General features: G+C 72.2%; 53 protein-coding genes and 1 tRNA gene (2 of these 54 running past the window's edge). 23 read left to right on the top strand and 31 right to left on the bottom strand.

The window, feature by feature from the left end; all coding sequences use genetic code 11:
• The 7 genes in view from IPJ95_02250 to IPJ95_02220 are tightly spaced (at most 38 nt apart) and all read left to right on the top strand, a layout consistent with a single transcriptional unit that may run on beyond the window.
• Positions 1-1,662, top strand: partial view of a type II/IV secretion system protein gene (locus IPJ95_02250; protein MBK7922435.1) — the 3' portion only. The gene continues 660 nt to the left of window position 1, outside the view; the window shows 1,662 of its 2,322 coding nt (coding positions 661-2,322); its start codon lies beyond the left edge, outside the window; the stop codon is at positions 1,660-1,662.
• Positions 1,663-1,670: 8 nt separating this feature from the next.
• Entirely contained in the window at positions 1,671-2,762 is a 1,092-nt protein-coding gene (hisC, locus tag IPJ95_02245; protein MBK7922434.1) for a histidinol-phosphate transaminase, read from the top strand.
• Positions 2,763-2,800: 38 nt separating this feature from the next.
• Positions 2,801-3,391, top strand: a complete 591-nt coding sequence (hisB, locus tag IPJ95_02240; GenBank protein MBK7922433.1) for an imidazoleglycerol-phosphate dehydratase HisB — start codon at positions 2,801-2,803, stop codon at positions 3,389-3,391.
• Entirely contained in the window at positions 3,388-4,008 is a 621-nt protein-coding gene (hisH, locus tag IPJ95_02235) for an imidazole glycerol phosphate synthase subunit HisH (protein MBK7922432.1), read from the top strand. Before hisB ends, hisH begins: the two co-directional genes overlap by 4 nt.
• Positions 4,005-4,493, top strand: a complete 489-nt coding sequence (locus IPJ95_02230; protein ID MBK7922431.1) for an NUDIX domain-containing protein — start codon at positions 4,005-4,007, stop codon at positions 4,491-4,493. The genes hisH and IPJ95_02230 overlap by 4 nt, the downstream gene beginning before the upstream one ends.
• Positions 4,494-4,497: 4 nt before the next feature.
• Positions 4,498-5,253: an imidazole glycerol phosphate synthase subunit HisF gene (gene hisF / locus IPJ95_02225; protein MBK7922430.1), complete on the top strand. Its 756-nt coding sequence runs from the start codon at positions 4,498-4,500 to the stop codon at positions 5,251-5,253.
• Positions 5,250-6,716 carry a right-handed parallel beta-helix repeat-containing protein gene (locus IPJ95_02220; protein MBK7922429.1) on the top strand — a complete coding sequence of 489 codons (1,467 nt, stop codon included), beginning with the start codon at positions 5,250-5,252 and terminating at the stop codon, positions 6,714-6,716. The genes hisF and IPJ95_02220 overlap by 4 nt, the downstream gene beginning before the upstream one ends.
• Positions 6,717-6,719: 3 nt before the next feature.
• Here IPJ95_02220 and IPJ95_02215 read toward each other — a convergent pair whose 3' ends face one another.
• From IPJ95_02215 to IPJ95_02205, 3 genes are all read right to left on the bottom strand, one after another.
• Complete coding sequence (locus IPJ95_02215; protein ID MBK7922428.1) at positions 6,720-7,331, bottom strand: hypothetical protein; 612 nt, start codon at positions 7,329-7,331, stop codon at positions 6,720-6,722.
• Between the two features lie 83 nt (positions 7,332-7,414).
• On the bottom strand, positions 7,415-8,851 hold the full coding sequence (locus IPJ95_02210) for a hypothetical protein (protein MBK7922427.1): 1,437 nt from the start codon (positions 8,849-8,851) through the stop codon (positions 7,415-7,417).
• Positions 8,852-8,975: 124 nt separating this feature from the next.
• Positions 8,976-11,741, bottom strand: coding sequence for a TonB-dependent receptor (locus IPJ95_02205; GenBank protein MBK7922426.1), 2,766 nt, complete (start codon positions 11,739-11,741; stop codon positions 8,976-8,978).
• Positions 11,742-11,981: 240 nt separating this feature from the next.
• On the opposite strand from IPJ95_02205, the gene IPJ95_02200 reads away from it, so the two are divergent.
• Positions 11,982-13,664: a beta-lactamase family protein gene (locus IPJ95_02200; GenBank protein ID MBK7922425.1), complete on the top strand. Its 1,683-nt coding sequence runs from the start codon at positions 11,982-11,984 to the stop codon at positions 13,662-13,664.
• Here IPJ95_02200 and IPJ95_02195 read toward each other — a convergent pair.
• From IPJ95_02195 to tig, 6 genes are all read right to left on the bottom strand, one after another.
• A complete protein-coding gene (locus tag IPJ95_02195) occupies positions 13,643-15,955 on the bottom strand; it encodes a PAS domain-containing protein (protein ID MBK7922424.1) in 2,313 nt (770 codons plus the stop codon). The two genes, IPJ95_02200 and IPJ95_02195, sit on opposite strands and share 22 nt — an antisense overlap.
• A 94-nt stretch (positions 15,956-16,049) precedes the next feature.
• A complete protein-coding gene (locus IPJ95_02190; GenBank protein ID MBK7922423.1) occupies positions 16,050-16,682 on the bottom strand; it encodes a hypothetical protein in 633 nt (210 codons plus the stop codon).
• Positions 16,682-17,320, bottom strand: a complete 639-nt coding sequence (gene ysxC, locus IPJ95_02185; GenBank protein ID MBK7922422.1) for a ribosome biogenesis GTP-binding protein YsxC — start codon at positions 17,318-17,320, stop codon at positions 16,682-16,684. Before ysxC ends, IPJ95_02190 begins: the two co-directional genes overlap by 1 nt.
• 71 nt (positions 17,321-17,391) lie before the next feature.
• Positions 17,392-18,636 (bottom strand): ATP-dependent Clp protease ATP-binding subunit ClpX, encoded by a 1,245-nt coding sequence (clpX, locus tag IPJ95_02180; GenBank protein MBK7922421.1) that lies wholly within the window; start codon positions 18,634-18,636, stop codon positions 17,392-17,394.
• 80 nt (positions 18,637-18,716) lie between these two features.
• On the bottom strand, positions 18,717-19,325 hold the full coding sequence (gene clpP, locus IPJ95_02175) for an ATP-dependent Clp endopeptidase proteolytic subunit ClpP (protein ID MBK7922420.1): 609 nt from the start codon (positions 19,323-19,325) through the stop codon (positions 18,717-18,719).
• Between the two features lie 8 nt (positions 19,326-19,333).
• Entirely contained in the window at positions 19,334-20,563 is a 1,230-nt protein-coding gene (tig, locus tag IPJ95_02170; GenBank protein ID MBK7922419.1) for a trigger factor, read from the bottom strand.
• A 223-nt stretch (positions 20,564-20,786) separates the two neighbouring features.
• Between tig and IPJ95_02165 the strand changes: the two genes are divergently transcribed.
• Positions 20,787-21,176, top strand: coding sequence for a response regulator (locus IPJ95_02165; GenBank protein MBK7922418.1), 390 nt, complete (start codon positions 20,787-20,789; stop codon positions 21,174-21,176).
• Here the strand turns inward: IPJ95_02165 and IPJ95_02160 are convergent.
• From IPJ95_02160 to IPJ95_02145, 4 genes are all read right to left on the bottom strand, one after another.
• The gene (locus tag IPJ95_02160) at positions 21,173-22,384 is read right to left on the bottom strand and encodes a glycogen-binding domain-containing protein (protein ID MBK7922417.1); all 1,212 of its coding nucleotides are present in this window, start codon (positions 22,382-22,384) and stop codon (positions 21,173-21,175) included. The two genes, IPJ95_02165 and IPJ95_02160, sit on opposite strands and share 4 nt — an antisense overlap.
• A complete protein-coding gene (locus IPJ95_02155) occupies positions 22,381-22,998 on the bottom strand; it encodes a hypothetical protein (protein MBK7922416.1) in 618 nt (205 codons plus the stop codon). The genes IPJ95_02160 and IPJ95_02155 overlap by 4 nt, the downstream gene beginning before the upstream one ends.
• Positions 22,999-23,004: 6 nt before the next feature.
• Positions 23,005-23,241: an isoamylase early set domain-containing protein gene (locus IPJ95_02150; protein ID MBK7922415.1), complete on the bottom strand. Its 237-nt coding sequence runs from the start codon at positions 23,239-23,241 to the stop codon at positions 23,005-23,007.
• A gap of 211 nt (positions 23,242-23,452) precedes the next feature.
• Positions 23,453-23,986: an RNA polymerase sigma factor gene (locus tag IPJ95_02145; protein MBK7922414.1), complete on the bottom strand. Its 534-nt coding sequence runs from the start codon at positions 23,984-23,986 to the stop codon at positions 23,453-23,455.
• A gap of 145 nt (positions 23,987-24,131) precedes the next feature.
• Between IPJ95_02145 and IPJ95_02140 the strand changes: the two genes are divergently transcribed.
• On the top strand, positions 24,132-24,767 hold the full coding sequence (locus IPJ95_02140) for a hypothetical protein (GenBank protein MBK7922413.1): 636 nt from the start codon (positions 24,132-24,134) through the stop codon (positions 24,765-24,767).
• Positions 24,768-24,841: 74 nt separating this feature from the next.
• Here IPJ95_02140 and IPJ95_02135 read toward each other — a convergent pair.
• Positions 24,842-24,923: transfer RNA gene (locus tag IPJ95_02135), tRNA-Leu, on the bottom strand.
• A 301-nt stretch (positions 24,924-25,224) separates the two neighbouring features.
• Between IPJ95_02135 and IPJ95_02130 the strand changes: the two genes are divergently transcribed.
• On the top strand, positions 25,225-25,539 hold the full coding sequence (locus IPJ95_02130; GenBank protein MBK7922412.1) for a hypothetical protein: 315 nt from the start codon (positions 25,225-25,227) through the stop codon (positions 25,537-25,539).
• Between the two features lie 35 nt (positions 25,540-25,574).
• Entirely contained in the window at positions 25,575-25,817 is a 243-nt protein-coding gene (locus tag IPJ95_02125) for a hypothetical protein (GenBank protein MBK7922411.1), read from the top strand.
• Positions 25,818-25,906: 89 nt separating this feature from the next.
• Here IPJ95_02125 and IPJ95_02120 read toward each other — a convergent pair whose 3' ends face one another.
• The 3 genes from IPJ95_02120 to IPJ95_02110 all read right to left on the bottom strand — a co-directional run bounded on the left by IPJ95_02120 (position 25,907) and on the right by IPJ95_02110 (position 30,600).
• On the bottom strand, positions 25,907-27,454 hold the full coding sequence (locus IPJ95_02120) for a trypsin-like peptidase domain-containing protein (protein MBK7922410.1): 1,548 nt from the start codon (positions 27,452-27,454) through the stop codon (positions 25,907-25,909).
• Between the two features lie 188 nt (positions 27,455-27,642).
• Entirely contained in the window at positions 27,643-29,565 is a 1,923-nt protein-coding gene (dnaK, locus tag IPJ95_02115) for a molecular chaperone DnaK (GenBank protein MBK7922409.1), read from the bottom strand.
• Between the two features lie 204 nt (positions 29,566-29,769).
• Complete coding sequence (locus IPJ95_02110; GenBank protein ID MBK7922408.1) at positions 29,770-30,600, bottom strand: tetratricopeptide repeat protein; 831 nt, start codon at positions 30,598-30,600, stop codon at positions 29,770-29,772.
• A gap of 111 nt (positions 30,601-30,711) precedes the next feature.
• On the opposite strand from IPJ95_02110, the gene IPJ95_02105 reads away from it, so the two are divergent.
• Both IPJ95_02105 and deoC read left to right on the top strand, forming a co-directional pair.
• A complete protein-coding gene (locus IPJ95_02105; GenBank protein MBK7922407.1) occupies positions 30,712-31,440 on the top strand; it encodes a rhomboid family intramembrane serine protease in 729 nt (242 codons plus the stop codon).
• A complete protein-coding gene (gene deoC, locus IPJ95_02100; protein MBK7922406.1) occupies positions 31,440-32,189 on the top strand; it encodes a deoxyribose-phosphate aldolase in 750 nt (249 codons plus the stop codon). The genes IPJ95_02105 and deoC overlap by 1 nt, the downstream gene beginning before the upstream one ends.
• Here the strand turns inward: deoC and IPJ95_02095 are convergent.
• From IPJ95_02095 to IPJ95_02055, 9 genes are all read right to left on the bottom strand, one after another.
• Complete coding sequence (locus IPJ95_02095) at positions 32,186-33,739, bottom strand: Ppx/GppA family phosphatase (protein ID MBK7922405.1); 1,554 nt, start codon at positions 33,737-33,739, stop codon at positions 32,186-32,188. The two genes, deoC and IPJ95_02095, sit on opposite strands and share 4 nt — an antisense overlap.
• The gene (phoU, locus tag IPJ95_02090; protein MBK7922404.1) at positions 33,736-34,455 is read right to left on the bottom strand and encodes a phosphate signaling complex protein PhoU; all 720 of its coding nucleotides are present in this window, start codon (positions 34,453-34,455) and stop codon (positions 33,736-33,738) included. The genes IPJ95_02095 and phoU overlap by 4 nt, the downstream gene beginning before the upstream one ends.
• On the bottom strand, positions 34,452-35,333 hold the full coding sequence (gene pstB / locus IPJ95_02085) for a phosphate ABC transporter ATP-binding protein (GenBank protein MBK7922403.1): 882 nt from the start codon (positions 35,331-35,333) through the stop codon (positions 34,452-34,454). The genes phoU and pstB (IPJ95_02085) overlap by 4 nt, the downstream gene beginning before the upstream one ends.
• A gap of 5 nt (positions 35,334-35,338) precedes the next feature.
• A complete protein-coding gene (pstB, locus tag IPJ95_02080) occupies positions 35,339-36,106 on the bottom strand; it encodes a phosphate ABC transporter ATP-binding protein (protein MBK7922402.1) in 768 nt (255 codons plus the stop codon).
• Positions 36,099-36,944, bottom strand: a complete 846-nt coding sequence (gene pstA / locus IPJ95_02075; GenBank protein MBK7922401.1) for a phosphate ABC transporter permease PstA — start codon at positions 36,942-36,944, stop codon at positions 36,099-36,101. The genes pstB (IPJ95_02080) and pstA overlap by 8 nt, the downstream gene beginning before the upstream one ends.
• A 2-nt stretch (positions 36,945-36,946) precedes the next feature.
• Complete coding sequence (gene pstC / locus IPJ95_02070; protein ID MBK7922400.1) at positions 36,947-37,933, bottom strand: phosphate ABC transporter permease subunit PstC; 987 nt, start codon at positions 37,931-37,933, stop codon at positions 36,947-36,949.
• Between the two features lie 134 nt (positions 37,934-38,067).
• On the bottom strand, positions 38,068-39,123 hold the full coding sequence (gene pstS / locus IPJ95_02065; GenBank protein ID MBK7922399.1) for a phosphate ABC transporter substrate-binding protein PstS: 1,056 nt from the start codon (positions 39,121-39,123) through the stop codon (positions 38,068-38,070).
• Between the two features lie 115 nt (positions 39,124-39,238).
• Complete coding sequence (locus tag IPJ95_02060) at positions 39,239-40,393, bottom strand: hypothetical protein (GenBank protein ID MBK7922398.1); 1,155 nt, start codon at positions 40,391-40,393, stop codon at positions 39,239-39,241.
• Between the two features lie 307 nt (positions 40,394-40,700).
• Entirely contained in the window at positions 40,701-41,537 is an 837-nt protein-coding gene (locus tag IPJ95_02055) for an alkaline phosphatase family protein (GenBank protein ID MBK7922397.1), read from the bottom strand.
• A gap of 155 nt (positions 41,538-41,692) precedes the next feature.
• Between IPJ95_02055 and IPJ95_02050 the strand changes: the two genes are divergently transcribed.
• Positions 41,693-42,847 (top strand): glycosyltransferase family 1 protein, encoded by a 1,155-nt coding sequence (locus tag IPJ95_02050; GenBank protein ID MBK7922396.1) that lies wholly within the window; start codon positions 41,693-41,695, stop codon positions 42,845-42,847.
• Here IPJ95_02050 and IPJ95_02045 read toward each other — a convergent pair.
• The 4 genes from IPJ95_02045 to IPJ95_02030 form a co-directional block, all read right to left on the bottom strand.
• Positions 42,772-43,284, bottom strand: a complete 513-nt coding sequence (locus IPJ95_02045) for a phosphatase PAP2 family protein (GenBank protein ID MBK7922395.1) — start codon at positions 43,282-43,284, stop codon at positions 42,772-42,774. The genes IPJ95_02050 and IPJ95_02045 overlap by 76 nt on opposite strands.
• Positions 43,285-43,358: 74 nt before the next feature.
• On the bottom strand, positions 43,359-45,080 hold the full coding sequence (locus IPJ95_02040; GenBank protein MBK7922394.1) for a PAS domain-containing protein: 1,722 nt from the start codon (positions 45,078-45,080) through the stop codon (positions 43,359-43,361).
• Positions 45,077-45,784: a response regulator gene (locus tag IPJ95_02035; GenBank protein ID MBK7922393.1), complete on the bottom strand. Its 708-nt coding sequence runs from the start codon at positions 45,782-45,784 to the stop codon at positions 45,077-45,079. The genes IPJ95_02040 and IPJ95_02035 overlap by 4 nt, the downstream gene beginning before the upstream one ends.
• Positions 45,781-46,158 carry a transcriptional regulator gene (locus tag IPJ95_02030; protein ID MBK7922392.1) on the bottom strand — a complete coding sequence of 126 codons (378 nt, stop codon included), beginning with the start codon at positions 46,156-46,158 and terminating at the stop codon, positions 45,781-45,783. The genes IPJ95_02035 and IPJ95_02030 overlap by 4 nt, the downstream gene beginning before the upstream one ends.
• A gap of 94 nt (positions 46,159-46,252) precedes the next feature.
• On the opposite strand from IPJ95_02030, the gene IPJ95_02025 reads away from it, so the two are divergent.
• The 5 genes from IPJ95_02025 to IPJ95_02005 are packed head-to-tail and all read left to right on the top strand — an operon-like array spanning position 46,253 to position 51,996.
• Complete coding sequence (locus IPJ95_02025; protein ID MBK7922391.1) at positions 46,253-48,622, top strand: 5'-nucleotidase C-terminal domain-containing protein; 2,370 nt, start codon at positions 46,253-46,255, stop codon at positions 48,620-48,622.
• Positions 48,622-48,843, top strand: coding sequence for a hypothetical protein (locus IPJ95_02020; protein ID MBK7922390.1), 222 nt, complete (start codon positions 48,622-48,624; stop codon positions 48,841-48,843). Before IPJ95_02025 ends, IPJ95_02020 begins: the two co-directional genes overlap by 1 nt.
• 8 nt (positions 48,844-48,851) lie before the next feature.
• A complete protein-coding gene (gene add / locus IPJ95_02015) occupies positions 48,852-49,877 on the top strand; it encodes an adenosine deaminase (GenBank protein MBK7922389.1) in 1,026 nt (341 codons plus the stop codon).
• Positions 49,877-51,178, top strand: coding sequence for a NupC/NupG family nucleoside CNT transporter (locus IPJ95_02010; protein MBK7922388.1), 1,302 nt, complete (start codon positions 49,877-49,879; stop codon positions 51,176-51,178). Before add ends, IPJ95_02010 begins: the two co-directional genes overlap by 1 nt.
• Complete coding sequence (locus IPJ95_02005) at positions 51,178-51,996, top strand: purine-nucleoside phosphorylase (GenBank protein MBK7922387.1); 819 nt, start codon at positions 51,178-51,180, stop codon at positions 51,994-51,996. The genes IPJ95_02010 and IPJ95_02005 overlap by 1 nt, the downstream gene beginning before the upstream one ends.
• On the opposite strand, the gene thiD is transcribed toward IPJ95_02005, so the two are convergent.
• Positions 51,993-52,787, bottom strand: a complete 795-nt coding sequence (gene thiD, locus IPJ95_02000; protein MBK7922386.1) for a bifunctional hydroxymethylpyrimidine kinase/phosphomethylpyrimidine kinase — start codon at positions 52,785-52,787, stop codon at positions 51,993-51,995. The genes IPJ95_02005 and thiD overlap by 4 nt on opposite strands.
• 18 nt (positions 52,788-52,805) lie before the next feature.
• Here thiD and IPJ95_01995 point away from each other — a divergent pair, with 18 nt between their 5' ends.
• The 3 genes in view from IPJ95_01995 to IPJ95_01985 are tightly spaced (at most 11 nt apart) and all read left to right on the top strand, a layout consistent with a single transcriptional unit that may run on beyond the window.
• The gene (locus tag IPJ95_01995; protein ID MBK7922385.1) at positions 52,806-53,570 is read left to right on the top strand and encodes an RNA methyltransferase; all 765 of its coding nucleotides are present in this window, start codon (positions 52,806-52,808) and stop codon (positions 53,568-53,570) included.
• The gene (locus IPJ95_01990) at positions 53,560-54,813 is read left to right on the top strand and encodes a prepilin peptidase (GenBank protein ID MBK7922384.1); all 1,254 of its coding nucleotides are present in this window, start codon (positions 53,560-53,562) and stop codon (positions 54,811-54,813) included. The genes IPJ95_01995 and IPJ95_01990 overlap by 11 nt, the downstream gene beginning before the upstream one ends.
• An 11-nt stretch (positions 54,814-54,824) precedes the next feature.
• A protein-coding gene (locus IPJ95_01985) for a hypothetical protein (protein ID MBK7922383.1) crosses the window boundary here: on the top strand, positions 54,825-55,367 show its 5' end (the start). Its footprint extends 687 nt past the window's final position; the window shows 543 of its 1,230 coding nt (coding positions 1-543); it begins with the start codon at positions 54,825-54,827; the stop codon falls past the right edge of the window.

The following is a 55,367-nucleotide window of genomic DNA, read 5'->3' as shown; positions in this document are numbered from 1 at the left end:
CTGCGGCAGGTGATGAACATCCCGCGGACCGCGGGGGCGCCGCTCATCTCACGCATCAAGATCATGTCGGGGCTCGACATCGCCGACCGGCTGCGGCCGCAGGACGGGCGCGCCCGGGTGGCGGTGAACGGCGCGCCGGTGGACCTGCGCGTCTCGACGCTGCCGGCCTCCATGGGCGAGAAGGTGGTGATCCGGATCCTGAACGCCCGGGCCACCGTGCTCACCCTCGAGTCGCTCGGCATGTCGGTAGACGAGCGGGCCCAGATGCAGGCCCTGCTCAACAACAAGGAAGGCGTCATCCTGGTCACCGGGCCCACCGGCTCGGGCAAGACCACCACGCTCTATTCCATGCTCCGCATGGTGCAGAGCGAGGGCGTGAACATCGTCACGGTCGAGGACCCGGTCGAATACCGGCTGGGCAAGGGCATCGTGCAGGTGCAGGTGCACGAGAAGGCGGGGCTCACCTTCGCGTCGGCGCTGCGCTCGATCCTGCGGCAGGACCCCGACGTGGTGCTGGTGGGCGAGATCCGCGACCGCGAGACCGCCCAGATCGCGGTACAGGCGTCGCTGACCGGCCACCTGGTGCTCTCCACCCTGCACACCAACGACGCGGCCAATGCCGTCACCCGCCTGGTGGACATGGGGATCGAGGCCTACAAGCTGGCCTCGGCGCTCCGCGGGGTCATCGCGCAGCGGCTCATGCGGAAGCTGTGCGTCACCTGCAAGGAGCCGAGCGATCAGCCGCCCCCGGAGCGGATCCTGCGCTTCATCCCGGCGGGGACCCCGATCTACCGCCCGGTGGGCTGCCCCGACTGCTCCATGACCGGCTACCGCGGCCGGTTCAGCGTGGTCGAGGTGCTGACCATGAACATCGAGCTGGAGCGGCTGATCGGCGCCGGCGGCACCGCGGAGAAGATCGCGGAGGCGGCGCGGGCCAACGGGATGCGCTCGCTGTTCGACAGCGGCCTCAAGCACGTCCTCGCCGGCGAGACCAGCACGGACGAACTGCTCCGCGTGGTGGACGTGCCCATGGTCGAGGGCGGCGCCACCGGCACCGGCACGGTGACCGCGCCGCGCACCTCCGGCGCCACCTCGGCGCCCAAGGCCCCCGAGGCCCCGGCGCGGAAGACGCCGACCTCCAACCCGATCGTACCGCCGGCGGCGCCCGCCGCCGCGGCCGTGCTGGAGCCGCCGGCCCGCCGCCCACCCGAGGCCGACCTCTCCACCGCCTTCGACCTCCTCGAGGAGGAGGACGCCGTGGAAGTCTCCGGCGTCCGGCGCGCGCTCAAGGGAATCTCGGTGCTGCTGGTGGACGACGAGGACGTGCTGCGGAAGGTCATGAAGGACCTGCTCACCCGCGACGGGTACCAGGTGGTGGAGGCCGCCACTGGCCTCGAGGCGCTCGACCAGGTGGACCGGCACGCGCCCGACATCATCGTGCTCGACCTCAACCTCCCCGGGCTCGACGGCTACTCGGTGCTCAAGGAGCTGCGCACCCGGCCCGCCACCTCGCGGATCCCGGTGATCGTCCTGACCGCCAAGGGCGACGAGGACAACGAGGTGCGCGTCTTCGAGCTGGGCGCCGACGACTTCCTGAGCAAGCCCTTCCGCGCCAAGGCCCTCTCCAAGCGGCTCGAAGTCGTCCTCGGGCGCCGCAAGTAGGGACGCCCGTGACGCTGCCCGATCCCGCGCCCGCGCTGGGCCTGCTCAAGCCGTCGGTGCGCGCCCTCGCGGCGTACACGCTCGAGGCGCCGGTCACCGCCCGCAAGCTCAACCAGAACGAGGCGCCCGCCGACCTGCCCCCGCACCTCAAGGCGGAGGTGCTGGCGCGGGCCGCCGCCGCCCCGTGGCACCGCTACCCCGACTTTGCGCCCATGGAGCTGGCGGGCGCCATCGCGGCCCGGCACGGCTGGGATCCCGCCGGGGTGCTGGTGGGGAACGGCTCCAACGAGGTGATCCAGGCCACCCTCGCGGTGAGCGTGGGCGAGGGCGACGCCGTGGTGGCGCCCGCCCCGACCTTCGCGCTCTACCGGCTGCTCACCGGGGTGGCCGGCGGGCGCTACGTGCCGGTGGCCCTCGGGCCCGGCTTCGGCTACGACGTGGACGCGCTCATCGCCGCCGCGCGGGAGGAACGGGCCCGGGTGGTGGTGCTCAACTCGCCCAACAACCCCACCGGGTCCGCGCTGCCGTCGGGCGCCGTGGAGCAGATCCTGGCGGGGACGGGCGCGCTCGTGGTCTGCGACGAGGCCTACCAGGAGTTCGGCGGGCCGAGCGCCATCCCGCTGCTGCGGCAGTCGCCGCGGGTGGTGGTGCTGCGCACCTTCTCCAAGGCGTTCGGCCTGGCGGGGCTGCGCTTCGGCTATGCGCTGGCCCACCCGGCGGTGGCCCGTGAGATCGCCAAGGCCAAGCTGCCCTACAACGTCAACGCCATCACGCTGGCGGCGGCGGCGGTGGCCCTGGCGCACGAGGACGAGTTTGCCGCGCGCACCCGGGCGGTGATCGCCGAGCGGGAGCGCTTCCAGCCGCGGCTGGCGGCGCTGCCCGGCGTCACCATGTTCCCGAGCGCGGCCAACTTCGTGCTGTTCCGCTGCGAGCGGGTGCCGGCGCGGGAGGTGTTCCGGCGCCTGGTGGAGGACCATGGCATCCTCATCCGGGATGTCTCCGGCGGGGCGGGGCTGGCGGAGTGCCTGCGGGTGTCCATCGGCACGCCGGAGGACATGGACGCGGTGCTCGCGGCGCTGCAGGTGATCCTCGGCGGCTAGGCGGCAGGCATGCAGGTCTTGCGACGGGACGGGCCACGATGACCAGGACGGCGGAAGTCACCCGCGACACCAAGGAAACCCGGATCCGGGTGCGCGTCGACCTCGACGGCACCGGGCGCGTCAGCGCCCGCACCGGCATCGGCTTCTTCGACCACATGCTCGACGCGCTGGGCCGCCACGCCCTGCTCGACCTCGAGGTGGAATGCACCGGTGACCTCCATGTCGATGGCCACCACACGGTCGAGGACACCGGCATCGTGCTCGGCCAGGCCATCGCCAAGGCCCTCGGCGATCGCGCCGGCATCCGGCGCTACGCCGACGCCACGGTGCCGCTCGACGAGGCGCTGGTGCGCGCGGTGGTGGACGTCTCGGGGCGGCCCTACCTCGCCTACCACGTCGAGATCGCCAGGTGGCAGATGCTGGGCGACTACGACGTCTTCCTGACCCCGGAATTCTTCCGGGCGCTGGTCCTCAACGCCGGGCTCACCGTGCACCTGGACCTGCTCCGCGGCGAGAACCCCCACCACATCGTCGAGGCCGCGTTCAAGGCCTTTGCCCGCGCGCTCGACCACGCCACCAGCCGCGACCCCCGCGTCGATGGGGTCCCCAGCACCAAGGGCGCCCTGTGATCGCCGTGGTGGACTACGGGGTGAACAACCTGCGCAGCGTGGTCCGGGCGGTCGAGGCCGGCGGTCACGCGGCCACCCTCACCGCCGACCCCGACCAGGTCCGCCGCGCCGACCGCGTCCTCATGCCCGGGGTCGGCAACTTCGGGCAGGCCGTCCCGAACCTCGCCCGCTCGGGACTCGGCGCGGCGGTGCAGGAGGTGGCGCGCGCCGGCCGGCCGGTCATGGGCATCTGCCTTGGCCAGCAGCTCTTCTTCGCCGCGAGCGAGGAGGCCCCCGGGGTCGCGGGCCTCGGCCTCCTGCCGGGAACGGTGCGGCGCTTCACCACCGCGCTGCCGGTGCCCCACGTGGGCTGGGCCGGGGTGCGGCTCACCCCCGACGGGGAGCGGCACGCCATGCTCGCCGGCCTCTTCCACGGCGAGATGCAGTTCTTCTACCACGTGCACTCCTACCATCCCGCCGACCTGCCCCCCGGCGTCGCCCTGGCCACCGCGGAGTACGATGGCGCCTTCCCCACGCTGGTCGGGGCGGGCAACGTGGTCGGCGCGCAGTTCCACCCCGAGAAGTCCCAGCGGATGGGCATCGCGCTGCTGGCGCGCTTCGCCGAGTGGCGCCCATGACCACCTTCCGGGTGGCCTTCGTGGACGTCTACGTGCTGCGCGAGGGCGTCACCGGCCTCGAGACGCTGGCGCTGCGCCGGGGCGCCGGCGGGCGCTGTCCCGGCGCGTGGGAGGTGGTGCATGGCAGCATCGAACCCGGCGAGGCGCCGGTGCAGGCGGCGCTCCGGGAACTCCGGGAGGAGACCGGGCTGGTGCCCGCGCGCTGCTACAACCTGAGCCGGGTGGAGTCGTTCTACCGCCACAGCACCGACGAGGTGGGGTTCATCCCGGTGTTCGCCGTGTTCATCGACGATGCGCCGGTGGTGCTCTCCGCCGAGCACGATGCCTTCGAGTGGCTCCCCGTGCCGGCAGCGCTGGCCCGGCTGGCCTGGCCGCGCGAGCGCCGCGGCCTCGAGGACATCCAGGTGCTGCTGGCCCGGGGCACCGCGGGCCCGCTCGACGACGTGCTCGCGGTGGCGCTGCCACCCGGCCGCGTGGGGGGCTGACCCGATGCTCGCGCGCCGGATCATCCCCTGCCTCGACGTGGCCAACGGCCGGGTGGTGAAGGGGGTCCACTTCGAGTCGTTGCGGGATGCCGGCGACCCGGTGGAGCAGGCCGCCCGCTACGACGCCGAGGGCGCCGACGAGCTGGTGTTCCTGGACATCTCCGCCAGCCACGAGGCGCGGGAGACCATGCTCGGGATCGTCTCCCGGGTGGCCGACACCATCTTCATCCCGTTCACCGTGGGGGGCGGGATCCGCTCGGTGGAGGACGCGGGACGCGCCCTCCGCGCCGGCGCGGACAAGGTGGCGGTGAACACCGCGGCCGTGCGCGACCCCCAGCTGGTGCGTCGCCTCGCGGAGGCCTTCGGGTCCCAGTGCGTGGTGGCGGCGGTCGACGTCCGGCGCACGCCGGGCGCCGGCTGGCAGGTGCACGTCACCGGCGGCCGCGAGCCCACGCCGCTGGAGGGCCTCGCCTGGATGGCCGAGCTGCAGGGGCTGGGGGCGGGCGAGATCCTGCTCACCTCGATGGACCGGGACGGCACCCAGCGCGGCTACGACCTCGACCTGCTCCGCGCCGCGGCCGCGGCGGTCCGGATTCCCGTGATCGCCTCCGGCGGCGCCGGGAACCTGGAGCACCTCGCCGAGGCCTTCGACGCCGGGGCGCACGGCGTCCTGGCGGCGTCCATCTTCCACTACCAGGGCCGCTCCCTGCCGGAGGCGCGCGCCTTCCTCCGCCAGCGCGGCATACCGGTGCGGCCATGATTCGATTGTCCAACGCCCTGCTGTGGCCGGTCCTGCTGGCCGCCGCGGCCCCCAGCCGGGCCGCGGAGCCGCCCGGCCGCCGCGCCGCGGTCTACGCCCCCTGCGTCCGCCTCGACAAGGCGGGCACGGTGGTGAGCGGTGAGGTGAAGATCTGCCCCGGACGCTATCGTGTCCCCGACCGCACGGAGCGGGGCGTGCTGGTGGTGAGCGGCTCGGGCACCCGCATCGACCTGACGGGCGTCACGCTCGAGAGCGGCGACACCGTCCCCGCCGCGTTCACCGGCATCGGCATCCTGAGCCGCGGGGCGGACAGCATCACGGTGCGCGGCGGGCGCATCCGCGGCTTCCGCTACGGCATCCGGATCGAGGGGGGGCAGGGGCACCGGGTGAGCGGGATCAACCTCTCCGGCTCCCGCGCCCAGGCGCTGCGCTCCACCCCCGAGCGGTTCGACGAGGGCGACTGGCTGGACATCTTCCGGCCCGACACCTTCGAGAGCTACGGGGCCGGGCTTTACCTCAAGCGCACCCGGCGCGCCCAGGTCACCGGGGTGATCGCGCAGGGCAGCCAGAACGGGATCGGGCTGTCCGAGAGCCGCGAGGCCTGGATCGCCGACAATGACGTGTCCGGCAACTCGGGGTGGGGCATCCACCTGTGGAAGTCCGCGCGCAACACGATCGTCCGCAACAACGCCTCCCGCAACGTGCGCTGCGAATCCCCGGCCTACCGCCGGGGCTGTGACAGCGCCGCCCTGCTGCTGCGCGAGCAGAGCGACTCCAACCTGGTGGCCGACAACGACCTCACCTGGTCCGGCGACGGCTTCTTCCTGAGCGGCCAGCGGCCGCAGGTGGGGCCCTCGATCGGCAACATGGTGCTCCGGAACGACGCCAGTCACGCCTACCACAACGCCTTCGAGGCGACCTTCAGCGCCTGGAACAGCTTCATCGAGAACCGGGCCGACTCGAGCGACTACGGCTTCTGGCTCGGCTACTCGCGCGGCAGCGTGGTCCGGGGCAACCTCATCCTCGGCACCCGGAGCGCGGGCATCGCCATCGAGCACGGGGGGGAGAACGCGCTGGCGGAGAACACGATCATCGGCGGGGCCCTGGGCATCCGGCTGTTCGCGCCCCGGGCCGATGACGAACCCAGCACCGACTACCGGGTGGACGACAACACCATCGCCCGGGTGGAGCGGGGCATCGTGCTCGAGCGCACCACCCGCGTCCGCATCCGCGGTAACCTCTTCGACGGGGTACAGGACGGGCTGGTGGTGGATGGCGCCGGCAGCAGCACCCTGGTGAGCGGCAACGTGTTCCTCTCCGCGCGGCGCTGGCTCATTGATGCCGCGGAACTCGAGGCCGGCGGGAACTACTGGGGCCCCCGGGACCCGGCCGCGGCCCAGCGCCAGGTGCGTGGCCGGGTGCTGCTGCAGCCCTTCCTCCGCGCCCAGGACGCGGGGTACTGAGCGTCAGTCGAGGTCGTTCGCGTAGCTCACGAACTTCCACCGTCCCCGGCGCTCGATCACCAGGCCGAAGACCCGGCCCTCGCTGGTATCGGCGTGGCCGGTCCGGAGGCGCACGAGACAGGGCCCGTAGACCCGGTTCTCCCCCTGCCGGCTCGCCTCGCCCTCGCACCGCTCGCCCACGAACTCGAGGGGACGCCCGCCAAGCCGCTCCAGGACGTTGTGCAGACCCTTGCCATCCTGGGCGTGGTGGGTCAGCCAGTAGGTCGCGGGATCCAGGTCATACGGGGGGAGCGCCTGCGGGTTGGTGGGATAGTAGAGCCAGGCGAATTCCGCCCGTGACAGACGCAGGCTGGCCAGGGTCGCGCTGTCCCGGGCAGCCACTGCATCGAGGAAGGCGCGGACCAGCGCTTCACGGGTCGGGGCACCTCCCTGCAGCTCCGCCACCGAATCGAGCCCCTCGCGGAAGCGCCTGAGTTCGACCTGGCGGACACTGTCGGGGGTGTAGCTCGTCCCAGGGCCGGCCGGCGGGGCCCCGCCCGGGTGGGCGTCGCGGTCCTGGCAGCCGGCCAGCAGGGCGAGGGCAAGCAGGGCGCCGCGGGGCACAGTCAACAGCATGAACACTCTCCTCGGGATGGGCCGGCACGGCAACGCCCGGCGGGTGCGAGGCCCCTGCCGGGCGTGCCGAGCGAACGGTGCGCTCAGTTCGCGTAGTAGGCGGTCCAGCCACTCCACCACGCCACACCCGCGGGATCACCGGCGCCGATGTAGGTGGTGTTGGCCCAGGTGCCGCCGAAGTAGCCGGTCACCTTGCCCGCCGTGACCGTGCCGCCGCCAGCCGCCGCGGGTCCGCCGGCCTTCGGAGTCCAGTCCAGGCTCCCGGTGGTCAGGTTGAGGCCCAGCAGCGTGTCGGCGAGGACGGTGCCGGCGAACGCCTGGTGGGTGCCGATCTGGCCGGCCGGGAAGTTGGCGACCGTCCCGAAGCCTGAGCCACCCACGGTGTCGTAGTTGAAGCCGTTCTGCGCCAGCACCAGGTTCGAGAGGTGCAGGGAATCGCGCTGGACGAACAGGGTGTCGGTCCAGGCGTCGCGGATGTTGATGCCGATGCCGGGCCAGCGGGCGATGATCCCGTTCACGAACCAGCCCCCGCTGCCGCGCCGGATGACCGCCCCGTTGCCGTCCGCCGGGAAGCCGGCCAGTCCGCCCGGCCCGATCACGGTGAAGTTGGCGAAGACCGGATTCGAGTACGGGGTGCTGGCGCCGGTCGCGCCCAGGGTGCAGCCGCTCACGCCCGGGTCGCAGCCGTCGCCCTCGAAGCCGCGCGGGTCGGAGGAGAGGACACCCGCGCCCGGCCGCGGCGCGAGACGCGCAGACTGCAGTGCGATCATGAACTGGTTCCGGCCACGGTATCCTTCGCTCCAGTCGAAATGGTCGTCGCCCGACTCATAGGAGATCAGGTAGCGCCCGTCCACCGCGCCGCCCCAGTACTCGAACGAATCGTCGAGGCCAGCCATCGTCTGGATGTACTCGTAGGTCGTGCCCCGGCCGACCGCGTAACTCGACAGCGCATTGAGTTCCTGGCCGGCGCCGTTGGAGATGTCGTACCCGGCAAACTCGATCCGGACGTAGCGCAGGGTGCCGCTGTCGTCGGCGTCGTCACTCCCGCCGGCGTAGTTCTCGGAGGTGGCGGCGTCGCCCTCGGTGAGGATCGTGGCACCGGTCCGGTTGATGGTGCCGTTGCCGATGATGATCAGCCCGCCCCAGTCGCCCGGGGCCCGGTTGCCGGCGCTCCGCGCCGAGGTGAAGACAATGGGCTGGGATGCGGAACCGGTGGCCTCGATGCTGGCGCCCCGCAGGATCCAGAGCGAGCTCCCGGGGACCGTCGTGTCGCCCAGCAGCACCGTGCCGGCGGGGATGGTCAGGGTGGCACCGGCCTGCACCTTGACGTACCCGCTGATCGTGTAGGTGGTATCTGCGGACAGCGACCGATCCGCGGCGATGTTGCCGGTCAGCGTGGCCTCGCCGGGGGTCGGGTTCGGGCCGCCACCACCGTTGTCATCGTTGCTGCAGGCGCCGAGGGCGGCGGCGGCCAGCAGGCCGCCGGCGACCAGGAGGTGGCGGGTACGGGCGATCATCATCAGGAACCCTCTCTTGGAATGAGTACTGGTCAACCGTCGTGACGGGACCGTGTGCGGCGGCAAGTAGCCGTTGTCCGGTCAGGGTCCCGCCTCGGGAACGTCACGATCATGTCAATCGCGCCACTCAGGGGCGCCACGTCAGCCCTACGCCGAACACCCGCCCCGTGTGATACTCCTCTCGCACGACGGCACCCTGGGTGAGCCGGTACGGCTCATTGAGCAGGTTCTTGGCGTCCACCTTGAGCGTCAGGGTGCTGAACAGGGGCGCCTGAACCGAGGCATCCAGCACCTTGCGAGCGCTCTCGTAGGTGTCCGGCAGCGGCTCCTGCCCGGCCTCGGAGATGCGCCGGCCTACCACGTTGAACAGCGCTGTCGCCGACCACCGGCCGCTCCCGTCGGTCCAGCCCAGCCCGGCGTTGACGACGTAGCCGGCCTGGCCCACCATCGGCCGCTCGGGGCTGGTCAGGGCGGAGATGCTGCTGTTCCCCGGGGTGATCCGGGAGTGGATCAGGCTGGTGTTGGCAAAGACGGTCACGTTGCGGAGCGCCGGGGTGAGGACGGCCAGGCTCTTCCGCAGCTCGATCTCCACCCCGTAGTTGTTCGCCCGCTCCGCGTTCACGAAGCTCAGCTGGGGCGCGCCGGTCGTCGCCACCGTGACCCGCTCGATCGGGTCGGAGAAGCGCTTGGCGAAGACGCCGAGGCTCACGACTTCACCCACGCTGGGGTAGAACTCCCACCGGACATCGAAGTTCTGGACCAGGGCCCGCTTGAGATCCGGGTTGCCGTTGATGTCGAGGCCACCGAGCACGTCGAAGGAGGTCACGTCCGCCATCTCGCGGTATTCGGGGCGGCTCAGGGTCTGGGTCGCCGAGAGCCGCAACGTCTGGTCCTCCCGCAGCCGGATGTTCAGGGCCACGGCCGGGAGCACGTCGGTGTTCCGGCGCCGCACCGGCACCTGCACGCCGTTGGCCCGGATGGCGTCGAGGTCGAGCGCCCACCGCTCCACCCGCCCGCCGCCGACGAACGTGATGGCCTGGCTCACCGGGATCTCGAGCTGCACGTAGCCCGCGAAGACGCGGTCCGTCGCGGTGTACCGCCCCGAGCTGGTCCGGGCGGACATCAGCAGCCGACCGGCGAGCGCATTGGCCGCGCCGAACAGCACCTCGGGCGGAGCGGTGAGCTCGGACGCGCTGAGGTTGAAGTTCCGGAGGTCGTAGGCCCGGCTGTCCGCGGCCCGGTCCGTCAGGCGGACGCTGCCCCCCACCTTGACGGACCAGGGCGACCGGCTGTCCCCGAAGTGACGCAGGAGGTTGGTGCCCAGCTCGTAGTTGCTCTCCGTCAGGTCACTGAAGGTCCGCGCCGCCGACTGCCGGATATCCGCCCACTGCGTCGGGGTGACATGCCCCGTGCCGGGCTGCACCGAGGCCTGATAGATGAGGTCGGAGCGGTCCGGCTCGTACCGCCGGGTACGCGCCGCCGTGGCGCTCCAGTCAAGGAAGCTGCGGTCCCCGAACCGGTGCTCGCCCCGGAGCTGGTGGGAGCGGACGCTCCGCTCGGTGAAACTGAGCCGGGTGATGGCCAGCTCGCCCAGCTGGGAAAACTCCTCGTTGACCCCGTGCAGGGCCTTGGCCTCGTTGTCCGCGGACCGGGTGTAGGTGTTGTTGAGCTGCAGCTTGCTCGTCTCCCCGAGCCGGGTGCTCAGATTCAGGAGCCCGCCCCACAGCACCCCGTTCCTGGCGGTACTTCCACGATACTGGTTGATCGGTCCCCCGGTCGTGGCCAGCGCCTTCCGCTCTCCCTCCCGGACCTCCTGGCTGTAGCCATAATTGAAGGAAGCCAGGTAGCCGACCCGCTGACCGAAGAACGGGTCCTCACCGCCCAGCCCCAGGCCGAAGGTGCCGTTCGGCGACCCGTCGGCGCGCCGGGCGCTCCAGACGTCCCGCAGCGACGCGATGTACTGGTTGACCTGGGGCTGGCTCGAGCCCGAGAGGTTGCCGGCTGCCGCAAGTCCCTGCGGCAGCGCCCGCTCCGCGCCGGCGAAGCCCAGCCACTCGCGGCCCGTGGTCGGCGCCTTGGCCAGGGTCTTCCCGGTCGCGGCGTCATTGACCGCCGTGCCGGTGGAAAGGGTGAAGGTGCGCCGGGCGGGAAACTCCCGGGTCTTGAGGTTCACCGAGGCCCCGCTGAAGTCCCCGGACTGATCCGGCGTGAAGGTCTTGGAGGTGGTGATCCCTTCCAGCAGGCTGGCGGGGAAGAGGTCGAGCGGCACCATCTTCTTCTCCGGCTCCGGGCTCGGCACCCGGGCGCCGTTCAGGCTGGTGGTGGTGTAGCGCTCCCCGAGCCCACGGACGAACACATACTTCCCGTCCTGTACCGTCACCCCGCTCACCCGCTGCACCGCCTGGCCGGCGTCGCTGTCGGGGCTCTTGGCGATCTGCTCCTGCGTGACCGCACTCACCACGTTCGGTGCGTACCGCTGCTCCTCCAGGGCCCGGGCGACGCTGCCGCGTTCGGCCGCCGCGGTGACTGCCAGCTCCTCGAGCTCCACCACCTGCACGGCAAGCGTGATGTCCTGGAGGGCCGTGCTCCCGGCGGGTACCACGATGTCCTGCACCAGCTTGGGCTGGTACCCGATGTACCGGGCCCGGACCGAAACGACTCCGGCCGGCACCCGCGCAAGGGTGTAGCGACCGTCGATGGCGGTCTGGGTCCGCACCGCCGTGCCGACAACCTCCAGCACCGCGCCCGCGATCGGGGTTCCCTGTGCGGCGTCGATCACGCGTCCCACGATCCGGCCCTCGCTCTGGGCGGCGAGTCCGGGGGCGTGCAGCGCGACCAGCAGGACGATGGCGAAGGACATCGGGCGGATGGGACGGGAGAACGATCGATGCATGGTCAGCCGCGCGTTGGGGTCAGGGTCGGGCCTCGCCGCCATCGGCGTCCCGGGGGTGCTCAGGGTCAGAAATTCCCCGGCGCGCGTATCGGCGACCTGACCGTTCCGCAACGGATATGTCACGTGCGCAGGCGGGCGGTCCGGCCTGTGCCCCCCAAGACCCCTCTCCGGGTCACGACTCCGTCACGGCGGACGTGACGAGACTTCCTTCCTTTGTGGACGAGTGCCTACACTTCTGGCATGGGTGCCCTGTTCCCGGTCCTCCTCCTGGTCTCGGCCGCGCGACCCACGGCCGACCCTGACAGCGCCCTCCTCCGGGCCGTGCCGTACATCGACGCCGCCGCTCGGGAGCACCTGCGCCGCGAACCGGCGCCGGGCCTGGCGCTGGCCGTCGTGGCCGACGGCCACGTGGTCCTGGTGCGGGCGTACGGGGTGGCCGACCTCGCCAGCGGCGCGGAGGTGACCGCCGGAACCCGGTTTCTGGCCGGGTCGGTGTCCAAGGCGTTCACCGCGGTGGCCCTGCTGCAGCTCCAGGAGGAAGGGCTGCTCGATGTGCGCCGGCCAGTGACGGATTACCTGTCCTGGTTCCGGGTCCGCGGCGCGGACGCCCCGATCACCTTGCACCACCTCCTCACTCACACCGCCGGCCTGCCCCGGGACCGGAGCGATCTCCCCTCCTCGCCGTACACCGCCCTCGCGCTCCGCGACCGGGTCGTCGCGGCCCCTCCGGGCACCCGGTTCGCCTATTCCAACATCGGCTACCAGCTCCTCAGCCTGGTCATCGAGGAGGTCGTGGGCCGCCCCTTTACCCAGACGATCCGGGAACAGGTGCTCGCGCCCCTCGGCCTGGCGCGGACCGACCCCGGGGTCACCCAGGAAGCCCGGCTCACTACCGCGACCGGGTATGAGTACCTCTTCGACGACCGCCCCCCGCTGCCCGGGGAGCCCGTCGTCCCGGCGGCCTGGGGTGAGTACAGCGCCGGGGATGCCAACCTCGTGACCACCGCCCCCGACCTCGGTCGCTTCCTGGCCGCGCTGCTCGACCAGGGGGCGCCGGCCGGGCATCGACTACTGCAGCCGCAGAGCTTTGCCCGCCTGGTCCAGCGAACCGTCCCCGCCCCGGAACTCGGCCCCGGCTCCTACTACGGGTACGGCGTCGTGCTCACGGACATCGAGGGAGATCCGGTCCTCTGGCACAGCGGTGGGATGCCGGGGTTCCGCGCCATGCTCATCGGTGACCTCGATGAGCGGGTGGGCGTGGTGCTCCTGATGAACGGCCCGGGGGCGCCGCGCGCCCTGGGCGAGTACGCCCTCCGGGCGCTTATCGCGGCACGGCGAGGGAAGACACCGCCCCCCGTGCCCGTGGCTGCGCCGGCCGATTCCATCCCCGAGGCCGCCGAGTGGTCCGGGGACTACGCCGATTCCACCGGCCAAGTCCTGGCGGTCCGGAGCGAGGGGGCCCGGCTGCTCCTGCGGGAAGGTGATGCGCGGGTGCGGCTGCTGCGGGGCGGGCCAGACCGCCTGCTGGCCGCCGATTCAGGCTGGTCGCGGTACCCCCTGCGGGGAGTGCGGGAGGGTGGGCGGATCGTCGAGCTGGTGCATGGGCCGCGATGGTTCCGCCGGGTGGGAAGCCCAGCCGCGCCCGCGCGTCGCGCCCCGGCGGACTGGCAGGCCTATGCGGGACACTACCGCGCCCAGGTCCCCTACGACTCGAACGTCCGCGTGGTGGTGCGGCACGGCCAGCTCCTGCTGCTCTCGCCGGAGGGCATCGAGGAGGAGCTGGTGCCGGGGCCGGGCGGGACGTTCCTGGTGGGTGCGGAGGGGCTGGGAGTCGAGCGGGTGCGATTCCTGGACCTGGTCAGCGGCCGGGCGCTCCGGCTCGACCTGTCCGGCACGTCGTACTACCGCGCCACCTCGCCCTGAGCCGCGGGGGCGGCGAGCAGGTCGCCGGCCGCGGCCACGAGGTCGCGCGGCAGGAACGGCCGGGGCAGGGTGCCGTGTCCGCGTTCGCGGCTGCGCGCAGCGAGCTCGGCGTCCCCGGTGGCCACCAGCACGCGCCGGCCCTCGACCACCGGCAACTCCTCCGCCAGCCGGTGCGCGCCGTCCGCCGAGAGCGCGCCGTCCAGCAGAACCACGCCCCACGGCTCCGCGGCCAGCCGCGCGGCACCGTCCGCGGCGCTGCGCGCCACGTGCACCGAGTACCCCGCCGGCTCGAACAGCGCCCGGGCGATCAGCTCGGCCGCCGAATCTCCGTCGATCAGGAGCAGCGATCGGCCACCCGCCGCGGGATCGGCCCGCCCCGTGTCGGGGACGGCGGCCGCGAGTGGCAGCTGGAAGCTGAACTCGGCGCCCCGGCGTCCCGCGGGCGGCGCCTGGTGCCGCAGGCGGCCGCCATGGGATTCGATGATCCGGTAGCTGAGGGAGAGGCCGAGCCCCGTGCCTTCGCCCGGCTCCTTGGTGGTGAAGAAGGGGGTGAAGATCTGGGCCGCGAGGGCCTCGGGCACGCCGGCCCCGGAATCGCGCACCATGACCACGGCATGGCCGTCCTCCGCCGCCGTGAGCAGCGCCACCTCGCGGGGCTCGCCCGGTGGCAGCCCGCGGACGGCGTGGGCCGCGTTGTTCACCAGGTTGAGCAGCACCTGCTGCAGCTCATCGGCGTTGCCCCGCACCGGCAGCGGCGCCGCCGCGCGCTCCTCGCGCAGGGTGATGCCCCGGATGCGCAGCTCGTAGCCCACGAGGAGCGCAGTGCGCGCCACCAGGTCGTTGAGGTCCACCACCTGGTCGCCGGGCGTCCCGCGCCGCGCAAAGGTGAGCAGGTTCCGCACGATGCGCCCCGCCCGCTCCGCCTGGGCGTGGATCACCTCGAGATGCTCCCGGTCCGCGCGCGCCAGCCCCGCCCGCTCCTGCAGGAACTCCGACAGCCCCGCGATGGAGGTGAGCGGGTTGTTGAGCTCGTGTGCCACGCCGGAGACCAGCTGCCCCACCGCGGCCAGCCGTTCGCTCTGGATCAGCTGGGCCTCCAGCGACCGCTGCTCCGTCACGTCCTCCACCAGCACCACCACCGCGGCGTGCTCCGCCGGTTCCGCGAGCGGCGCGGCGGTGAGCCGGAGCATCCGGCCGGTGCCCGCGCTCCGGACCTGCAGCGGCGGCACCCGCTCGCCCCGGCGCGCCGCGCCGATGAGCGCGTCCTCCCCCTCGGGCGCGCCGACCACCATGCTCCAGAAGGGCTGGCCCAGCAGCGCGGAGGGCGGTGCCTGCAGCAGCCGGGCCAGCGCCTGGTTGGCCCGGGCGATCTTCCCGCCGGCGTCGAGCACGCCGATCCCCTCGGTCAGCGCGTTGAACGCCGTTTCCCATTCCTCCTTGGCCTGGCGCACCATCTCGAACAACCGGCTGTTGGCCAGCACCACCGCCACGTGGGTGGCCACGGTGGAGAGGAGCCAGAGGTCCTCGGGGCTGAAGGTGCCCTGTCGCCGGTCGGCCACCGCCAGGACGCCCATGGTGAGGCCGTGGGCCCGGAGCGGCGCCGCCAGCCCGGTGACCACCTGGTGCTCCGGGAGCAGGTAGACGGGATGCGGCTCGGTGCCATTGGTGACCTCGATCCGCTCCGTGATCGTGGCCTGCAGCACCAGGCTCGGCGACGCGTCGGTCACCTGCCGGCCCGCCCACGCCGCGATCGAGCCGTCCGCTGCCGCCACCCGCAGGGTGCCGTCGGCCTCGTCGTACAACAGCACGGCGGCGCCCTCGGCGCTCAGGAACCGGAGGACGTACCGGGCCACCTGCGCGGCGATCCGGTCGCTCTGCAACGACTCGGCCAGCACGTAGCTGAGTTCCTGCAGGGAGAAGATCTCGTTGATCCGGCGGTCCACCTGGCGCCGCAGCGCGCGCTGCTCGTCATCCAGGGCCCGCAGCCGGGCGCGGCCATGCACCAGGTGCGCACCGACCACGCCGAGGGTCACGAACCCGGCCAGCGGGATGACCCAGCCCGGGGGGCGCTGCCACAGGGCCAGGAGCAGGGCCAGGACCGCCGCGGACAGCTGGACCAGTGGCAGCCAGGAGCGTCGCTCCCGGCCCGCCAGGCCGAGCAGCAGGGCACCGATCGCCAGGGCGAGGGCGGGAGCCATCCGCTGCCCGGTCGCGAGCAGCACCACCGCCCCCGCGCACCAGACGGCGGCGGGGAGATAGGCAAGGAGGGAATCGCGGGTCTGGGCCTTCACGGGCCGGGGACGGGTCCGGGTTGGAGTCTCCGGAGGATAGGGGGACGACGGGGCCCCCGCTACGTGCTGCCGATCCTGCTGCCGCCCACCGCCGCTACGGCTTCGCCGCGGCAGAATCCCGCTGCACGGCCTGCCACCGGGCGAGCACCTGGCTGCGGGCGCGGTCGATCCGCCGCAGCGCCTCGTTCCACACGCTCGACTGGGTGCCGGCGTAGGAGAGGTCGAACGGCTCCAGCACCGGGATCGGCCGCTCGAAGACGAAGATGGCCGAGGCCTGGGTGCGGACGGCCAGCTGGCGGCCGCTGAAGTTCCCGGTCACCGGCACCATGCCCACCGGGCGGTAGAGCTGGTTGTGGTACACCAGGTTGAGGTTCTCCGGGTCGAACCGCGCGTCGTTGCGCAGGGCAAAGAAGCTCACCAGCGCCAGTCCCGGCTCGCCGACGCCCGCCTGCTGCACCGCCGAATCGATCGCGCCCCGCCGGCTGGCGAGCAGGCCGTGCAGCGCGTCGTAGCCGTCGTTGGCGATCAGCCGGAGGATCCGCTCGTCGAGCGGCAGGAAGCGGACCTCGAGGTCGGAGGCCGCGAACCGCACGCTCAGCTGGTCCTGGTTGAGCACGCCGAAGCCCGGCGGCGGCAGGTCGCTGCCGGGCACGTTCTGCGCGGTGGCGGGCAGCGCGCCGCCCGCCAGGGCCAGGCCGATCGCTGCGCGCACCATGAGTCGTCGCATCACTCCTCCTTGGCGGGGCCCACCGCGAGCAGGCTCTGCGCCAGCTCGTCGAGCCCGAGGCCGCTCTCGCTGCTGGTAAGCTGGACCTGCTCCTCCGGCAGCGCCAGCGCGCGGCACAGCGCCACCAGCCGCTGCTGCCGCTGCCCGAACGGCAGCTTGTCCGCCTTGGTCACCGCCACCAGCATCGGCAGGCCCTGCTCGGCGACCAGGTCCCCGTACTCGCGGTCTTCCGCGCTCGGGTCATGGCGGATGTCGAGCAGCCAGAGCAGGCCGCTCAGTGTCTTCCGCTTTTCGACCAGGCCGCGCACCAGCTTCCGGTAGCGGGCGCGCTCGCTGTGCGACACCCGCGCAAAGCCGTACCCGGGGAGGTCGAGCAGGTAGAGGGTCGGGAGCTGGAAGACGTTGATGAGCGCGGTGCGCCCGGGGGTGTTGCTGACCTTGGCCAGCTTGCGGCCGAACAGTCCGTTGAGGAGGCTCGACTTGCCCACGTTGGAGCGGCCCAGCAGCGCGATCTCGGGGAGCCGCGGCTGGAGCTGGACGGTCGCGTCGGGGTAGCTGCCGACGAAGATCACCGGCAGCAGGGCGAGCGGGGCGGTGCTCTCTTTGGCCGCGGGGATGAGCAGGGGGTACTTGGACATCGGGGGCGGGGGCCGGTCCAGGGCGGGGGGCCGGCCATCCGGCCGGGCCGCCGCCCGGGACCGGCCGGCGATCAGGCTTCGCGCTTCTGGCGGGCGCGCTCGGTGACCACCAGCGGCTGGTGGCTCTCGGTGACGCACTCCTTGGTGATCACCACCTCGACCACGTCGTCCCGGGCCGGGAGGTCGAACATGATGTCGGTCATCAGGCTCTCGAGGATGGCGCGCAGGCCGCGGGCCCCGGTGCCGCGCTTGAGGGCCTTCTGGGCCACCGCGCGCAGCGCCTCGGGGTCGAAGGTGAGCCCCACGTTCTCCATCTCGAAGAGCTTCTTGTACTGCTTGGTGAGCGCGTTCTTGGGCTCCACCAGGATCCGGATCAGGGCGTCCTCGTCCAGCGCCTCGAGCGCCACGGTCACCGGGAGGCGGCCCACCAGCTCGGGGATCAGGCCGAAGCGCAGCAGGTCGTCCGGTTCCACCTCGGCGAACGGGTTCAGCTTGTCGAACGCGGGCCCGGTCTTGGCCGCCTGGGCGAACCCGATCTGCTGCCGCCCGGTGCGGGTCTCGATGATCTTCTCGAGCCCGTCGAAGGCGCCGCCGCAGATGAACAGGATGTCCTTGGTGTTGATCTGGATGTATTCCTGCTGCGGGTGCTTGCGGCCCCCCTGCGGCGGGACCGAGGCGACGGTGCCCTCGAGGATCTTGAGCAGCGCCTGCTGCACCCCCTCGCCGGAGACGTCGCGGGTGATCGACGGGTTCTCCGACTTCCGTGCGATCTTGTCGATCTCGTCGATGTAGACGATGCCCCGCTCGCACTCGGCGACGTTGAACTCGCCCGCCTGCAGCAGCCGCACCAGGATGTTCTCCACGTCCTCGCCGACGTAGCCGGCCTCGGTGAGCGTGGTGGCGTCGGCGATGGTGAAGGGCACGTCGAGCATCCGCGCCAGCGTCTGCGCCAGCAGCGTCTTGCCCACGCCGGTCGGGCCGATGAGCAGGATGTTCGACTTGTCGAGCTCCACCTCGGAGTCCCGGGCGCTGCTCGCGTTGATCCGCTTGTAGTGGTTGTAGACGGCCACGGCCAGGGTGCGCTTGGCGCGCTCCTGGCCGATCACGTACTGGTCGAGGACGTTCTTGATCTCGGTGGGGCTGGGGACCTGCGTGATCGTATCCGCAACCTCGCGCTCCTCATCCTCCGCCAGGATCTCGTTGCAGAGGGTGATGCACTCGTTGCAGATATAGACCGACGGGCCCGAAATGAACTTCCGGACCGAGTCCTTCGACTTGCCGCAGAACGAACAGCGGAGGTGCTTGTCGTTCGACATGCGCCCTCGGGCCGGTGGTCTCAAGTGACGGGGGGAGTGGTCGAATTCTGCCCCTCCCCCCGGGTCCCGTCAAGGTGCGGCTACTTCGCCGGCTGGATCTCGCTGCGCTTGCTGATCACGTTGTCGATGAGGCCGTAGTCCCGCGCCTCCTCGGCCGACATGAAGCGGTCCCGGTCCATGTCCCGCTCGATCGTCTCGATCGGCTGGCCGGTGTGCAGGCTGTACAGCCCATTCAGCTTGGAGCGCAGGTACAGGATCTCCCGGGCCTGGATTTCGATGTCCGAGGCCGTGCCCTGCGCCCCGCCCGAGGGCTGGTGGATCATGATCCGCGAGTGGGGCAGCGCGCTGCGCTTGCCCTTGCCCCCCGCCGCCAGCAGGAACGACCCCATCGACGCCGCCATCCCCATGCAGATGGTGTTCACCGGCGCCTTCAGGTACTGCATGGTGTCGTAGATGGCCAGCCCGCTCGACACCACCCCGCCCGGCGAGTTGATGTAGAGGTAGATGTCCCGCTCGGGGTTGTCGGCCTCGAGGAAGAGCAGCTGCGCAATGATGATGTTCGCCACATCATCGTTGATCGGCGCGCCCAGGAACACGATCCGGTCCATCAGCAGCCGCGAGAAGATGTCGTACGACCGCTCGCCGCGGCTGGACCGCTCGATCACATACGGGGGATACAGGGAGGCCATGCGCTCGCTCAGGCGTCAACCACGGTGGATTGCTGGAGGAGCCAGCCGAAGGCTTTCTCCTCGGTGAGGGACCGCTCCAGCTCACGCAGCCGGCCCGCCTTCTCCAGCTGCGCGTACAGCTGCCCCGCGGGCAGGTTCCGGCCCGCGGCCAGCTGCTGGACCCGCGCGTCGAGGTCCGCCTCGGTCGCCGCCAGGCCCTGGGCCTCGACCACGCTGTCGAGCACCAGCTCCCGCCGGACCTGCTGCTCCGCGACCGGCCGGAATTCCTTCCCGAACGTCTCGAACTGCTCGGCCGGGATGGAGTAGGCTTCCATGTAGCCCTTGATCAGCCGGTTCACCAGCGACACCGGCGCCGGCACGTCGTTGGCCGCGAAGATCTGCTGCAGCAGCTCCTGCCGCAGCCCCGCGTCCGCCTGCGACTGCGCCTCCTGCTCCAGGTCGGCCCGCAGCGCCGCCCGCAGCAGGTCGAGGGTCTCGAAGTCCCCCACCTCGCGCGCAAAGGCGTCGTCCAGCGCCGGCAGCTCCTGCCGCTTCACGTCGTGCAGCGTGATCCGCACCGCCCGGGCCTGGCCCCGGCGGCTCTCGTCCGGGAAGTCCTCCGGGAAGCGCACCTCGGCGTCCACCGTCTCGCCGGGCAGCAGCTGCATCACCTTCTCCTCGACGTCCGGGATCGCGCGGCCCTCGCCCAGGACCATGCTGTAGGGCTGCGATTCTCCCGGCGTGCCGCCGTCAAGCGGGGCCACCTCGATCCGCACCATCTGGCCGGGCGCCGGCTTCTGTCCCTCGAGTGGCAGCCAGTTGGCCTTCCGCTCCTGCAGGTCGCGCAGCTTCTCCTCGACGTCCTCCGCCGAGATCGCCTTCCGGGTCCGCTGCACCGTGAACCCCGCCACCTTGGCCAGGGTCACGTCGGGCCGGACCTCGACGTGGAACTCGAACTCCAGCGGCTGCCCCTCCTCGTACTTGAGGTCGTGGATGTGGGGCTCCGCGATCGGCTTGAGGGTCTCGCTCTTGAGCGCCTCCTCCCAGCTCTCCCGGATCAGCTGCTCCAGCACGGTCTGCCGGATGGCGTCGCCGAACCGGCGCCGCACCACCGCCTCCGGCGCCTTCCCCTGCCGGAAGCCCGGGAGCCGGGCCTGCTTGGAGTAGTAACGGACGGCCTTGGTCTCTTCCTGCTGGATCCGGTCCACCGGCACCGTGATCTGCAGGGACTTCGAGGCCGCGTCTTCCTTGGTTTTCACTATTGAGATGGCCGACATGGGCGGCAATCTACCCATGCCCGTCCCCGGGGGTCAAATGAAATGTCCCGCCGGCCGATACTCGGGATGAAGGAATGGCGGGCCAGGGCGCCTGCCCGCACATCCGCGCCGGGCCACGCCCGCCACCTGGCCAAGAGTGCTTTTCTAAACCATTGCAGTAAAAGGACTTGTGACGACCGTCCTGCTTGTTGACGATGAGCCATCCATGCGCCGTGCCCTGCGGGCGTTTTTCGAGCGCTCCGGCTTCGCCGTGGCGGAAGCCGCCTCGGCCACCGACGCCCTCCGCTACGTGGCGGAGGGCGGCGTGGCCGATGCCGTCGTCAGCGATGTCCTGATGCCGGAGGTCAGCGGGCTCGACTTCTACGATCGGCTCATGCAGCTCGCCCCGGCGCTGGCGCACCGCGTGGTCTTCCTCACCGGTGCCGCCCGCGACCCGCGGGTCCACGGGCCGATCGAGCAGCGCGGGGTGCCGCTCATCTCCAAGATGGACGACCTGCTGCTCGTGGTGGATGCCGTGCGCCTGGCGGTGCTCCGCCGGACCACCGCCGCGACGCGCGTGGCCGCCACCGGCGAGTTCCGCCCGGTCGGCGGCTAGCCCGACCCGATCACCAGCTCGCCGGACAGCTCCCCGAACTCGTCGCGCACCGCCCGGGTGCCCGCGGGCACCCGCCACTCCCCCCCGTCATAGCGCACGTTCACCCGGTGCAGCCCCGGCTCCACCGGCAGCCGCACCCGCCAGCTCCCGCGGCCGTCGGCCTCGAGCTGGACCGGGCGCCAATCCGTGAAGTCCCCCATCAGCTCCACCCGGGTGACCCCGTCGAGAGGCAGGGCGAACTCGATGGTCCGAGCGTTCACTCGCGTCACGACCAGGGCCCCGCGCACCGGGACGAGGGGTACGGCCTCGCTCGGGCGCCGCCCGAGCGCGGCGCGCAGGCTCATGCGGAGGAACACGCCGCCGGGGGTCAGCAGGGAGGCGTCTCCGGGCTCGCGGCCCACGGTGCTGGCGATGGCCACCCGGTCCGTGATCCAGTACGCCGCCTCCGCCTGCCACCAGCCCTCGGAGCGGGACCGCTGCCCGGCCGTGCCCAGGCGGGTCCCGTCCCCCGGGATCGGAGGGATCAGGCCCGGCTCGACCAGGCCGAGCCGCACTCCGCCCGCCGCCCGCAGCTCCAGGCGCCGCCCCTGCCACGAGAGCCAACCCCCAAGGCTGGTGAGGATCCGGCTTTCCTTCCGGCGCTGCGGCAGGGTGTCCGGGAGGGGCGTGAGGGTGTCGATGGGATTGCTCAAGGACACCGTGACCGACTGACTGCTCTGCCGGCCCAGCAGTTGGAGGGAGAACGCGCCCCACCGGCGCCACCACGCCGCCTCCCAGTGAAACGTCGGGCCCTCGGCGTCGGCTCCCGCGAAGCCGCCGAGCCAGAAACCGCGCCCGGCCCGGGCCAGGTGCAGCCGCGGCCCCGCCTCGCCGGCCGCGCGGTCGGCCAGGCCCCGGCCACCCTGCGCGCGCAGGGCGCCCGCCAGCTCCAGCCGCAGCGCTCGGGGGCCGGTGGGAAACCACGAGGCGGTGGTCGACCCGGTCGCGCCCTGCCCCAGGCGCCCGAAGTCCCGGTAGTCGGCGGACAGCCCCAACCGGAGCCGCATCCCCTCGAGCCGCAGTGCGGGGGCCACGGACCAGTGGGAGACCTGGCCATGTCCCGGCAGCGAGGCGCCTCCCAGTCCCACGTCCACCCGACCGGCGAGCTGCGCGGCCGCCGGCCGTCCGCCGGTCAGGGCGAGCATCAGGACCAGCGGTCCCCGCCTCATCGGGGCGAACCGGTCGGCGCCGGGCGGGGCAGCCCGGCGGGCGGGCGTTCCGCCGGTGGCGGGAGTGGCGCGTGGACTTCGTCGGCCAGCCGCTCCCGCAGCGCGAGGAAGGCGGCGTCGGACGCCGCGCGCGAGGCCATGTCGCGCACGTTGCTCCAGGCCCGCTCGGGCTCGACCCCGGCCGTGAGCAGGTCGGCGAGCACGCTGAGCGGGACGGTGAGCGACTCCCGGGGACGGAGCGCCGCCAGCGCGGCGAGTCGCGCCGACGTCGCCCCGGCGCGCAGCGCGGCAGCCCCCGCCACGAGGTCTGCCTCCGAGGCGCCGGGTCCGATGGACCGCCGCGCGTCGCCGAGGAGCCGCGCGAGGGTGCGGACCGCGGCGACGATGCGGCCCGAGTCCGCGCCCTTGCTCTCTCCCTCGAGTGCCTTCCGCACCAGCGGTTCCGCGGGCAGTCCGGCGGCGCGGGCGCTGTCCACCAGGTGATCCACCGCGACCCGGATCTCCGGCCGGAGGCGCGCAACGAGCCGGGCGTCCTGGGCGGCGAGCCGGCTCGCGCCAGTGGTCAGGGTGGCGAGCCCGAGGGCCAGCAGGATCCGAAGTCGGGGGCGGCGCATCGTGGCTCAGTGGCTGATGGTGATCGCGGACGTCGGGGTGTCGAACTCGTCCTCGGCCTGCGGGGTCTCCGGGTCCGCGACCCAGCGCCGGCCATCGAGCACGAAGGCGTAGCGATAGCGGCCCGGGGGCAGCCGGAGCGTGACCGACCACTCGCCGGCCTGCCGGCGCAGCGGGTTGGCGCGCGGATCCCAGTCGTTGAAGTCGCCGATCAGCGCCACCTGCGCGGCCTGGGGTGCCGCCATCGCGAACCGCACCGGGCGGGGCCCCCCGCCCCGGAACAGGGTCACGCCCAGTGTCCCGAGGACCAGCGCCGCGGCGAGTCCGCCCAGGCGCCGGCGCCGCCGCGCGGCAGCCGCCTCGCGCGCCAGCTGCGCCAGCGCGCGGTGGAGCCCCGCATCCCCCCGGTCCGCGGGCGCCTGGAGTGTCCGCACCACCGCCACCAGCAGGTCGGCGTCAGCCACGGTAGGCCCCGGCGAGCAGGTGCCGCAGGCGTTCGCAGGCCCGGCTCACCCGCATCTTGAGGGCGGGCACGGAGGCGCCGGTGAGGGCCGCCATCTCCTCATAGCTGAACTCCTCGACATGCTTGAGCAGGAACGCCTCCCGGTGGTCGGCCGGCAGGGCCGCGAGCGCCCGCGCGATCTCCTCGCGCCACGCGGAGCCCTCGGCATCGTCCACCGCTGCCACCCGATCGAGCGCGTCTTCGCCATCGGCGGGGAGCGGCCGTGGCCGCGCCAGCCGGGTCCGGCACCGGTTGATCAGGATGGCCAGCAGCCACGACCGGAAGCGGTCGGGGTGGGCGCACTGGGCCAGCGCCCGGTGCGCCCGGAGCAAGGCATCCTGAAGCGCCTCCTCCGCCTCCTCGTGGTTCCCGAGCAGGTGATGCGCATACCGTTGCAGGCCGCCACGGTGGCGCCCGACCAGCTCCGCATAGGCGCGCAGGTCGCCCTGTCTGGCCCGCAGCACCAGGTCGGCATCGGACGCGCTCATCGTGGATAGACCCATCGGCTCCGCCGGTCGTCACATGTGACGCCCGACGGAAGGAGGAGGTCGTATGTGACAGCCGGGTGTCTTCGGCGGACGACGCCCGGAGCGGGTCGCACACGTTCATTCCACGTTTCGTACAGGAGCCGTCATGCGTACCGGAGGGAAGTTCCTGGTGGCGCTGGGCCTCGTTGCGGCCTGCACCACGGACGGGGTCGGACCCGCCTCGCAGGCGGTGCAGGGGAGCGGGGGGGCAGGAACCGCGTCACTGCGCGGCGTGGTCTTCACCGTCCGCAATGGCCCGGACAGCACCCGGGTGCCGGTGGCGGGAGCCACCGTGACGCTGGTGCGGGTCGGCGACCTCCCGGTGGATTCCACGCCGCCGGACACCATGCTGTGGAGCGGCGGGCTTCGGCTGGACCGGCTGGGCTTCCTGGACAGCGTCCCGACGGACACCATCCCGACCGACACCATCCCGACCGACACCATCCCGACGGACACCATCCCGACCGACACCATTCCGACCGACACGAATCCCCCCCCGCCGCCGCCCGCATGCCGCGACGGTGTGGTGGTGGCCACGGTGCGGAGCAACGCCGCCGGTCGCTACGAGGCCAGCCGCCTGCGCCCGGGGGTCTACACCATCGAGGTGGAGCCGCCCGCCGGCTCGCCGCTCAGCCCGAACGCTTTCTGCGGTGTGCCGGTCCGCCGTGGTGTCCCGACCCGGTTCGACGCCTTCCTCTGGCGGGGGCCGGGGCCCGACCCGATCCCCGGGGACAGCACCTGACGGGGGGCGGTGCCCCCGAGGGGGGTGAACGACGCGCGGCCACCCGGAGTCCGGGTGGCCGCGCTGCTGCCAGGTGCGAACGGTGGGACTCGAACCCACACGGGTTTCCCCACAGGATCCTAAGTCCTGCGCGTCTGCCAGTTCCGCCACGCTCGCGTGGCATCAATATATCGCCCCCCCGGCTTCCCGTCCCGCGGGGCCGGTCGGGCCGGCCTGCCTGACGTTGCGACACCGCCGCGCCGGGTGACAGGGGTCACTGGTCCCCGTCGCCGGGCGCTGCTATGCTGGCCCGAGTCGGGCCCGTGCCAAAACGGGCCGCCTTGTCGGGCCGCGGCGACTGCGCGGCATCGGGCGAAGGCGCGAGCGCTCTCCTTCCGGGGAGGGCTCGCGCCTTCTTCACGTTCCTGGGGGAGCCATGCGACGGATGCTGCGAGTGGCGACGGTCGCGGGAGCACTGTTGGCGACGGGACAGGCGGTCGAGGCGCAGGCCATCCCATCCCTGCGCCCCACGGCGGGCACCTACGCCGCGCTCGGCGCGGTGGTCCCTGCCCGGGCGGGGCCCGCGCCCCTGGGCGCGACGCAGGGAGCCGAGCCGATGGTGGCGCGCGGCAGGCGGCGCGAGGGGTCGGTGCTCATGATCGTCGGGCTCGCCGGGATCGTCACCGGCCTGCTGGTCGATGAGAGCCTGGTGACCATCGCCGGGGCCGGCGTGGCCGGGGTGGGATTGTACCTGTACCTGCGCAACGACGGGACGATTCACGTCGACCCCTGACCGGACCCGGCCGGCCCTGCCGCGCGAGGTGGCCCATGGCACGCTGCGACCACTGTGGCAATGAGTACCACCGCGCCTTCCAGCTGCTCACCGCGGCTGGCGAGACGCTGATCTTCGACTGCTTCGAGTGCGCCATCCATCTCCTGGCGCCGGTCTGTCGGCGCTGCAAGTGCCGGATCATCGGCCATGGTATCGAGGCCGCGGGCGCCTTCTACTGCTGTGCCCACTGCGCCCGGGAGGGGGGCATCACGGGGGCCGCCGACCACGTCGCCGGCTGACGCGCCGGCGGTGCCCGGCTGGCACCGGAATGGCGAACGGCGCGGGAGCGTGAGCTCCCGCGCCGTCCGGACAGCCGCCCCCTGGCGGGCTACTGCAGCCGGATCCGGATGATGCGGGACCGCTCCAGTCGCACGTTGTACACCTTGAGGGTCACGATCGCGCCCTTGCCGGCGTCGCGGATGGCCCCCTTGAGGTCGGCCTCGGTGCGGACGGCCTTGCCCTCGATGGCGGTGATGATGTCCGGCCCGTTGTCGGCCGGGGTGAAGAGCTGCTCGTAGCTCGGGCCGTTCGGGTCCACCTCGGTGACGATCACGCCCCGGGTCTCGCGATCGAGCTCGAACTGCTGCGCGATCTGCGAGGTGAGCGCCTGCACCGAGATGCCGAGCTCGTCGAAGGACACCGACTCGTCCGTCGGCGCCGCCTCGGGCTTCTCCTGTTCGTCGGCGGCCGCGGAGTCGTCGCTCGTCTGCTCCATCAGGCGCACGGAGAAGGTCTTCCGGATGCCGCCCTTGCGGGCCACCTCCACCTTCACGGTCTCACCGGGGTGCCGGAAGCCCACCAGCTGCTGCAGCTGGGCCACGTAGTTCACCGGCTGGCCGTCGATGCTGATGATCACGTCGCCCTGTTCCAGGCCCGCGCGCTCGGCCGGCGACTGCACCCCCTGGGGGAAGCCGCCCACCACCACGCCCCGGATCTCCTTGAGGCCCACGTAGGCGGCGTCGTTCTCGGTGGCGTCGCCGACCTCGATGCCCAGCGCCGCGCGCTGCACCTTGCCGTTGGTCACCAGCTGGTTCATCACCACCCGCGCCAGGTTGATCGGGATGGCGAAGCCGTACCCCATGTAGGTGCCGGTCTCGCTGGCGATCGCGCTGTTGATGCCCACCACCTCGCCCCGCACGTTGATCAGCGGCCCGCCCGAGTTGCCGGGGTTGATCGCCGCGTCGGTCTGGATGAAGTCGCCGATGGCGGCGCGGGAGCGCGCCAGGCCGTCGAGCCGGCGGCCCTTGCCGCTGATGATGCCGCTGGTCACCGTGAAGGTGAACTGGTCGCCGAGCGGGTTCCCCACCGCCAGCACCCAGTCCCCGATGCGGGTGTTGTCGCTGTTGCCGAACGCCGCCGGGGTCAGCCGGGGCGCGTCGATCTTGACCACCGCCACGTCGGTCAGCGGGTCGCTCCCGATCACCTTGGCCGTGAACTCACGCCGGTCGAAGAGCCGCACCGTCACCTTCTCGGCGCCCTCCACCACGTGGTTGTTGGTCAGGATGTAGCCATCCGCCGAGACGATGAACCCGGAACCGCTGCCGCGCTCCACCTGCGGGCCGCGCGGCTGGCCATGGAAGAACTGCTCCATGCCCGGCGGCAGGCGGCGCGCCTTCTCGGTCCGCTGGCTGCGGATGAACACCACGCTCGGCCGGACCTGCTCGGAGACGGCCGCGAAGGCGTCGGAGAGTTCCGTCAGCACCCGCGCCTGCGGGATGGCGGGAGCGGTCGCGGTCTGGATGCCGGCGGGCCGGACCCGTTCCTGCGCCACGCCCCGGCTGGGGAGGTCGAGCAGGCCGGCGAAGAGCAGGCCGAGCGCAAAGGCGAGGGTGATCAGGCTGCCGAACTTGAGCCAATTGAGCGTGCGAACCGACATCGGGATCTCCGAATCAGGGCTGGTGGAATCTAACCCTCTGTGGATGCCCGGTCGGTGGCGCAGGTCGCACCACCCGCCGGGGGACGGGAAACGGGAACCGGGAAGCGGGCGCCCCGTCGCCTGCGCCGGTGCCACGCTTCCCGTTTCCCGCTGCCCGGGCCTGCCTTAACCGATTGCCTCCGAGCCGCTTACGACTTCTTGGTGTCGTCCACGATCTCGTAGTCCGCCTCGACCACGTCGTCCTTGGGCTTCTCGGTGGCGCCGGCCGCGCCGGCCTCCCCCGTGGAGCCGCCGGCCGACTGGGCCGACTGGGCCGCCTGGTAGAGCGAGGCGCCGGCCGCGGAGTAGGCCCCGTTGAGCTCGTCCAGGGCCTTCTGGATCAGCTCCGGATCGCCGGTCTTGAGCGCGCCCTTCGCCCCCTCGACCGCGTTGTCGAGCCGGCCCTTGGCGTCGGCCGCCAGCCGCTCCACCCACTCCTTGCTGTCCTTCTCCACCTTGTACACCAGCGCGTCCAGCTGGTTGCGGGCCTCGATCTGGTCGCGCCGCTTCTTGTCATCCGCGGCGTGGGCCTCGGCGCCCTTCACCATCTTCTCGATCTCGGCGTCCGACAGCCCGCTGGAGGCCTCGATCCGGATCTTCTGCTCCTTGCCCGTGGCCTTGTCCTTGGCCGAGACGTGCAGGATGCCGTTGGCGTCGATGTCGAAGGTCACCTCGACCTGCGGCATCCCGCGCGGGGCCGGCGGGATCCCGGTGAGCTGGAACTTGCCGATGGTCCGGTTGTCGATGGCCATCTGGCGCTCGCCCTGCAGCACGTGGATCTCGACCGTGGTCTGGTTGTCCTCGGCGGTGGAGAAGACCTCCGACTTCTTGGTCGGGATCGTCGTATTCCGCTGGATCAGCACCGTGGTCACCCCGCCCAGCGTCTCGATGCCGAGCGACAGCGGGGTCACGTCGAGCAGCAGCACGTCCTTCACCTCGCCACCCAGCACGCCGCCCTGGATGGCCGCGCCGATCGCCACCACCTCGTCGGGGTTCACCGACTTGTTCGGCTCCTTGCCGAAGAACGTCTTCACGATCTCCTGGATCTTCGGGATCCGGGTCGAGCCGCCCACCAGGATCACTTCGTCGATGTCCTTCGGGTCGAGGCCCGCGTCCTTGAGCGCCTGCTGCATCGGCGGCAGGGTGCGCTGGATCAGGTCGTCCACCAGCTGCTCGAACTTGGCCCGGGTGAGCTGCACGTTGAGGTGCTTGGGGCCCGACTGGTCCGCCGTGATGAACGGCAGGTTGATGTCGGTCTGCTGGGTGCTCGACAGCTCCATCTTGGCCTTCTCGGCCGCTTCCTTGAGGCGCTGCAGCGCCATGGCATCCTTGGAGAGGTCGATGCCCTGGTCCTTCTTGAACTCGGCCACCAGCCAGTCGATCAGCCGCTGGTCGAAGTCGTCGCCGCCCAGGTGGGTGTCGCCGTTGGTGCTCTTCACCTCGAAGACGCCCTCGGCCAGCTCCAGCACCGAGATGTCGTAGGTGCCGCCGCCGAGGTCGAACACCGCGACCTTCTCTTCCTTCTTCTTGTCGAGCCCATACGCCAGCGCCGCCGCCGTCGGCTCGTTGATGATCCGCAGCACCTCGAGGCCCGCGATCTTGCCCGCGTCCTTGGTGGCCTGACGCTGCGAGTCGTTGAAGTAGGCCGGGACGGTGATCACCGCCTTCTCGACCTTGTGGCCCAGGTAGTCCTCGGCCGTCTGCTTCATCTTCTGGAGGATCATCGCCGAGATCTCGGGCGGCGTGTACTTCTTGCCCGCGATCTCCACCGACGCCAGCCCGTTGGGGCCGGTGTCGATCTTGTACGGCACGCGCCGGGACTCCTCCGTCACCTCGGAGATCTTCCGGCCCATGAACCGCTTGATGGAAAAGATGGTCTGCTTCGGGTTGGTGACCGCCTGGCGCTTGGCCACCTGGCCCACCAACCGCTCCCCGTCCTTGGTGAACGCCACCACCGAGGGGGTGGTCCGCCCGCCCTCGGCGTTGGGGATGACGACCGGGTCGCCGCCCTCCATGACCGCCACCACCGAGTTGGTCGTGCCGAGGTCGATGCCAATGATTTTGGAGCCCATGTCCTGATCCTTTCGTCTGCCGTGGGATGGGCCGGCGCCTGTTAAGGCCTTGCCGGCCAACGCGTTCGGCGTCGCCCCCGCTCAAGGCAAGGGGCGTACCGCGAAAAACTGCCTTTTTGGCCTGAAATGGCAGTGCGGCGACCAGGCGGGTGGTGGGCTGGCAGGCCGAGGCGGCCGACCTGCCAGCCCGTGAAGTGCGGGGCCCTACTTGATCCGGTCCAGCGCGTCCTTGATCCACCGGCTGTCGGGGAACTGCTGGGCCAGTGCGGTCAGCGTGGCCCGTGCCGAGTCGGGGTGCCCGGCGGCCACGTAGATGTCCGAGCGCATCAGGCCCAGCCGGACGGCCAGCCGTGGATCCTCGGCCGGCACCGGAACCTGGTCCAGGGCGGCGAGGGCGCCGGCGAAGTCCTTCCGGTCCTGGAACTGCGACTCGATGACCAGCAGGCGGATGCCGGCATCCTCCGGGTGCTGCCGGGCGAGCTCCTCCGTCAGGCGCGCCGCCTCCTCGGGCCGGCCGGCTTCCCGGGCCGCCGCCGCCTGGTGGTACAGGCCGGCCGTCAGCAGCCGCTGCACGTCCGCCGCTTCACCGGACCGGGTGCCCACGCCCCCCGCGTAGCTGTACACCAGTTCACCGCCCGCTTCACCGGCCCGGTACAGGGCACCGATGCCCGCGAGGCCCGCCACGCCCGACGCCACCAGGAGCCACTTGCCCGCCGGCTTCTGCCGCAGCGCCACGCCAGCCACCTCCAGCAGCCCGATCAGCAGGAAGACGTTGCGGGCCCACTCGCCCGCCTCCTCGTGCTCATGCACCGCCTCACGGGCGCCGGGGATTCGCTCGGCGGGTCCGTGCGCTTCCTCGCCCGACTTGGCCGCGGCGAGCGCCGCGACGGCGGCCACGAGCAGCAGGACGGTGGCCGCCGGCTTGGTCCACGCCAGCGCGCCGCTCAGCGAGACGATGCGGAACAAGACGCCCACGATGCCGAGGGCCACCACGAAGTGCACGATCTGGGGATGCAGGACGCCGATGTCTGGCATGAGGGGCTCGCCTTGAGGTGAGTGGGGGCGCCGGGTCGCCGGGAGTGCGCCCGCCAATATGGGGCGCGGCGTGGCGGTTGTCACCCGCGCGGCGGGCGGGGATATTCCCGCATGCTGCCGATCCGCGATGAGAACCCGACGCTCCGTACGCCGGTCATCACCTACGCCCTGATCGGGCTGAACGTTGGCGTGTGGGTGCTGGTGCAGGGGATGGGATCGGAGCCGCTGCTCACCCGGTCCATCTGCGCCTACGGGCTCATCCCCGCCGACCTGCTGGGGCATCTCGGGGCCAGCGTCCCGGCCGCCGGGGGGATCTGCCCCGCGGAGTACACCGGCGGGGTTCTGGTGCCGCTCAGCTCGATGTTCCTGCACGGCAGCTGGATGCACCTGATCGGGAACATGTGGTTCCTCCACGTCTTCGGGAACAACGTCGAGGATGTCATGGGGCGGGGGCGCTTCCTGCTGTTCTACCTGCTCGCCGGGCTCGCCGCGGCGGGGGCGCAGACGGCTGCGGGCCCCGGGTCCCTGATCCCGATGGTGGGCGCGTCGGGCGCCATCGGTGGAGTGATGGGCGCCTACGTGGCGCTCTACCCCCGGGCCGGCGTGGTGACGTTCGTCTTTCTCGGCATCTTCGCCCGGATGATGGTGATCCCCGCCTACGTGATGCTCGGGTACTGGTTCCTGCTGCAGCTGCTGAGCGGCACCGTGGCGCCCACCGAGGGCGGCGGTGTCGCCTTCTGGGCCCACGTGGGGGGCTTCCTCGGCGGCTTGCTGCTCACCCCGCTGTTCCGTGACCCCGACCTGCTCGCCGCCCACCGCTCCGTGCACGGACTTCGCTGATGCCCGCTCCCTGGCTGCTGCCGCACCTCGCCGCCCCGCTCGCCGCCCTGGTGGATCACACCCTGCTCAAGCCCGAGGCCACGGCGGAGGAGATCGCCCGGCTGTGCGACGAGGCCGTCCGGCTCCGCTTCGGTGCCATCTGCGTGCACGGCCAGTGGGTGGGCGAGGCCGTGGCCCGGCTGCGAGGGAGCCCGGTGGCGGTGGTGGCGGTGGTGGGCTTCCCCCTCGGCGCCAACGGCCTGGTGGCCAAGGCGGCCGAGACCCGCCTGGTGGTGGCCGACGGGGCCACCGAGGTGGATATGGTCCTCCCGCTGGGGTCGGTGAAAGGGGGGCGCTGGGAGGAGGTTTGCGACGAGGTCACCGCGGTCGTCGACGCCGCCCGGGGCCGGCCGGTGAAGGCGATCGTGGAGTCCGCGGCCCTCACGCCGCGGGAGCTGGAACTCGCCTGCCGCGCCGCCGTCGAGGCGGGAGCGCTGTACGTGAAGACCTCGACCGGCTTCCACCCGGCGGGCGGCGCCACCGTCGAGGCGGTGCAGCTGATACGGCGGGTCGTGGGGGACCGGGCCGGGGTGAAGGCCTCGGGGGGCGTCCGGACCGTCGACGACGCGCTGCGGATGCTCCGCGCGGGCGCCAGCCGGCTCGGCACCTCCGCGGCGGCGGGATGGCCGGCCGTGGGGGCGGGGCGGCCCCTGGGTGACCTGCTCGCGGCGGACGCCGGTCATGCCGGCGCGTCCGCCGCGGGGGGCTAGACGGCCGGTTCCACCTTCACCTCGCGCGCCATCACGCGCGCCAGCACATCGGCCTGCTCCTCCGCCCCCCAGCACTCCAGCGCGAGGTCGGCGCCGGCATACCGGGGCACCGCCTTGATGGTGAGGCGGGTGGGGCAGAACTCCAGCGCCAGCTTCTCGACGATCGCCGTGTGCCCGCGGTCGAGCCCCTCCGCCACCCGCAGCATCCCCGCGAGCCGCCGCACCAGCTGCTGGTCCGGCTTGGGCAGCACCCCGAACACCGCGTGCTGCTTGCGGGGCCCCCGGCGCCGGTGGTAGCGGCTGATGAGCGCCACCAGCTGGCGCTCCCGGGGGGAGAAGGGCAGGCGGTCGGCGTGGATGATGAGCTGGTAGCTGTGCTTTTGATGCTTCCGGTAGCTCACCAGCTGGCCGACGTCGTGCAGCAGCGCGGCCGCCTCGAGCAGGCCCCGCTCCTCGGGGGCGGCGTCGAGCTTGTCCGACAGCAGGTCGAAGAGATTGAGCGCCAGCACCCGGACATGCTCCGCGTGCCGCCGGTCCACGTGGCAGCGCTCGGCGAACTCGCGGATGAGGCGGAGCGGCTCCACCGCCGCCGGCGCGACGGCGGCGCCCGCCATCTCGAGCAGCAGCCCCTCCCGCAGGCCGAAGGCGCTCACCTTCACCTCGCGCGCCTCGATCCGTTCCAGCACCTCGGCGGTCACGGCGAGCCCGGCCAGGATGATGTCCGCGCGATGGGGGGAGAGGCCGTCCACCTGGGCGCGCTTGTCAGGGCTCATCGCGGTGAGCCAGTCGAGCAGGTGCTCCACCTCGGCGATCGTCACGCTGGCCCCATGCACCGGGTCGGCGGCGGAGAGCCCGCGGCGCGCGGCGGCCATGCGGCCCAGGTTGGTGAACGAGCCGCCCGAGCCGATGAGGGTCGGGGCGGCCCAGTCCCGGATCGGCAGCTTGCGGCGGAACTGCCGCCGCAGGTACTCCCGCAGGCGCTTGACCGCCGCGCGCGGATCGGGGGCCCCGGAGAGATGCAGTTCGGTGAGCCGGACCGCCCCGAAGGGGAGTGACAGGCTGTGCTCGATCAGGCCGTCCACCGCGCCGATCAGCTCCAGGCTCCCGCCGCCGATGTCGGCCACCACGGTGCGTCCGCCCTCGAGCGGGAAGTGATGCGCCACCGACCGGTAGGAGAGCGCGGCCTCGGTGTCCGCGTCGATGATGCGGAGCTCGAGGCCGACCTCCTCCTTGACCCGGCGGATGAACGCCTCGCCGTTGGTGGCCTCCCGGACCGCCGCGGTGGCCACCGCCGCCGTGCGGCTCACGCCGCGGCGCTCCGCGACGCCGACCATCAGGCGCAGCGCCTCGATCGCCCGCGCCATGGCCAGGTCGTCGAGGCGGCCGGTCTGCGCCACCCCCGCGGCCAGACGGGGCTGCTCCTTCACTTCGTCGATCACCGTGATGCCGGACTCGGGGCCGTACTCGGCCACCAGCAGGCGCACCGAGTTGGAGCCGACGTCGATGGCGGCCAGGCGCTCGCGGCGCTCGGGGAGGGCGACGACGGTCATGCGGCGGGGGGGCTCCGGTGCGTGCCCGAGCTCCGGGGCTCGCCCCGGTCCTCGGCGTGGTGCTTGATGGACTTCCCTTCGACCAGGAACACGACGTCCTCCGCCACGTTGGTGGCCAGGTCGGCCACCCGCTCGAGGTTGCGGCTCACCAGGAAGAGCTCCATCCCCGCGCCAATCATGTGCGGGTCTTCCATCATGTGGGTGAGCAGGATGCGGAACACCGAGCGGTGCAGGGTGTCCACCTTGTCGTCCCGGAGGCAGATCTCCCGGGCCTCGTCGGCGTCGCCGCGGATGAAGGCCTCGAGGGCGTCGGAGAGCATGTCGCGGGCCAGCCGCGCCATCTCGACGATCTCGGGCTCGGGGGTGATCGGCCGGGCCTGCGCCAGCCGCGCCGCCGACTGGGCGATGTTCACCGCGTGATCCCCCACCCGCTCGAGGTCGTTGGCGATCTTGAGCGCGGAGGTGAGCATGCGGAGGTCGCGCGCCATCGGCTGCTGCAGGGCCAGCAGGTTGATGCAGGTCTCCTCGACCTCCATCTCCATGGTGTCGATCACCCGGTCGTTCTGGATGACCGCCTGCGCCTTGGCGCCATCCCGCTCGAGCAGGGCCTCCACGGCCAGGCCGAGGGCCGCCTCGGCCTCCCCGGACATGGTGAGCAGGCGGACCTTCACGTCGTTCAGCTCGTCGTGGAAGTGCCGGTGCATGTCGACGCTCATCCGAATCTCCCGGTAATGTACGCTTCCGTCCGCTCGTTCGCCGGGGTGGTGAACACCCGCTCGGTGTCGCCGGTCTCGATCAGCTCGCCCCGGTCGAAGAACGCCGTCACGTCGCTCACCCGCGCGGCCTGCTGCATGTTGTGGGTCACGATCACGATCGTGTACGCCGCCTTGAGCTCGAAGATCAGCTCCTCGACCTTCTGGGTGGCGATCGGGTCGAGCGCCGAGCAGGGTTCGTCCATGAGGAGGATGTCGGGCTGGTTGCCCAGCGCCCGCGCGATGCACAGCCGCTGCTGCTGGCCGCCCGAGAGCCCGGTACCTGGTTCCTCCAGCCGGTCCTTCACCTCGTCCCACAGGGCGGCCTGCCGCAGGCACCGCTCCACCAGGTCCGGGATGTCGCGGCGGGGCACCAGCCGGTTGAGGGTCGGGCCGTACGCCACGTTGTCGTAGATCGACTTGGGGAACGGGTTGGGGCGCTGGAACACCATTCCCACCCGCTGCCGCAGCGTCACCAGGTCGGTGCCGGGCGCGAAGATCGAAGTGCCGTGGAGCAGGATCTCTCCCTCGTACTTGTGGGCGGGGATGAGATCGTGCATCCGGTTGATCGAGCGCAGGAAGGTCGACTTGCCGCACCCCGACGGCCCGATGATCGCCGTGACCATCCGCGGGGCGATGTCGAGGGTGATGCCCTTGAGGGTGGGCGTGCGCCCGTCGTAGCTGAAGCGGAAGTCCCGCGCGCTGACCGCGGGGGCCGTCCCGGGCACCGCCGCCGGCTGGGAGGCCCGCGGGGTCAGGGTGGTCCGCAGGAGCGGCAGGGCCGGCGCGGCGGCCGGGCTCGGGGCCGGCACGGAGCCGGGTGTCGCGGGGTTCGTGGTCATGGGGCTCATCCGAAACGTCCCGTGATGTAGGCTTCCGTGCGTTCTTCGCGCGGGGCGGTGAAGATCTGGCGGGTGGGGCCCGTCTCGATCATGGACCCCATGTAGAAGAAGGTCGTGGTGTCACTCACCCGGGCGGCCTGCTGCATGTTGTGGGTCACGATCACGATCGTGAAGGCCCGCTTGAGCTCGAAGACCAGCTCCTCGATGCGCTGGGTCCCGCCCGGGTCGAGGGAGGCGGTGGGCTCGTCCAGCAGCACCACTTCCGGCCGCGGCGCGATGGTCCGCGCGATGCACAGCCGCTGCTGCTGCCCGCCGGAGAGCGCCAGCGCGCTCGTCCCCAGGCGGTCCTTGACCTCGTCCCACAGCGCGGCCTGCCGGAGCGAGCGTTCCACCACCTCGTCGAGCGCCCGCCGGGCCACCCGGCCGTTGAGCCGCAGGCCCGCCGCCACGTTGTCATAGATCGACATCGTGGGGAAGGGGGTCGGCTTCTGGAACACCATCCCGATGCGCCGGCGGAGCTGCATGGGGCTCACCTTCGGGCCATAGATGTCCTCACCGTCGAGCAGCACCTTGCCGGTGATCCAGCCACCGTCGGACAGTTCGTGCATCCGGTTGAGCGTGCGCAGGTAGGTGGACTTGCCGCACCCCGACGGCCCGATCAGCGCGTTGACGGTATTGGCCCGGAACGCGAGCGACACGTCCTTCACCGCCGTGAACTTGCCATACACGGCCGTCAGGTGCTCGGTGCTGATCCGGATGGGCGCCTCAGCCATTGAGCTGGAATCTCCGCCGGGTGGCCAGCCGGGCCGCCAGGCTGAGCACCAGCACCACGAGGATCAGCACCAGGGCCGTGGCCCACGCATAGCGGTGCCACTCCTCGTAGGGACCGATGGCGTAGTTGAACACGGTCAGGGGGAGCGCCGCCATCGGCTCGGTGAGGTTGAGGCTCATGAACTGGCTGCCCAGCGCCGTGAACAGCAAGGGGGCGGTCTCGCCCGCCACCCGGGCCACCGCGAGCAGGCTGCCCGTGACGATCCCGGGGAGCGCCGTCCGCAGGACGATGCTCAGGGTGGTGCGCCACCGCGGGTAGCCCAGCGCCAGGGCGGCCTCCCGGAGCGAGTTGGGCACGAGCTTGATCAGCTCCTCCGTGGTGCGCATGACCATCGGGATCATCAGCATCGCCAGCGCCGCGCTGCCGGCGAGCGCCGAGAATTGCTTGGTGCGCGCCACGATCAGCGCCCAGGCAAACACGCCGACCACGATCGATGGGGTCCCGTTCATCACGTCGGCGATGAACCGGGTTGCCAGTGCCAGGCGGGTCCGGGGGAACTCGGCGCAGTAGATGCCGGCGCCGATGCCGAAGGGCAGGCCGATCACGCTGGCCATGCCGACGATGATCAGCGTGCCCACGATGGCGTGCGCCACGCCGCCGCCGGTCTCGCCCGCAGGGACCGGCATCCGGGTGAAGAACGCGACCGACAGGCTGCCGGCACCCTTGACCAGCAGGTTGAGCAGGATCAGCAGGAGTGGGAGCACCGCCAGGACCACGGCGACGATCATCAGTCCCACCATGCCATTGCTCACCCAGCGGCGCCAGACGCGGCGGTTCATGCTCAGGCCCCCTTCCCGCCGGCCGGCGCGCGCCCTGACACGCGCCAGATCAGCAGGCGCGCCGCGGCGTTCACCAGCACCGTGAGCATGAAGAGCACCAGCGCGACGTACGCGAGCGCCGCCAGGTGCATGTCGCCGACCGCTTCGGTGAACTCGTTGGCGATCACCGCGGCCATGGTATAGCCGGGCGCGAAGAGCGAGGCGGAGATCTCGTTCCGGTTGCCGATCAGCATGGTGACGGCCATCGTTTCGCCCAGCGCCCGGCCCAGGCCCAGGATCACCGCCCCGATGATCCCCGAACGGGCGTACGGGATGATGGCCGACATGACCGCCTCCCAGCGGGTGGCCCCGAGCGCCAGCGCCGCCTCCCGCTGGGTGCCGGGGACCGCCAGCAGGACCTCCCGGGCCACCGACATGATGAATGGCATCACCATGATGGCCAGGATAATGCTGGCGGCGCCCATCGACGGCCCGTAGATCGGGCCCTGGAAGAACGGGAGGAACCCGAGGGTCTCCCGGAGGAACGGGAACACGGTCGACTTGAGGGCCGGGATCAGCACGAAGATGCCCCACAGCCCGTACACCACGCTCGGGATCGCCGCGAGGAGCTCGATCAGGAAGGCGATGGGCTGGCGGATCGCCGTCGGGGCGAACTCGGTCAGGTAGACCGCCACGCCCAGCGATAACGGGACGGCGATGAGGAGCGCGAGGCAGGACGAGACCAGGGTCCCGATGATGAGCGGCAGCGCCCCGAACTCCTCAGCCACCGGGTCCCAGACGTTGCCGGTGATGAACCGGAGGCCGAACCGGTCGATGGCCAGGTGGGCGCCGTCATACAGCTCGTAGACCAGGAATCCCATCAGCACCGGGACCGCCAGCGCCGTCATCGTAAGCAGGCCCTTGAAGACCCGGTCCCCACGCCGGGAGGCTTCAAGGGTGGGGAGGGCCGCGGCAGGCGGTGAGGCCTCGGGAGGCGGGGCTGACGTCATGGCCGGGAGTGTACCGGGGCCCCCTCCCCGAACGGTCACGGGATTGTAACGGATGTGTCACGTCGCCCGGAACAACACAGCGGGGCCGGGGCAAACCCCGGTCCCGCTGTCACGCAGCCCGGAGGCGTCGCAGGCTAGTTCGACGCGATCGGCTTGCCGGCGCTCCGAAGGCTACGGATCCGCTCCGCGATCAATTCCCGGATACCGGCGGGGAGTGGGGCATAGGACAGGTCCTTTGCCATGTTCTGGGCCTCATCCGTGATCATCCACGCCAGGAAGTCCCGGATCAACTTGGCCTTGGTGGCGTCCGGATTGTCCACCTTGACCAGAAGCCAGGTGTACGAGGAGATCGGGTAGGTGGCGGCGCCGGGGGCGTTGGTGATGGACACCCGGAAGTCGGTGTCCTTCGCGAGCTTCACGCTGCCGGCCGCTGCCGTCGTGGATTCGAGTGTCGGCACCACGAAGGCGCCCGCGGAGTTCTTGATCTGCGCGAAGGGGAGCTTGTTGGCGATGGCGTAGATCAGTTCCACGTATCCAACCGCGCCTTCCACCTGCTTCACCTGCTGGGTCACGCCTTCATTGCCCTTGCCGCCGAGCCCCACCGGCCAGTTGACGGATGTGGCATACCCGACCTTGTCCTTCCACTCCCGCGAGTACTTGGTCAGGTAGTCGGTGAACACGTAGGTGGTCCCGGATCCGTCCGACCGGTGGACGGGGATCAGGTCGATGCCCGGCAGCGCGATGCCCGGGTTCAGCGCCTGGATCCGCTTGTCGTTCCACTTGGTGATCCGGCCCATGAAGATATCGACGAGGGTGCTGCCGTCGAGCTTGATCTGGGTCGTGCCGAGCGAGGGCAGGTTGTAGGTCACCACGACGGAGCCCAGGACCGTCGGGATATGCACCACGTTGCCCGACACGGCCTGGATCTGGCTCTCGTTCATCGGCCCGTCGCTGGCCCCGAAGTCGACGGTGCCCTCGGTAAACTGCCGGATGCCGCCGCCCGACCCGATCGACTGATAGTTGATCTGGACACCGGCCTTCTTGCTGTAGGCATCGAACCACTTGGTGTAGATCGGGTTGGGGAAGGTCGCCCCGGCCCCCGTGAGCTTCTGCGCCTCGGCCTGGGAGGCAGCACCGGCGGCGAGCAGCGCCACCAGGGCGAGGCGGCCGCGCAGCAGACCAGCAGACATGAATACGCTCCTTGGACTCGGTTGATCGGCTCGGGCCGCACCTGCGACCCGGGCGGAAGAACGCCGGGGACGGTCACGGACCGCCCCCGGCTCTGTCACGAACCCGTCACGCCGGCTAGAAGTTGACCTGCATCGAGCCCCGGACGCCGGTGATGCTCTTGGCGCCGCTGGCCTGAAAGCTCTGGTGGTCCACCCCGACCCGCAGCAGCGCCTTGCTCGTCATGTAGAAGGCGACCGACCCCGTGATCAGGGTGGCCCCGTCGTCGTCGGTGTCGGTGTCCGGATCGGCGACATCCATGCGGAGGGACGGCTCGATCGCGTACAGCCAGGAGGTCGGGCTCGCCATCCGGATGTTGTACGCCGCCAGGCCCTGCAGGCCGAGCATCTTGGTCCGCCCGGCGTTGGCCTGCTCGCCGCTCAGCACCTCGGCCAGCACGAAGAGCCCGGGCTCACCCACCTTGCTCCACTGCGCGTCCACCCCGTAGCCCTTGTTGCGGAAGGCGCTGTCGGCGCCGACGATCTGGTCGTGCGAGAAGTACGCGCCGCCCACGCTCAGCTTGTTCCAGACGTCCGCCGAGGCCCGGATGCCGAACGACTTGGCGTTGTTGTTGTCGTTGAGCGACTCGCCGCGGCCGTTGTAGATCCCCGCCACCAGCGACACCATCCGCCCGGTGGCGTCCAGCTTCCGCTCGACCCGCCCGCTCACACCGACATCATGGGAAAGCAGGCCCTGCTTCTCGAACAGCTCGTTGCTCTGCGACGCGACCAGCCCCCGGCCGGCGCCCCGCTCGATCGACGGCAGGTTGTTCGAGGAGGTGAGCTCGTACCGGCTGAATGGGCGCTTCTCCTGGCCGAACCGCACCGTGAAGGCGGTGGGCGCCTCCGGCTTCGAGAGGCGCACGTCGATCCAGGCGTCACGCAGGCGGATGCCGCCGTTGCCGTTGGTGCACTTGGTGGTGACGGTGTTCGCCAGCGTGTCCAAAGTGGAGGTGCAGCTGCTGGAGGCCGCCGCCCGGCCACCCTCGAACGAGGGCTGGATGTACGCGAGGACGTACTCGTTCAATGCCACCCGCGCCTCGACCCGGGCCCGGCGAAGGAAGAAGCTGGACTGGGGGCCAGTCGTGGCGGCGTAGTCCTCGTTGCCGAAGTAGTAGAACTGGCTCTGCAGCCGGCCGGTGACCTTGACGCTCGGATAGGTGGTCTGGGCCGCGGCGGACGCCGCGCCGAGCAGGGAGAGCAGGCCGACGCCGATGAGGCGGGTGCGAAGCATGACGGTCCTCTGGACGAGTGGAAGAGGCGGGAGCAGCACGAGACCGCTCCAGTGACCGGGGTCAATCAGTCCGGACACCGTCACAAACACCGTCCAGCTTGGTAACGTCCAGGTAACGACACCCGATGAGGGGCTCCTCAGCGCCCGCTGGGGCAGAACTCCGCGAAAGGGTCACGAAAGAGGGCGTCCTCTGAAGACAGGACGAGGGCAAGCAGGGGCCCGGGACCGCCAGGGCGATTCGCTGGCTGGCCAGCCGGCGCTGATTCGGGCGGCACAGGCCTGGGCGGCCGCGGGGACGCCTCCCGGCTCACGCCAGCACCTCGGCCGGCGCGAAGGCTTCACTGAGCACCCGCCCCTCGTACTGGGCGGGGATCGCCGCCCCCAGGCTCCACAGGACGGTGGGCGGGATATCCAGCAGGTGCGCCGACCCTGCCGGCGCGTCCGTCCGCTGCACCCCGGTCCCGAGGAGCACCAGCGGTATGCGGTCATTGATCGGGTGCGGATGATCGTGATCGTTGGGGAGCACCCCGCCTCCGCCGTGATCGGCCGTGACGATCACCAGCGTCTCGGGGTCCTCGAGCAGCGGCTCGAGGTGGCGCAGGCCGCGGTCGATGATCGCCGCGGCCTGGAGGTAAGGTGCCGACATCCAGCCCCAGGCGTGCCCGGCGAGATCGGTGTCGTTGACGTACGCCACCACGAAGGCTGGCCCGCTGGCTGCCGCGAGGTGCAGCGCCGCCTGTTCGAGCAGGAGCCCGGGGGCGCCGGTCCCTCCCCCCAGCCGGGACACGCCGCCCAGGCGCAGCAGCGCACCGGCCATCCAGCGGGTGGCGCCGCCGAGGGTGGGGGCAAGGATGGTGGTCTCCACGCCGTGCCGCCGGAGTTCGACCGGAAGCGGTGCCAGGCCCCGGATTCGGCCCAGCCGGGTCAGACTCGGGTGGTCGATCCCGTGCCGTGCGGGAGACACCCCGGTCGCCAGCGACGTGAGGGCCGCCACGGTGACGCTCGGCCGCACGGTCGTGGCCGCGCCTGCCCGCCAGCCCAGCGTCATCAGCCGATCGAGTGTCGGCATGCCCGCGGCCGTGACGGCGTCGGGACGGAGCCCATCGATGATGACCAGCAGCACCCTCCGGTACCCAGCAGGCACAATCACTCCATGAGTAGAGTCGTGGAGCAATCTTCGGTCCGGCGTGTCACCGATCCATGATGCCCCGGTCCCGGATGGGGCACGGCTGGCGCCGTGTCGCGCGCTCGTGACCTATCCGTAGTGGCCGCGTGACGGCGTGACCTGAGCCTTCCCGCATGCGAATCCTCTATTGCACGGACACCTTCCGGCCCGAGGTGAACGGGGTCACCACCGTGCTCGCGACCATGCGGGACGGCCTCCGGCGTCGCGGGCATGAGGTCATGATCCTCTCGCCGCGCTACGACCGCCCCACCGACGACGAGTCCGGGGTACTCCGCCTCGCGGCGGTGCCCTGTCCCGGCTACGCGCAAGTGCGGCTCTCGTGGCCTTGGGGCCGAGGACTGGCTCGGGCCCTCGACGGCTTCGGGCCGGACCTGGTCCACCTGGTGACCGAGGGACCGCTGGGCCTCTTCGGCGGGGCGTACGCCCGGCGCCGCGGCCTGCCGGTGGTCACCTCCTTCCACACCGACTTCCCGCGCTACGCCGCGGAGTACCTGGGGAACTGGGCCGTGGGTCCCACCAGGGCGTGGCTGCGGCGCTTCCACGCGGGCGCGGCCTTCACCCAGACCCCGAGCGCCGCCACCCGGGATGACCTGCTTGCGCTCGGCGTGCCCCGACCGGTGGTCTGGGGGCGCGGGGTGGACACCGCCCTCTTCCATCCGTCCCGGCGCGCTCGTCCGCGGGGCGCCGCGCCCCTCGAGGTGCTGCACGTCGGTCGGCTGGCCGTGGAGAAGGACGTCGCCACGCTGGTGGCGGCGTTCACGCTGGCGCAGGCGCGGCTGGGGGATCGGGCCCGGTTCACGGTGGCCGGCGACGGCCCCGAAGCCGCCGCCGTCCGCGCTGCGCTCCCCTTCGCGCGCCACCTGGGCTTTCTCCCGCGCGAGGCGCTGGCCGGGATCTACGCCGATGCGGAGCTGTTCGTCTTTCCCTCGCCCACGGAGACCTGCGGCCTGGTGGCGCTCGAGGCGCTGGCCTCGGGGGTGCCGGTGATCGGCGCGGCGGCAGGCGGCATCCCCGAGAACCTGCGGGAGGGGATCACCGGATGCCTGGTGCCGGCGGGCGATGCCGCCGGCTTCGCCGACCGGATCGTGGAGCTGGCGGGCGACGAGCCGCGCCGCGCGGCGATGGGGCAGGCGGCGCGGGCCTTCGCAGTGGGGCGGGACTGGAATCGCGAGCTCGACGAGCTCGAGGCGGACTACGAGAGGCTCAGGTGCGCGAGCACGGCCGCGCCGGCGCCAAGCGCCTGGCCGACGACCACGTCCGTGGCGTAGTGCACCCGCAGGTACACCCGCGACATCCCCACCAGCAGCGCCACCGCCAGCGCCGGCAGCCCGACGAGGGGCAACGCGAGCAGCAGGCCCAGCGCCACCGCCATGGCCGCGGCGGAGTGCCCGGAGGGGAACGAGAAGTGGTCGGGGATCCGCGCCAGCGGGGTGACGCCCGGCATCGCGAGCGAGGGGCGGGGACGGACGATCGCGCGCTTGAGACCCTGCACCGCGAGGTGGGAGAGCAGGTTGGCCGCCCCCGTGACCAGACCCGCGCCGCGGGTGGCCGGATGCAGCATCAGCCCGAGCGAGAGGCTGATCGTGGCCGTGGCCCCGCCGGCATGGGTGAGGACGCGGAAGCCGCGGTCAAGCCACTCCGGCGCCTCGCGGCGCGCCAGCGCGGCGACCAGCCGGCGGTCCTGGGTGGTAAGCCTCAGCAGCATGCGGCGCAGGGAATCCTCCTCGTCCCGTTCGCCGAAGCATCGCCGGCCGGTGTCACGGACCGGTGGAGGCTACGTCACGATCGGATGCCGGCCTCGTCGGGGAACCAGCAGCGGATGGCGGTGCCCCGGCCGAGCTGACTCTCCGCGTCGACCTCGCCCTCATGGGCCTCGACCAGGTGCTTCACGATGGCGAGGCCCAGGCCGGTGCCGCCATCGTCCCGCGCGCGCCCCGGGTCGGCGCGGTAGAAGCGCTCGAAGATGCGGGGCAGGTGGTCGGCGGGGATCCCGGCACCGGTGTCGCGCACCTCGAGCTGGACCCCGCCATCCCGGCGCGCGGCGCTGAAGGTGATCCGGCCGCCGGCCGGGGTGTGGCGGATGGCGTTGTCGAACAGGTTGCTGAGCACCTGCCGCACGGCGTCCGGGTCCGCGAAGACGGAGGCGGCCTCCGGTCCCACGCTGCCCAGGTAGCTGATCTTCCGCTGCTCGGCCCGGTCGGCGAGCAGGCCCCAGCTCTCCCGGGCCACCGCGCCGATCTCCACCGGCTCCGGCGCGGGCCGCCACCCCCCCGACTCGATCTTCGAGAGGTCGAGCAGCCCGTCCACCAGCCGCTGCATCCGGCGCGCGTTGTTGTGGATCACCCCGAGGAACCGTCGCATGGTCTCCGCGTCGGGCGGGTCCTGCACCAGGGTCTCGGCGTAGCCGGAGATGGAGGTGAGGGGGGTCTTGAGCTCGTGGGAGACGTTGGCCACGAAGTCCCGCCGGACCGTCTCCAGGCGGCGCAGCTCGGTGACGTCGTGCAGCACCAGCAGGGCGCCGCCGTGGGCGAGGGGGCGGGCCGAGAGCAGGACGGACTGCCCGTCGAGCTCCAGCTCGCGCTCCGGAATGCGCTGCCCATCCAGGACCGCGTCCACCACCTCGCGCGCCGCCTTGGCGCGGAAGAGCTGCGGCAGGGCGGGGAGGGTGGCCTCCGGCTCGTAGCCGAGCAGGCGCCGGGCGGCGCCGTTGGCGGTCACGATGCGGCCGCGCGCGTCCGCGGCGATGACTCCCTCGACCATGGCCTCCACCAGCGCGGCGCTCTCCGCCCGTTCCCGGCGCAGGTCGGCAAAGCGCTCATCGAGCTGCTGGTGCATCTCGCGCAGCGCCCGGACCAGCTCGTCGATGTCCGGCACGCCGGAGCGGGGGAAGCGCGGCACCGCGCCCTGCGCAATGGACCGGGCCGCCTGGCTGATGGTGGTCAGGGGGCGCGCGATGGAGCGTCCCGCCACCAGGGCCAGCCCCGACCCGATGAGCAGCGCCACCAGCGCCGCGCCGAAGAAGGCATTGTGAACGTGGCTCAGGATGGTGTCGGTGGCCGCCAGCGGGGCGGCCACCCGGACCACCCCTGGCCCGCCGGGCACCGCCACGTACAGGAGCGGCCGGTTCACGGTGGCGCTCACCCGGCGGTCGCTCCCGACCCGGCCGGCCAGCGCCTCGCGGATCTCGGGCCGCTCGGCGTGGTTCTCCATCCGCGGCACGCTCTCCGGCGCCTCCTCGCTCTCCGCGACCACCCGCCCGTCGGGCGCGATCAGCGTGACCCGCAGGCCCGTCTCGCGCGCGATGTGGGCCACGTCGCCCAGCCACGCCAGCGAGTCCGCCGACAGTGCGCGTGCCACCAGCCGCGCCTCCCGCTCGAGGTTGGCCCGGGTGTCGCGCTCGAGGTCTCCGCGCAGCGCGATCTCCGCGCCCACCACGTGCACCGCGATGGCCACCACGATCACCAGGATCGTGCCCCACACCAGCCGGGCCGCGAAACTCATGCGCGCCGCGTGGTGCGCTCGGCACCGCGGAAGCGGTACCCGAAGCCGCGCACCGTCTCGATCAGGTCCCCGGCCTCGCCAAGCTTGGTCCGCAGCCGCTGGACGTGCATGTCCACCGTCCGGGTCTGGATGTCGGGCTGCGCCTCCCACACGGTCTCCAGGAGCTGCGGCCGGGTCTGCACCCGCCCCCGGCGCTCCACCAGCGTGAGCAGCAGCTTGTACTCCGTGGCGGTCAGCTCGATCTCGGCGCCATCGACGGCGACCTTGTGCGCCGAGCGGTCGATCGCGATGGGCCCCGCCGCCAGGGTGGAGCCGCTGGCCACCGCGGGGGCGGCGAGCCGCCGCAGCAGCGCGCTGACCCGCAGCGCCAGCTCCGCGGGCGAGAAGGGCTTGGTGAGGTAGTCGTCCGCCCCGAGCGAGAGCCCGCGGATCCGGTCCGGCTCCTCCCGCCGCGCGGTGAGCAGGATGACGCCGACGTCGCGCGTCTCCTCCCGCCGCCGCAACTCCGCCAGCACGTCGTACCCCGAGGCGCCCGGCAGCATCACGTCCAGGATCACGATGTCCGGCCGTTCCTCGCGCGCCGACTTGAGGGCGTCGGGTCCGTTGGCCGCGGTGGAGACCCGGTAGCCCGCCTTGGCCAGGTGATACGCCACCAGGGCGGTGATGTCCGGTTCGTCATCGACGACAAGGATGCGATGGCTCATGCCGGGCGTTCCTCCAGGGTACTGTCGGTGCGGGTCCGGGCGTGGCGGCGGCTGCGTTCCGTGGCCTGCTCGCGCTCGGTGCGGTAGGTCGGGTCGGCCTGCGAGGCCTCAAGGGCCGCCGACAGCACCCGGCCCAGTGGCTCCGCCGGGCGGCGCAGGCGGTAGAGCACGAACTGGGCGATCGGGGTATCGCGGACCAGCCCGAGCTCCCGCAGCACCCGGAGGTGCCGCGAGACCGTGGGCTGGGGCACCTCGAGCAGCAGGACCAGGTCGGACACGAACAGGGGCGCCGCCGTAAGGCAGTTGAGGATCCGGAGCCGGGTCGGCTCCCTGAGGGCCTGAAGCAGGTCCGGAAGGGTCAGGGGCGGCGTCATATGCGCCAAAACGAATACACAGCCGGGGCCGGAAATGCAAGCGGGGGTGATGGAACGCATTGCGCGGCCGGAAGTGGCCCGAGGATATTCCGACATGCTCCCTTTCCTTATGATGGCGGGCGCGCTGGCCATCGCCCCTCAGGCCGACACGGTCCGCCTGGTGGTGGTGGCCACCACGGATGTGCACGGATACGCGACGGATTGGGACTACCTCCAGAACGTCCCGTGGCCCGGCGGCCTGGCGCGGGTGGCCACGGTGGTCGACTCCCTTCGGGACCGGTACCCGGGCCAGGTCCTCGTGGTCGATGCCGGCGACGCCCTCCAGGGCAGCCCCCTCGCGGCGTACTACGGCCGGAACGCGGCCCGCGACCCGCATCCGGTCATCGACGCCATGAACACCATCGGCTACGATGTCGCCACCCCTGGAGACCACGACTTCGACTTCGGGCTCCCGGCGTTCCATCGCGCGATCGCCGGCTCCACGTTCCACTGGGTGAGCGGCAACCTCCGCGCCCTGCCCGCCGACACCCTCGCCTTCGCCGCGTACGTCGTCGTGGTGCGCAATGGCGTCCGCGTGGCCGTGACCGGGTTCACCACCCCCGCCGCCATGGTGCTCAACCGGAGCCGGCTCGGCGACCAGCTGCGGGTGGACCGGATCGCGCCGGGCATCGAGCCGGTGCTGCGCGAGGCGCGGAAGGACGGCGACCTCGTGATTGCCCTGGCGCACAGCGGCCTGAGCGGCCGTGCCAGCTATGACACCACCGGGCTTGGGGGCGAGGATGTGGCGGAGCAGTTCGCGGCCGGCCCCAGCCGTCCTGACCTGGTGGTGGCCGGGCACTCGCACGAGGAGATCGTCGACACGGTCATCCAGGGGGTGCACTTCGTGCAGCCGCAGGCGCAGGCCCGGACCCTCGCGGTGGTGCACCTGACCCTGGTCAGCGAACGGGGCCACTTCAGGCTGGTCGGGGTGCGCGCGGAGCGGGTGGCGCTGGAAGAGGTCCGCCCCTCGGCCCAGATGGCGCGGCGGCTGGCCGAGCCCCACCGCGCGATGCTCGGCTGGATCACGACGGTGCTGGGGGAGTCGGACCGCCGGCTGTCCCTGGCCGCCGCGCGGGTGGAGGACGTGCCCCTGCTGCGCTGGATGCACGCGGTGCAGCGGCGGGTGAGCGGGGCCGAGCTCTCGCTGGTGCCGGCGTTCGACCTGCGCGCCGGCGTCGACGAGGGCGAGATCACGATGGCCGAGCTGTTCCGGCTGTATCCCGCCGAATACACGTTGCGGGCCGTGCGGCTGACGGGCGCGCAGGTGCGGGCCGCGATGGAGCAGGGGGCGCGCTACTACTTTGTCGACTCCACCGGGCGGGTGGCCCCGAACCGATACGTGCCGGGCCCCAACTTCGAACTGCTCGGTGGCGCCACCTGGACGCTCGACCTGAGCCAGCCGCCGGGGAACCGGATCACCCGGCTCGAGGTGCGCGGCCGCCCGCTGGGTCCCGACGACAGCGTCACGGTGGCGGTCAGCAGCTACCGGCAGCAGGGGGGCGGGAACGCCACCACGTTCGCCGGCGCGCCGGTCGTCTACGACAAGCAGGAACCGGTGCGCGACCTGTTGCTCGCCGACCTGGCACGGCGGCACACCCTGCGGGGCGATGCCCTGGGGGCGCCGACCTGGACCCTTGCCCCGGCGGACTATGCCGAACGGGCGCGGGCGTTGTTCATCCGCGGGCCCGCCCCGGCGCCCGCCCCGGAGCCGGCGCCGGCGCCCCTGCAGCTTCCCACGCCGCCGAGCAACGAGGAGATCGCGCGGCGGGACTCGATCGCCCGGGCCGAGACGCGCGCGGAGGCGCGGGCCGACTCGATCGCTCGTCATGCGGTGGCCACGCTGCGGCTGCCGGCCGCGCCCGGCCCGGAGGGCGGGGCCGCCCGCCTGCTCGCCGACGCCTACCGCAACGCGCTGCGCGCCGACCTCGCGCTTGCGCGCGGCGATGAGCTTCCCGGCGGGCTCCCGGCGGGCCCGCTGACCGCCACGCTGCTCGACAGCGCCGTCCCCGACCGGCCGCTCCTGCTGCTGCGGATGAAGGGGACGGACGTGCTGGCCCTGCTGGAGAACCTGCTGGCCGATCCTGGAGCGTGCTGCGCGCTCGCGGGGGCGCGGGTGGAGTATGACCCGCGCCGCAAGCCGTTCGAGCGTGTGCGCCGCGTCCGGCTGGTGAACGGGGCGTCGCTGAACCGGTCCGGCAGCTATACGCTGGCGGTGAGCGCGGCTCTGCTGGGCCCCGACTCCACATTCCCGCTGGGTGCCGCCGATTGCCGTGACGGGCGCGGCTGCCGAACTCCGGGGCAGCTGGGCCGCTTCGAGGTCACGGCCAGCGACCGCCGCAGCGGGAGCGTCCTCCGCGAGTACCTCCGCCGCCTGCCACAGCCCGTGGCGCTGCCCACCGACCGCCGCCTGATTCCCAACCGCTGATGCCGACCGACCTTCGCGTGTTCCTCAATGAGCAGCCCCTCACCCTTCCGGCGGGCGCCACCGTCGGCGACGCCCTCCGCCTGGGGCAGCCCGACCTGCTGCCGCTGGTCGAGGCGGGGGCCGCGCTGGTCACCGACGGGCGCGGGATCGAGGTCGGACTGGCCGCCCCGCTCACTGGCGGCGCCATTCTGCGCGCGCAGCGCGCCAGTCGGCGGGGCTGACCACGGCGATGGCAGGCTCCGCGCGGTTCGTGCGGCTGCCCAAAGTGGAGCTACACGTCCACCTCGACGGCTCGCTCCGGCCGGCGACGCTGATCGCGCTCGCCGCGGCGGCGCGGTCACCGCTGCCCAGCCAGGATCCCGAGACCCTGCGCCGCCACATGCGCACCGAGGATGCCGACAGCCTCGTGGCCTATCTCGAGCGGTTCGACCTGACCATCCCGGTGCTGCAGACGCCGGAGGCGCTGGAGCGGGTGGCCTACGAAATGGTCTGTGACGCCGCGGCTGACGGCGTCCGCTACCTGGAAATTCGCTACTGCCCCGCGCTCAGCCTCGCGGGCGGGATGTCGCTTGATGAGGTGATCCTCGCGGAGCGGCGCGGCCTGGCGCGCGGCGAGGCGGAGACCGGGGTCCGCGCGGGGATCGTCAACTGCACCCTGCGCCACCTGCATCCCTCCCAGTCCGAGGCGATCGCGGAGGCCTCGGTGCGCCACCGGCGGCAGGGAGTGGTCGGGTTCGACATCGCCGGGGGCGAGGCGGGCCAGCCGGCCGCACCGCACCGGCACGCCTTCGAGATCGCCGCCCGTGGCGGGCTCGGCATCACGGTCCACGCCGGCGAGGCGGCCGGGCCGGCGTCGATCGCCGAGGCGATCCACGACTGCCGCGCGGCCCGCATCGGCCATGGGACGCACCTGCTCGAGGACCCCGAGCTGACCGCGTACGTCCGCGACCGGCAGATCCCGCTCGAGCTCTGCCTCACCTCCAACCGGCAGACCCGCGCGGTGCCGTCGCTCCAGGCGCACCCGCTCCGGCGCTTTCTCGACCAGGGGCTCGCCGTGACCCTCTGCTCCGACAACTGGCTCATGAGCGACGTGACGCTCTCCGGCGAGTACGCGCTCGCCACCGCGACCTTCGGCCTGTCGGCGCGCGAGATCCGGCAGCTGGTCTACACCGCGATCGACGCCGCCTTCCTGCCGCTCCCCGAGCGCCGCGCGCTGGGCGCGGAACTGGTGCCCGCCGTGGCGGGCTGGGAGTGATGCCGCTGCTCGCGGTCCAGGCCGCCGCGGCGCGCCTGGCCGAGCTCGAGTCGGGGCTCCAGCTGCCGCTCGGGGAGCGGTTGATCGGGGTGGTCGGCGTGGCGGCCATGATCGGGGCCGCGCTGCTCCTCTCCTCCAATCGCGGCCGCGTCCGCTGGCGGCTGGTCGCGGCGGGCCTGCTGCTCCAGTTCCTCTTCGGCGTGGTGGTGCTCAAGACCGGCGCCGGCCGCGAGGCGTTCGACGTGGCGGGGCAGGGCTTCAACCGCCTGATCGGCTTCACCCGCGAGGGGGCGCGGTTCGTCTTCGGTGACCTGGTGGACCAGCCCGCGTTCCTGGCCTTCAGCGTGCTGCCCACCATCATCTTCTTCTCGGCCCTCATGTCGGTGCTCTACCACCTCGGCGTGATGCAGCTGGTGGTCAAGGGCCTCGCGTGGGTCATGCAGCGGACCCTGCGGACCAGCGGGGCCGAGACGCTCTCGGCCTCGGGCAATATCTTCCTCGGCCAGACCGAGGCGCCGCTCCTGGTCAAGCCATTCGTGCGCGACTTCACCCCGTCCGAGCTCTTCGCCGTGATGGTCGGCGGCTTCGCCACCGTGGCTGGCGGGGTGATGGCGGCCTACATCGGGATGCTCTCCGGCCTGTTCCCGAACATCGCCGGGCACCTGCTCGCCGCGAGCGTCATGAACGCCCCCGCCGGCCTCTACCTCGCCAAGATCATGGAGCCCGAGACCGGCGAGCCACGCACCCGCGAGGCGACCGGCATCCACCTGCCGCGCACCGATGCCAACATCATTGACGCCGCCGCCGCCGGCGCGCTGCAGGGGGTGCAGCTGGCGATCAACGTCGCGGCGGTGCTAATCGCCTTCGTGGCGCTGGTGGCGCTGCTCAACGCGCTGCTTGGCGGCGTCGGCGCCGCGGTGGGGCTGCCCGGGCTCAGCCTGCCCGCCATCCTCGGCCAGTTGCTGCGCCCGGTGGCCTGGGTGTTGGGCGTCCCCTGGCGGGATACCGCCTACGTCGGTGGACTGATCGGCCTCAAGACGGTGCTCAACGAATTCGTCGCCTACGCCCAGTTCGGCCGCGACCTCGGTGCCGGCATGGTGCTCGCGCCGCGCAGCGCGCTGATCCTCACCTACGCCCTGCTCGGCTTTGCCAACCTCGGTTCCATCGCCATCCAGATCGGCGGGATCGGTGGCCTGGCTCCCGAGCGCCGCTCGGAGATCGCGCGGTTCGGGCTGCGCGCCATGGTCGCCGGCAATCTCGCCGCCTTCACCTCGGCCGCCATCGCGGGGATGCTCGCCTGATGCGCGGGCTCGACCCGGTGGCGGCCGCGGTCGATGCGCTCGACCCCTGGCTCGACGGCGCGCGGCCCGAGATCGCCATCATCCTCGGCTCGGGGCTGGGCCGGCTCACCGAGGCGCTGACGGCCGCCCGCCGGCGTGCCTACCGCGACGTGCCCGGATTCCCGGCGGCGGCCGTGGCCGGGCACGCCGGCGAGCTGGTCCTGGGCCAGCTCGCGGGGTGCCAGGTGGTCTGCCAGAGCGGGCGGTTCCACGCCTATGAGGGTCACGCGGCGCCCGCCCTCGCCCTCCCGGCGCGGGTGTTCGCGGCGCTCGGCGTCCGGACCCTGATCCTCACCAACGCTGCGGGCGGCATCCGGCGGACCATGTCCCCCGGCAGCCTCATGCTGCTGGCCGACCAGGTGAACCTCACCTTCCGCAACCCGCTCATCGGCCCCCGGCGTGACGGGGAGTCCCGCTTCCCCGACATGTCGGCGCCCTTCGACCCCGCGCTGCGCCAGCTGGCGCGGGCGGTGGCCCGGGCGGAGCGGATCGCGCTCGCGGAGGGGGTGTACGCCGGCGTGCTGGGCCCGAGCTACGAGACCCCGGCGGAGATCCGGATGCTCGAACGGCTCGGGGCCGACGCGGTCGGGATGTCGACGGTGCCGGAGGTGGTGGCGGCGCGCGCGGCGGGGGTGGCGGTACTGGGAATCAGCGTGATCACCAACTGGGCCTCGGGCATCGGCGCCACGCCGCTCACCCATGCCGAGGTGATGGCCGCGGCCGAGGCCGCCGGCGAGGGGCTGGTGCGGCTGGTGACGGGGGTGGTGGCCCGGCGCTAGTCGGCTGGCGGGGCGGGGACGCGATGGTTGAGCGGGCCGTGTCCGCCGCCCAGCCCGGGCGCGGTGCGCAGGGCCTGGTGGACGTACTCGAGCCCGTCGGCCACGGCCCGCTCCAGCGGGCGGCCCAGCGCCAGGCCGGCGGTAATCGCGGCGGAAAGGGTGCAGCCGGTCCCGTGGGTGGAGCGGGTGTCGATCCGGGGCCGCGTGAAATGCCGCACCCCGGCCGGCGTGACCAGCACGTCGGTCATCGTGCCACCGTCGAGGTGCCCGCCCTTGACCAGGGCGTTCCGGGCGCCCAGCGCCAGCAGCCGCCACCCCGCCAGCTCCATGTCGGCCACGGTGCGCACCGGCGCGCCGGTGAGGATGGTCGCCTCGTCGAGGTTGGGTGTCACCAGGGTGGCGAGGGGCAGCAGGGCGTCCCGGACCACCGCTTCCGCCACCGGATCCAGCAGGCGGTCGCCCGAGGTGGCGACCATCACGGGGTCGAGGACATACTCCCGCCAGCCCTGCCGCCGGATGGCGGTGGCCACCAGCCGGACCAGCGGGGCTGTCGCCAGCATCCCGCTCTTGAGCGCGGCCGGCGGCAGGTCCTCCGCGAGCGCCGCCAGCTGGGCCTCGACGATGGCGTCCGGCGCGGGATGCACGGCGCGCACGCCCAGGGTATTCTGCGCCGTCAGCGCGGTGATGGCGCTGGTGCCGAAGACGCCGAACTGCTGGAAGGTCTTGAGGTCGGCCTGGATCCCGGCGCCGCCGCCGGAGTCCGAGCCTGCGATGGTCAGTGCGATCTTCATGGAGAGGCCAGGGGACGCGTGTCGCTCATCAGTACCATCCGGGACCTGCATCGCCGCCGGGCGCGGGAGCGTCGCGGCCTGACCCTCGCCGAGGGCGTGCGCCTGCTGGAGGAGGCGCTCGCGGCCGGCGTGGAAGTCCAGGGCGCCGCGGTGGCGCCGGCGCTGGAAGGTACACCCCGCGGCACGGCGCTCAAGCATCGGCTGCAGTCCGCCGGCGTGCCGCTCGAGGTGGTCGACGACGACCTCCTCGCCCAGCTCGCGGAGACCGAGCAACCGCAGGGCGTGGTGGCGGTGGTGGCGCCCCGCGTCTGGTCCCTCGAGACTATCGTTCCCGGGCCGCGGGGGGTGGTGCTGGTGCTCGACGGGGTGCAGGACCCCGGCAACGTCGGCGCCCTGGCCCGCACCGCGCTCGGCCTCGGGGCCTGCGCCCTGCTGGCGCTCCCCGGCACCGCCGACCTGGCCAGCCCCAAGGCGCTGCGCGGCAGCATGGGCGCACTGTTCCGCCTGCCGGCCCTGCACTGCACCACCGAGGCGTGCATCGCCTGGGCCCGCGGGGTGGGCCTCTCGCTCTGGACCACGGCGGCGGATGGCACCCCGGTGCGCGGCATCGTCCGCGACGGGCCGGTGGCGCTGGTGCTCGGGAACGAGGGCGCCGGGGTCCGGCCGGAACTCACGGTCGCCGCCGACCGCTCGGTGGCCGTGCCACTGGCCGCGGGCGTCGAGTCGCTCAACGTGGCGGTGGCCGCGGGAATCCTCCTGTACGAGGTGGCGCGTGACTCTTGAGCTGTTCACCACCCTGGTGGCCGGCCTCGTCGGCGCGATGCTGGGCAGCTTCCTGAACGTCTGCATCCTGCGCTGGCCCCGTGACGAGTCGGTCGTGCGTCCCCGGTCGCGCTGCCCGGGCTGCCACGAGCTGATCGTCTGGTATGACAACATCCCCGTGGTGTCCTGGCTGCTGCTCCGCGGCCGCTGCCGCCGCTGCCAGACGGCGATCTCCGCCCAGTATCCGCTCGTCGAATGCGCCACCGCCCTGCTCTGGGCCTGGATGGGGTGGCGCTACGGGCCCACGGCGGAGGCGGTCCGGTTCGCGGTGTTTGCCACGCTCCTGCTTGGCATCGCCATGACCGACGCGCGCGACTTCATCATCCCCCATGAGTTCACCTTCGGCGGCCTCGCCGTGGGGCTCGCGCTCGCGTTCGTGGTGGCGCCCGCCGGCCTCGCCGGCGCGGTGTTCGGCGCGTGCGTCGGGGCGGGACTCCTCTATTTCGTGGGGCTGCTCGGCCGCCTGGTGCTGCGCCGCGAGGCCATGGGTGGCGGGGACGTGGCCATGCTCGCCATGGTCGGGGGGTACCTGGGCTGGGAGGCGGTGCTGGCCACCGTGTTTCTCGGGGCCGTCGTGGGGCTGGTACTGGAACTGGCGCTGCGCAGCCGGCGCGCGCCCGCTCCCCCCGCGGCGCCTGCCGACCCCACGCCCGCCGACCCCACGATCGTGCCCGCCGACCTCCCGCCCGGTGTTGCCGCGAGCGAGCCCAGTCGGCGCCGTGACCTCGCCCTGCTTGGCGTGGTGCTGGCCGGGGTCGTGCCGGCCAGCCTGCTGTGGAGCGGAACCCTCTGGTCGGCGCTCGGCGGCATGCTGGCCGGCCTGGGGCTCGGCTTCATCTGCTTCACCGTCGCCTCGTTCTTCCTGCGTCCCGTGCCGCTGGTCGAAGGGTGGTACCACTACGGCTTCGGCGTCTCGGCCGTGTTCCTGCCGCTGCTCGCGGCCGCCGGCTGGTCCACCGGGCAGGCGGTGCTGGTGGTCGCGTCCCTCCTGGTTGGCGGCACCGTGGTCCTGCACCTCGTGGCCCGCGGGGTCCGGGCCGACGCGGCGCCGCCCGACCCCGATCCCCTCGAGACGATGACCACGGCGGAGCTGCGGCAGCTGCAGTACCTCCCCTTCGGCGTGTCGCTCGCCCTCGCCGCGGGGCTGGTGGCCTTTGTGCTGGGGCCGGACCGGGTCACCGCCTGGCTTTCCATCTACCGTTGAGGAACGTCCCCGTGCGCCTGCGCCGCACCCTGCCCACGTTCTGCCTGCTGCTCGCGGCTGGTCTCGGCGGCTGCCGGGGGCGCCCGCCGGGCCAGACCGACGAGACCCTGGCTCGCATGGTGGACAGCCTGGTCCCCGCGGTGGAGAAGGCCGCCGGGCTCCGGTTCAAGACGCCGCCGCACGCCACGGTCCGGAGCCGGGACCAGGTCCGCAGCTACGTCCTCGCCAAGCTCGACCAGGAATTCTCGGCCGAGAAGGCCCGCGGCATGCAGGCCGCCTACCGCCTGCTGGGCCTGCTGCCCGACACCCTGGACCTGCGCGCGCTGCTGCTCGACCTGTTCACCGAGCAGATCGTCGGCTACTACGAGCCGGATTCCACCGCCCTGTTCGTGGTGGCCAACGCCGACGGCACCGTGCTGCGCGCCGTGGTGGCGCATGAGCTGGTGCACGCGCTGCAGCACCAGTACCTGCGGCTCGACTCCATCATGGAGCAGGTCGACGACAACGACCGGCTGATGGCGGCGCAGGCGCTGCTCGAGGGCCAGGCCACCCTG

The sequence above is a fragment of the Gemmatimonadota bacterium genome (assembly GCA_016713785.1).
GTDB lineage: Bacteria > Gemmatimonadota > Gemmatimonadetes > Gemmatimonadales > GWC2-71-9 > JADJOM01.
This window is presented reverse-complemented; position numbering and strand designations above follow the sequence as displayed.

Excerpts from the sequence above, each read along its gene's own strand:
- IPJ95_02060 (MBK7922398.1), bottom strand. The coding sequence starts at position 40,393 with ATGCTTCGCACCCGCCTCATCGGCGTCGGCCTGCTCTCCCTGCTCGGC.
- IPJ95_02095 (MBK7922405.1), bottom strand. The coding sequence starts at position 33,739 with ATGACCGTCGTCGCCCTCCCCGAGCGCCGCGAGCGCCTGGCCGCCATC.
- IPJ95_02215 (MBK7922428.1), bottom strand. The coding sequence starts at position 7,331 with ATGCTGTTGACTGTGCCCCGCGGCGCCCTGCTTGCCCTCGCCCTGCTG.
- IPJ95_02220 (MBK7922429.1), top strand. The coding sequence starts at position 5,250 with ATGATTCGATTGTCCAACGCCCTGCTGTGGCCGGTCCTGCTGGCCGCC.
- hisB (MBK7922433.1), top strand. The coding sequence starts at position 2,801 with ATGACCAGGACGGCGGAAGTCACCCGCGACACCAAGGAAACCCGGATC.
- IPJ95_02145 (MBK7922414.1), bottom strand. The coding sequence starts at position 23,986 with ATGAGCGCGTCCGATGCCGACCTGGTGCTGCGGGCCAGACAGGGCGAC.
- IPJ95_02125 (MBK7922411.1), top strand. The coding sequence starts at position 25,575 with ATGGCACGCTGCGACCACTGTGGCAATGAGTACCACCGCGCCTTCCAG.
- IPJ95_02025 (MBK7922391.1), top strand. The coding sequence starts at position 46,253 with ATGCTCCCTTTCCTTATGATGGCGGGCGCGCTGGCCATCGCCCCTCAG.
- IPJ95_02005 (MBK7922387.1), top strand. The coding sequence starts at position 51,178 with ATGCGCGGGCTCGACCCGGTGGCGGCCGCGGTCGATGCGCTCGACCCC.
- clpX (MBK7922421.1), bottom strand. The coding sequence starts at position 18,636 with ATGTCGAACGACAAGCACCTCCGCTGTTCGTTCTGCGGCAAGTCGAAG.
- IPJ95_02040 (MBK7922394.1), bottom strand. The coding sequence starts at position 45,080 with ATGAGTTTCGCGGCCCGGCTGGTGTGGGGCACGATCCTGGTGATCGTG.
- IPJ95_02035 (MBK7922393.1), bottom strand. The coding sequence starts at position 45,784 with ATGAGCCATCGCATCCTTGTCGTCGATGACGAACCGGACATCACCGCC.
- add (MBK7922389.1), top strand. The coding sequence starts at position 48,852 with ATGGCAGGCTCCGCGCGGTTCGTGCGGCTGCCCAAAGTGGAGCTACAC.
- IPJ95_02105 (MBK7922407.1), top strand. The coding sequence starts at position 30,712 with ATGCTGCCGATCCGCGATGAGAACCCGACGCTCCGTACGCCGGTCATC.
- IPJ95_02020 (MBK7922390.1), top strand. The coding sequence starts at position 48,622 with ATGCCGACCGACCTTCGCGTGTTCCTCAATGAGCAGCCCCTCACCCTT.
- IPJ95_02165 (MBK7922418.1), top strand. The coding sequence starts at position 20,787 with ATGCGCCGTGCCCTGCGGGCGTTTTTCGAGCGCTCCGGCTTCGCCGTG.
- pstA (MBK7922401.1), bottom strand. The coding sequence starts at position 36,944 with ATGAACCGCCGCGTCTGGCGCCGCTGGGTGAGCAATGGCATGGTGGGA.
- pstC (MBK7922400.1), bottom strand. The coding sequence starts at position 37,933 with ATGACGTCAGCCCCGCCTCCCGAGGCCTCACCGCCTGCCGCGGCCCTC.
- IPJ95_02155 (MBK7922416.1), bottom strand. The coding sequence starts at position 22,998 with ATGCGCCGCCCCCGACTTCGGATCCTGCTGGCCCTCGGGCTCGCCACC.
- dnaK (MBK7922409.1), bottom strand. The coding sequence starts at position 29,565 with ATGGGCTCCAAAATCATTGGCATCGACCTCGGCACGACCAACTCGGTG.
- IPJ95_02050 (MBK7922396.1), top strand. The coding sequence starts at position 41,693 with ATGCGAATCCTCTATTGCACGGACACCTTCCGGCCCGAGGTGAACGGG.
- IPJ95_02190 (MBK7922423.1), bottom strand. The coding sequence starts at position 16,682 with ATGCGACGACTCATGGTGCGCGCAGCGATCGGCCTGGCCCTGGCGGGC.
- pstB (MBK7922403.1), bottom strand. The coding sequence starts at position 35,333 with ATGACCACGAACCCCGCGACACCCGGCTCCGTGCCGGCCCCGAGCCCG.
- IPJ95_02200 (MBK7922425.1), top strand. The coding sequence starts at position 11,982 with ATGGGTGCCCTGTTCCCGGTCCTCCTCCTGGTCTCGGCCGCGCGACCC.
- IPJ95_02150 (MBK7922415.1), bottom strand. The coding sequence starts at position 23,241 with ATGGCGGCACCCCAGGCCGCGCAGGTGGCGCTGATCGGCGACTTCAAC.
- clpP (MBK7922420.1), bottom strand. The coding sequence starts at position 19,325 with ATGGCCTCCCTGTATCCCCCGTATGTGATCGAGCGGTCCAGCCGCGGC.
- ysxC (MBK7922422.1), bottom strand. The coding sequence starts at position 17,320 with ATGTCCAAGTACCCCCTGCTCATCCCCGCGGCCAAAGAGAGCACCGCC.
- IPJ95_02010 (MBK7922388.1), top strand. The coding sequence starts at position 49,877 with ATGCCGCTGCTCGCGGTCCAGGCCGCCGCGGCGCGCCTGGCCGAGCTC.
- deoC (MBK7922406.1), top strand. The coding sequence starts at position 31,440 with ATGCCCGCTCCCTGGCTGCTGCCGCACCTCGCCGCCCCGCTCGCCGCC.
- thiD (MBK7922386.1), bottom strand. The coding sequence starts at position 52,787 with ATGAAGATCGCACTGACCATCGCAGGCTCGGACTCCGGCGGCGGCGCC.
- IPJ95_02110 (MBK7922408.1), bottom strand. The coding sequence starts at position 30,600 with ATGCCAGACATCGGCGTCCTGCATCCCCAGATCGTGCACTTCGTGGTG.
- IPJ95_02210 (MBK7922427.1), bottom strand. The coding sequence starts at position 8,851 with ATGATGATCGCCCGTACCCGCCACCTCCTGGTCGCCGGCGGCCTGCTG.
- phoU (MBK7922404.1), bottom strand. The coding sequence starts at position 34,455 with ATGAGCGTCGACATGCACCGGCACTTCCACGACGAGCTGAACGACGTG.
- IPJ95_02205 (MBK7922426.1), bottom strand. The coding sequence starts at position 11,741 with ATGCATCGATCGTTCTCCCGTCCCATCCGCCCGATGTCCTTCGCCATC.
- IPJ95_02030 (MBK7922392.1), bottom strand. The coding sequence starts at position 46,158 with ATGACGCCGCCCCTGACCCTTCCGGACCTGCTTCAGGCCCTCAGGGAG.
- IPJ95_02120 (MBK7922410.1), bottom strand. The coding sequence starts at position 27,454 with ATGTCGGTTCGCACGCTCAATTGGCTCAAGTTCGGCAGCCTGATCACC.
- IPJ95_02160 (MBK7922417.1), bottom strand. The coding sequence starts at position 22,384 with ATGAGGCGGGGACCGCTGGTCCTGATGCTCGCCCTGACCGGCGGACGG.
- hisF (MBK7922430.1), top strand. The coding sequence starts at position 4,498 with ATGCTCGCGCGCCGGATCATCCCCTGCCTCGACGTGGCCAACGGCCGG.
- IPJ95_02140 (MBK7922413.1), top strand. The coding sequence starts at position 24,132 with ATGCGTACCGGAGGGAAGTTCCTGGTGGCGCTGGGCCTCGTTGCGGCC.
- IPJ95_02230 (MBK7922431.1), top strand. The coding sequence starts at position 4,005 with ATGACCACCTTCCGGGTGGCCTTCGTGGACGTCTACGTGCTGCGCGAG.
- pstS (MBK7922399.1), bottom strand. The coding sequence starts at position 39,123 with ATGTCTGCTGGTCTGCTGCGCGGCCGCCTCGCCCTGGTGGCGCTGCTC.
- IPJ95_02045 (MBK7922395.1), bottom strand. The coding sequence starts at position 43,284 with ATGCTGCTGAGGCTTACCACCCAGGACCGCCGGCTGGTCGCCGCGCTG.
- pstB (MBK7922402.1), bottom strand. The coding sequence starts at position 36,106 with ATGGCTGAGGCGCCCATCCGGATCAGCACCGAGCACCTGACGGCCGTG.